This is a genomic window from Vagococcus fessus (genome assembly GCF_003987565.1).
In the GTDB taxonomy this organism is placed as follows: Bacteria; Bacillota; Bacilli; order Lactobacillales; family Vagococcaceae; genus Vagococcus_D; species Vagococcus_D fessus.
Window position 1 is genome coordinate 1 of record NZ_NGJY01000004.1, and the last position, 54,961, is coordinate 54,961.

At 33.5% G+C, this 54,961-nt stretch carries 75 protein-coding genes, 1 tRNA gene, 1 rRNA gene, 1 other RNA gene and 1 riboswitch (1 of these 79 cut by a window edge); of the genes, 68 read left to right on the forward strand and 10 right to left on the reverse strand.

All coding sequences use genetic code 11. The features are described 5' to 3' along the window. Positions 1–4 precede the first annotated feature (4 nt). The 5 genes from rrf to pcp all read left to right on the forward strand — a co-directional run bounded on the left by rrf (position 5) and on the right by pcp (position 4,072). Positions 5–120 (forward strand): 5S ribosomal RNA (gene rrf / locus CBF31_RS09090). Between the two features lie 77 nt (positions 121–197). After that, on the forward strand, positions 198–1,676 hold the full coding sequence (locus CBF31_RS09095) for a DEAD/DEAH box helicase (protein ID WP_126832279.1): 1,479 nt from the start codon (positions 198–200) through the stop codon (positions 1,674–1,676). 114 nt (positions 1,677–1,790) lie between these two features. Then, positions 1,791–2,477 (forward strand): DUF969 domain-containing protein, encoded by a 687-nt coding sequence (locus CBF31_RS09100; protein WP_126832281.1) that lies wholly within the window; start codon positions 1,791–1,793, stop codon positions 2,475–2,477. Further along, positions 2,477–3,400 (forward strand): DUF979 domain-containing protein, encoded by a 924-nt coding sequence (locus CBF31_RS09105; protein WP_126832283.1) that lies wholly within the window; start codon positions 2,477–2,479, stop codon positions 3,398–3,400. Before CBF31_RS09100 ends, CBF31_RS09105 begins: the two co-directional genes overlap by 1 nt. Positions 3,401–3,424: 24 nt before the next feature. Further along, positions 3,425–4,072, forward strand: a complete 648-nt coding sequence (gene pcp / locus CBF31_RS09110; protein ID WP_126832285.1) for a pyroglutamyl-peptidase I — start codon at positions 3,425–3,427, stop codon at positions 4,070–4,072. A 27-nt stretch (positions 4,073–4,099) separates the two neighbouring features. On the opposite strand, the gene CBF31_RS09115 is transcribed toward pcp, so the two are convergent. After that, positions 4,100–4,444: a helix-turn-helix domain-containing protein gene (locus CBF31_RS09115; protein WP_126832287.1), complete on the reverse strand. Its 345-nt coding sequence runs from the start codon at positions 4,442–4,444 to the stop codon at positions 4,100–4,102. Between the two features lie 475 nt (positions 4,445–4,919). On the opposite strand from CBF31_RS09115, the gene CBF31_RS09120 reads away from it, so the two are divergent. Further along, positions 4,920–6,257 (forward strand): M20 family metallopeptidase, encoded by a 1,338-nt coding sequence (locus CBF31_RS09120; protein ID WP_126832289.1) that lies wholly within the window; start codon positions 4,920–4,922, stop codon positions 6,255–6,257. Positions 6,258–6,294: 37 nt separating this feature from the next. Here the strand turns inward: CBF31_RS09120 and CBF31_RS09125 are convergent, their stop codons facing one another. From CBF31_RS09125 to CBF31_RS09150, 6 genes are all read right to left on the reverse strand, one after another. Continuing rightward, the gene (locus tag CBF31_RS09125; RefSeq protein WP_126832292.1) at positions 6,295–7,926 is read right to left on the reverse strand and encodes a DUF3114 domain-containing protein; all 1,632 of its coding nucleotides are present in this window, start codon (positions 7,924–7,926) and stop codon (positions 6,295–6,297) included. Between the two features lie 18 nt (positions 7,927–7,944). Further along, positions 7,945–8,172: a hypothetical protein gene (locus CBF31_RS09130; RefSeq protein WP_126832294.1), complete on the reverse strand. Its 228-nt coding sequence runs from the start codon at positions 8,170–8,172 to the stop codon at positions 7,945–7,947. A gap of 187 nt (positions 8,173–8,359) precedes the next feature. Beyond that, entirely contained in the window at positions 8,360–9,508 is a 1,149-nt protein-coding gene (locus tag CBF31_RS09135; protein ID WP_211330837.1) for a site-specific integrase, read from the reverse strand. A gap of 118 nt (positions 9,509–9,626) precedes the next feature. After that, entirely contained in the window at positions 9,627–10,235 is a 609-nt protein-coding gene (locus CBF31_RS09140; RefSeq protein ID WP_126832296.1) for a hypothetical protein, read from the reverse strand. 100 nt (positions 10,236–10,335) lie between these two features. Then, entirely contained in the window at positions 10,336–10,764 is a 429-nt protein-coding gene (locus tag CBF31_RS09145) for an ImmA/IrrE family metallo-endopeptidase (RefSeq protein ID WP_126832298.1), read from the reverse strand. Between the two features lie 10 nt (positions 10,765–10,774). Next, the gene (locus CBF31_RS09150; protein ID WP_170167924.1) at positions 10,775–11,251 is read right to left on the reverse strand and encodes a helix-turn-helix domain-containing protein; all 477 of its coding nucleotides are present in this window, start codon (positions 11,249–11,251) and stop codon (positions 10,775–10,777) included. A gap of 156 nt (positions 11,252–11,407) precedes the next feature. On the opposite strand from CBF31_RS09150, the gene CBF31_RS09155 reads away from it, so the two are divergent. The 52 genes from CBF31_RS09155 to CBF31_RS11085 all read left to right on the forward strand — a co-directional run bounded on the left by CBF31_RS09155 (position 11,408) and on the right by CBF31_RS11085 (position 42,661). After that, complete coding sequence (locus CBF31_RS09155; RefSeq protein ID WP_126832302.1) at positions 11,408–11,623, forward strand: helix-turn-helix domain-containing protein; 216 nt, start codon at positions 11,408–11,410, stop codon at positions 11,621–11,623. 30 nt (positions 11,624–11,653) lie between these two features. After that, positions 11,654–12,406, forward strand: a complete 753-nt coding sequence (locus tag CBF31_RS09160; protein ID WP_126832304.1) for a phage antirepressor KilAC domain-containing protein — start codon at positions 11,654–11,656, stop codon at positions 12,404–12,406. Between the two features lie 11 nt (positions 12,407–12,417). Then, positions 12,418–12,687 carry a helix-turn-helix domain-containing protein gene (locus tag CBF31_RS09165; RefSeq protein WP_126832307.1) on the forward strand — a complete coding sequence of 90 codons (270 nt, stop codon included), beginning with the start codon at positions 12,418–12,420 and terminating at the stop codon, positions 12,685–12,687. After that, complete coding sequence (locus CBF31_RS11040; RefSeq protein WP_170167925.1) at positions 12,684–12,827, forward strand: hypothetical protein; 144 nt, start codon at positions 12,684–12,686, stop codon at positions 12,825–12,827. The genes CBF31_RS09165 and CBF31_RS11040 overlap by 4 nt, the downstream gene beginning before the upstream one ends. Further along, positions 12,820–13,020 (forward strand): hypothetical protein, encoded by a 201-nt coding sequence (locus CBF31_RS09170; RefSeq protein WP_126832309.1) that lies wholly within the window; start codon positions 12,820–12,822, stop codon positions 13,018–13,020. The genes CBF31_RS11040 and CBF31_RS09170 overlap by 8 nt, the downstream gene beginning before the upstream one ends. Positions 13,021–13,537: 517 nt before the next feature. Further along, the gene (locus tag CBF31_RS09175; RefSeq protein ID WP_245977953.1) at positions 13,538–14,347 is read left to right on the forward strand and encodes a tyrosine-type recombinase/integrase; all 810 of its coding nucleotides are present in this window, start codon (positions 13,538–13,540) and stop codon (positions 14,345–14,347) included. Between the two features lie 14 nt (positions 14,348–14,361). After that, positions 14,362–14,973, forward strand: a complete 612-nt coding sequence (locus CBF31_RS09180) for a DUF1281 family ferredoxin-like fold protein (protein WP_126832311.1) — start codon at positions 14,362–14,364, stop codon at positions 14,971–14,973. A gap of 24 nt (positions 14,974–14,997) precedes the next feature. Next, entirely contained in the window at positions 14,998–15,297 is a 300-nt protein-coding gene (locus CBF31_RS09185) for a replicase (protein ID WP_126832313.1), read from the forward strand. 15 nt (positions 15,298–15,312) lie between these two features. Continuing rightward, positions 15,313–15,579 (forward strand): hypothetical protein, encoded by a 267-nt coding sequence (locus CBF31_RS09190; protein ID WP_126832315.1) that lies wholly within the window; start codon positions 15,313–15,315, stop codon positions 15,577–15,579. A gap of 150 nt (positions 15,580–15,729) precedes the next feature. Then, positions 15,730–15,951 carry a hypothetical protein gene (locus CBF31_RS09195; RefSeq protein WP_126832317.1) on the forward strand — a complete coding sequence of 74 codons (222 nt, stop codon included), beginning with the start codon at positions 15,730–15,732 and terminating at the stop codon, positions 15,949–15,951. After that, entirely contained in the window at positions 15,952–16,407 is a 456-nt protein-coding gene (gene ssb / locus CBF31_RS09200) for a single-stranded DNA-binding protein (protein WP_126832320.1), read from the forward strand. A gap of 11 nt (positions 16,408–16,418) precedes the next feature. Next, positions 16,419–17,279: a phage replisome organizer N-terminal domain-containing protein gene (locus tag CBF31_RS11045; RefSeq protein WP_170167926.1), complete on the forward strand. Its 861-nt coding sequence runs from the start codon at positions 16,419–16,421 to the stop codon at positions 17,277–17,279. Then, positions 17,272–17,439 (forward strand): hypothetical protein, encoded by a 168-nt coding sequence (locus CBF31_RS11050; RefSeq protein ID WP_170167927.1) that lies wholly within the window; start codon positions 17,272–17,274, stop codon positions 17,437–17,439. The genes CBF31_RS11045 and CBF31_RS11050 overlap by 8 nt, the downstream gene beginning before the upstream one ends. Positions 17,440–17,450: 11 nt before the next feature. After that, positions 17,451–17,645, forward strand: coding sequence for a hypothetical protein (locus tag CBF31_RS09210; RefSeq protein WP_126832322.1), 195 nt, complete (start codon positions 17,451–17,453; stop codon positions 17,643–17,645). A gap of 14 nt (positions 17,646–17,659) precedes the next feature. Beyond that, positions 17,660–17,830: a hypothetical protein gene (locus CBF31_RS11055; RefSeq protein WP_170167928.1), complete on the forward strand. Its 171-nt coding sequence runs from the start codon at positions 17,660–17,662 to the stop codon at positions 17,828–17,830. Between the two features lie 21 nt (positions 17,831–17,851). Continuing rightward, entirely contained in the window at positions 17,852–18,031 is a 180-nt protein-coding gene (locus CBF31_RS09215; protein WP_126832324.1) for a hypothetical protein, read from the forward strand. A gap of 44 nt (positions 18,032–18,075) precedes the next feature. Further along, positions 18,076–18,228, forward strand: a complete 153-nt coding sequence (locus CBF31_RS11060; protein WP_170167929.1) for a hypothetical protein — start codon at positions 18,076–18,078, stop codon at positions 18,226–18,228. After that, a complete protein-coding gene (locus CBF31_RS09220; RefSeq protein WP_126832326.1) occupies positions 18,221–18,415 on the forward strand; it encodes a hypothetical protein in 195 nt (64 codons plus the stop codon). The genes CBF31_RS11060 and CBF31_RS09220 overlap by 8 nt, the downstream gene beginning before the upstream one ends. After that, positions 18,415–18,660, forward strand: a complete 246-nt coding sequence (locus CBF31_RS09225; protein WP_126832328.1) for a hypothetical protein — start codon at positions 18,415–18,417, stop codon at positions 18,658–18,660. The genes CBF31_RS09220 and CBF31_RS09225 overlap by 1 nt, the downstream gene beginning before the upstream one ends. A gap of 24 nt (positions 18,661–18,684) precedes the next feature. Next, a complete protein-coding gene (locus CBF31_RS09230; RefSeq protein WP_126832330.1) occupies positions 18,685–18,969 on the forward strand; it encodes a hypothetical protein in 285 nt (94 codons plus the stop codon). Beyond that, positions 18,962–19,189, forward strand: coding sequence for a hypothetical protein (locus tag CBF31_RS09235; protein WP_126832332.1), 228 nt, complete (start codon positions 18,962–18,964; stop codon positions 19,187–19,189). The genes CBF31_RS09230 and CBF31_RS09235 overlap by 8 nt, the downstream gene beginning before the upstream one ends. After that, complete coding sequence (locus CBF31_RS09240) at positions 19,182–19,631, forward strand: hypothetical protein (RefSeq protein WP_126832334.1); 450 nt, start codon at positions 19,182–19,184, stop codon at positions 19,629–19,631. The genes CBF31_RS09235 and CBF31_RS09240 overlap by 8 nt, the downstream gene beginning before the upstream one ends. A gap of 3 nt (positions 19,632–19,634) precedes the next feature. Continuing rightward, positions 19,635–19,985: a YopX family protein gene (locus tag CBF31_RS09245; protein ID WP_126832336.1), complete on the forward strand. Its 351-nt coding sequence runs from the start codon at positions 19,635–19,637 to the stop codon at positions 19,983–19,985. A gap of 2 nt (positions 19,986–19,987) precedes the next feature. After that, positions 19,988–20,401: a hypothetical protein gene (locus CBF31_RS09250; protein ID WP_126832338.1), complete on the forward strand. Its 414-nt coding sequence runs from the start codon at positions 19,988–19,990 to the stop codon at positions 20,399–20,401. Continuing rightward, a complete protein-coding gene (locus CBF31_RS09255; protein ID WP_126832340.1) occupies positions 20,402–20,593 on the forward strand; it encodes a hypothetical protein in 192 nt (63 codons plus the stop codon). 15 nt (positions 20,594–20,608) lie between these two features. Beyond that, a complete protein-coding gene (locus CBF31_RS09260) occupies positions 20,609–21,241 on the forward strand; it encodes a dUTP diphosphatase (RefSeq protein ID WP_126832343.1) in 633 nt (210 codons plus the stop codon). Continuing rightward, entirely contained in the window at positions 21,241–21,774 is a 534-nt protein-coding gene (locus CBF31_RS09265; RefSeq protein WP_126832345.1) for a DUF3310 domain-containing protein, read from the forward strand. Before CBF31_RS09260 ends, CBF31_RS09265 begins: the two co-directional genes overlap by 1 nt. A gap of 3 nt (positions 21,775–21,777) precedes the next feature. Beyond that, entirely contained in the window at positions 21,778–22,188 is a 411-nt protein-coding gene (locus CBF31_RS09270) for a hypothetical protein (protein ID WP_170167930.1), read from the forward strand. A gap of 440 nt (positions 22,189–22,628) precedes the next feature. Further along, the gene (locus tag CBF31_RS09275) at positions 22,629–23,348 is read left to right on the forward strand and encodes a hypothetical protein (protein WP_126832350.1); all 720 of its coding nucleotides are present in this window, start codon (positions 22,629–22,631) and stop codon (positions 23,346–23,348) included. Between the two features lie 47 nt (positions 23,349–23,395). Then, positions 23,396–23,469: transfer RNA gene (locus CBF31_RS09280), tRNA-Ile, on the forward strand. A 180-nt stretch (positions 23,470–23,649) separates the two neighbouring features. Next, positions 23,650–23,808 carry a hypothetical protein gene (locus CBF31_RS11065; protein ID WP_170167931.1) on the forward strand — a complete coding sequence of 53 codons (159 nt, stop codon included), beginning with the start codon at positions 23,650–23,652 and terminating at the stop codon, positions 23,806–23,808. A 14-nt stretch (positions 23,809–23,822) separates the two neighbouring features. Beyond that, positions 23,823–24,113, forward strand: coding sequence for a hypothetical protein (locus CBF31_RS09285; RefSeq protein ID WP_126832353.1), 291 nt, complete (start codon positions 23,823–23,825; stop codon positions 24,111–24,113). Positions 24,114–24,117: 4 nt separating this feature from the next. Next, positions 24,118–24,462 carry an HNH endonuclease gene (locus tag CBF31_RS09290; RefSeq protein WP_126832355.1) on the forward strand — a complete coding sequence of 115 codons (345 nt, stop codon included), beginning with the start codon at positions 24,118–24,120 and terminating at the stop codon, positions 24,460–24,462. Positions 24,463–24,616: 154 nt separating this feature from the next. Beyond that, the gene (locus tag CBF31_RS09295; protein WP_126832357.1) at positions 24,617–25,066 is read left to right on the forward strand and encodes a phage terminase small subunit P27 family; all 450 of its coding nucleotides are present in this window, start codon (positions 24,617–24,619) and stop codon (positions 25,064–25,066) included. Continuing rightward, complete coding sequence (locus CBF31_RS09300) at positions 25,066–26,784, forward strand: terminase large subunit (protein ID WP_126832359.1); 1,719 nt, start codon at positions 25,066–25,068, stop codon at positions 26,782–26,784. Before CBF31_RS09295 ends, CBF31_RS09300 begins: the two co-directional genes overlap by 1 nt. A 9-nt stretch (positions 26,785–26,793) precedes the next feature. Next, entirely contained in the window at positions 26,794–26,946 is a 153-nt protein-coding gene (locus CBF31_RS11070) for a hypothetical protein (RefSeq protein WP_170167932.1), read from the forward strand. 15 nt (positions 26,947–26,961) lie between these two features. Then, positions 26,962–28,194, forward strand: coding sequence for a phage portal protein (locus CBF31_RS09305; RefSeq protein ID WP_126832361.1), 1,233 nt, complete (start codon positions 26,962–26,964; stop codon positions 28,192–28,194). Beyond that, positions 28,145–28,744 (forward strand): HK97 family phage prohead protease, encoded by a 600-nt coding sequence (locus CBF31_RS09310; protein WP_170167933.1) that lies wholly within the window; start codon positions 28,145–28,147, stop codon positions 28,742–28,744. Before CBF31_RS09305 ends, CBF31_RS09310 begins: the two co-directional genes overlap by 50 nt. 36 nt (positions 28,745–28,780) lie before the next feature. Further along, the gene (locus tag CBF31_RS09315; RefSeq protein WP_126832365.1) at positions 28,781–29,941 is read left to right on the forward strand and encodes a phage major capsid protein; all 1,161 of its coding nucleotides are present in this window, start codon (positions 28,781–28,783) and stop codon (positions 29,939–29,941) included. 14 nt (positions 29,942–29,955) lie between these two features. Continuing rightward, positions 29,956–30,258 (forward strand): head-tail connector protein, encoded by a 303-nt coding sequence (locus CBF31_RS09320; protein WP_126832367.1) that lies wholly within the window; start codon positions 29,956–29,958, stop codon positions 30,256–30,258. Continuing rightward, complete coding sequence (locus CBF31_RS09325) at positions 30,248–30,595, forward strand: phage head closure protein (RefSeq protein WP_126832369.1); 348 nt, start codon at positions 30,248–30,250, stop codon at positions 30,593–30,595. Before CBF31_RS09320 ends, CBF31_RS09325 begins: the two co-directional genes overlap by 11 nt. After that, positions 30,592–30,960 (forward strand): HK97-gp10 family putative phage morphogenesis protein, encoded by a 369-nt coding sequence (locus CBF31_RS09330; protein WP_126832371.1) that lies wholly within the window; start codon positions 30,592–30,594, stop codon positions 30,958–30,960. Before CBF31_RS09325 ends, CBF31_RS09330 begins: the two co-directional genes overlap by 4 nt. Beyond that, the gene (locus CBF31_RS09335; protein ID WP_126832373.1) at positions 30,957–31,367 is read left to right on the forward strand and encodes a hypothetical protein; all 411 of its coding nucleotides are present in this window, start codon (positions 30,957–30,959) and stop codon (positions 31,365–31,367) included. Before CBF31_RS09330 ends, CBF31_RS09335 begins: the two co-directional genes overlap by 4 nt. Before the next feature lie 48 nt (positions 31,368–31,415). Further along, entirely contained in the window at positions 31,416–32,003 is a 588-nt protein-coding gene (locus CBF31_RS09340; RefSeq protein ID WP_126832375.1) for a major tail protein, read from the forward strand. A 56-nt stretch (positions 32,004–32,059) separates the two neighbouring features. Continuing rightward, positions 32,060–32,449, forward strand: coding sequence for a phage tail assembly chaperone G (gene gpG, locus CBF31_RS09345; protein ID WP_126832377.1), 390 nt, complete (start codon positions 32,060–32,062; stop codon positions 32,447–32,449). A gap of 133 nt (positions 32,450–32,582) precedes the next feature. Then, on the forward strand, positions 32,583–36,548 hold the full coding sequence (locus tag CBF31_RS09355) for a phage tail tape measure protein (protein ID WP_126832381.1): 3,966 nt from the start codon (positions 32,583–32,585) through the stop codon (positions 36,546–36,548). Next, a complete protein-coding gene (locus CBF31_RS09360) occupies positions 36,545–37,264 on the forward strand; it encodes a phage tail domain-containing protein (RefSeq protein WP_126832383.1) in 720 nt (239 codons plus the stop codon). Before CBF31_RS09355 ends, CBF31_RS09360 begins: the two co-directional genes overlap by 4 nt. Continuing rightward, entirely contained in the window at positions 37,261–40,926 is a 3,666-nt protein-coding gene (locus CBF31_RS09365; RefSeq protein ID WP_126832385.1) for a phage tail spike protein, read from the forward strand. Before CBF31_RS09360 ends, CBF31_RS09365 begins: the two co-directional genes overlap by 4 nt. An 18-nt stretch (positions 40,927–40,944) precedes the next feature. Continuing rightward, on the forward strand, positions 40,945–41,091 hold the full coding sequence (locus tag CBF31_RS11080) for a hypothetical protein (protein ID WP_170167934.1): 147 nt from the start codon (positions 40,945–40,947) through the stop codon (positions 41,089–41,091). Continuing rightward, positions 41,060–41,353 (forward strand): hypothetical protein, encoded by a 294-nt coding sequence (locus CBF31_RS09370; RefSeq protein WP_126832387.1) that lies wholly within the window; start codon positions 41,060–41,062, stop codon positions 41,351–41,353. Before CBF31_RS11080 ends, CBF31_RS09370 begins: the two co-directional genes overlap by 32 nt. Positions 41,354–41,393: 40 nt before the next feature. Continuing rightward, positions 41,394–41,615: a hypothetical protein gene (locus tag CBF31_RS09375; protein ID WP_126832390.1), complete on the forward strand. Its 222-nt coding sequence runs from the start codon at positions 41,394–41,396 to the stop codon at positions 41,613–41,615. Between the two features lie 68 nt (positions 41,616–41,683). Then, entirely contained in the window at positions 41,684–42,661 is a 978-nt protein-coding gene (locus tag CBF31_RS11085) for an N-acetylmuramoyl-L-alanine amidase (protein WP_170167935.1), read from the forward strand. Positions 42,662–42,705: 44 nt separating this feature from the next. On the opposite strand, the gene CBF31_RS09385 is transcribed toward CBF31_RS11085, so the two are convergent. The 3 genes from CBF31_RS09385 to CBF31_RS09395 form a co-directional block, all read right to left on the reverse strand. Then, positions 42,706–42,951, reverse strand: a complete 246-nt coding sequence (locus CBF31_RS09385) for a hypothetical protein (protein WP_126832392.1) — start codon at positions 42,949–42,951, stop codon at positions 42,706–42,708. 190 nt (positions 42,952–43,141) lie between these two features. After that, positions 43,142–43,505: a transfer-messenger RNA gene (gene ssrA, locus CBF31_RS09390) on the reverse strand. 104 nt (positions 43,506–43,609) lie between these two features. Next, positions 43,610–44,389 (reverse strand): Cof-type HAD-IIB family hydrolase, encoded by a 780-nt coding sequence (locus tag CBF31_RS09395; protein WP_126832394.1) that lies wholly within the window; start codon positions 44,387–44,389, stop codon positions 43,610–43,612. 194 nt (positions 44,390–44,583) lie between these two features. Here CBF31_RS09395 and CBF31_RS09400 point away from each other — a divergent pair, with 194 nt between their 5' ends. From CBF31_RS09400 to CBF31_RS09445, 10 genes are all read left to right on the forward strand, one after another. Beyond that, positions 44,584–45,303 carry a response regulator transcription factor gene (locus CBF31_RS09400; protein ID WP_126832397.1) on the forward strand — a complete coding sequence of 240 codons (720 nt, stop codon included), beginning with the start codon at positions 44,584–44,586 and terminating at the stop codon, positions 45,301–45,303. After that, entirely contained in the window at positions 45,303–46,751 is a 1,449-nt protein-coding gene (locus CBF31_RS09405) for a sensor histidine kinase (RefSeq protein ID WP_126832399.1), read from the forward strand. Before CBF31_RS09400 ends, CBF31_RS09405 begins: the two co-directional genes overlap by 1 nt. 123 nt (positions 46,752–46,874) lie before the next feature. Continuing rightward, on the forward strand, positions 46,875–47,156 hold the full coding sequence (locus CBF31_RS09410) for a UPF0223 family protein (protein ID WP_126832401.1): 282 nt from the start codon (positions 46,875–46,877) through the stop codon (positions 47,154–47,156). 2 nt (positions 47,157–47,158) lie between these two features. Beyond that, positions 47,159–47,932 carry an inositol monophosphatase family protein gene (locus tag CBF31_RS09415; RefSeq protein ID WP_126832403.1) on the forward strand — a complete coding sequence of 258 codons (774 nt, stop codon included), beginning with the start codon at positions 47,159–47,161 and terminating at the stop codon, positions 47,930–47,932. Positions 47,933–48,076: 144 nt separating this feature from the next. Beyond that, positions 48,077–49,912 (forward strand): translational GTPase TypA, encoded by a 1,836-nt coding sequence (gene typA, locus CBF31_RS09420; RefSeq protein WP_126832405.1) that lies wholly within the window; start codon positions 48,077–48,079, stop codon positions 49,910–49,912. 94 nt (positions 49,913–50,006) lie between these two features. After that, positions 50,007–50,175, forward strand: a riboswitch (cobalamin riboswitch). Between the two features lie 119 nt (positions 50,176–50,294). Next, positions 50,295–51,260 (forward strand): methyltransferase domain-containing protein, encoded by a 966-nt coding sequence (locus CBF31_RS11090; protein WP_170167936.1) that lies wholly within the window; start codon positions 50,295–50,297, stop codon positions 51,258–51,260. Then, positions 51,260–52,255 carry an ABC transporter substrate-binding protein gene (locus CBF31_RS09430; protein ID WP_126832407.1) on the forward strand — a complete coding sequence of 332 codons (996 nt, stop codon included), beginning with the start codon at positions 51,260–51,262 and terminating at the stop codon, positions 52,253–52,255. The genes CBF31_RS11090 and CBF31_RS09430 overlap by 1 nt, the downstream gene beginning before the upstream one ends. Before the next feature lie 13 nt (positions 52,256–52,268). Next, positions 52,269–53,321 (forward strand): FecCD family ABC transporter permease, encoded by a 1,053-nt coding sequence (locus tag CBF31_RS09435; RefSeq protein ID WP_211330838.1) that lies wholly within the window; start codon positions 52,269–52,271, stop codon positions 53,319–53,321. 2 nt (positions 53,322–53,323) lie between these two features. Further along, positions 53,324–54,082 (forward strand): ABC transporter ATP-binding protein, encoded by a 759-nt coding sequence (locus CBF31_RS09440; protein WP_126832411.1) that lies wholly within the window; start codon positions 53,324–53,326, stop codon positions 54,080–54,082. A gap of 102 nt (positions 54,083–54,184) precedes the next feature. Further along, positions 54,185–54,961, forward strand: partial view of an N-acetylglucosamine kinase gene (locus tag CBF31_RS09445; protein ID WP_170167937.1) — the 5' portion only. The gene runs 102 nt beyond the window's last position; 777 of the gene's 879 nt are visible here — the first part of the coding sequence; the start codon lies at positions 54,185–54,187; its stop codon lies beyond the right edge, outside the window.

A 54,961-nucleotide genomic window follows, 5' to 3' on the forward strand; every position in this document is an offset into this window, starting at 1 on the left:
AAAGTGTGGTGGCGATGGCAAGAAGGATACACCTGTTCCCATGCCGAACACAGAAGTTAAGCTTCTTAGCGCCGATGGTAGTTGGGGGTTTCCCCCTGTGAGAGTAGGACGTTGCCACGCTTAGATATTACGGTAAAGACACATTTCGATGTGTCTTTTTTGTTACTATTAAAATAGAAAAGAAACAGGAGAAAATTATGAGTGAAAATGGATTTAACGAATTAAATATAAGTAGTGAATTGATAAAAGCTTTAGATTATTTAGATTATACAAAGCCAACACAAGTTCAACAAGAGGTCTTTCCTTTCTTGAAGTCAAAGAAGAATATTGTTGTAAAATCTCAAACAGGTAGTGGGAAAACAGCTTCTTTCGCTATTCCGATGTGTGAACAAGTTGAATGGGAAGAGCGTTTACCGCAAGTGTTAATCTTGACTCCTACTCGCGAATTAGCGATGCAAATACAAACGGAAGTTTTTAATATTTCTCGTTTTAAACGTTTAAAAGTGGCTGCTATTTTTGGTAGAAGTCCATTCCAAAAACAAGAGAAATTATTAAAACAACGGACCCATATTGTTGTGGCAACACCGGGGCGTTTACTTGATCACGTTAATCGTGGGACGATTGACTTAAGCAAAATTGAAACAGTCATTATTGATGAAGCGGATGAAATGTTAGCTATGGGATTCATTGAACAAGTAGATAAGGTTTTAGCTTCTGTTTCTGAAGATATTAACATCGGTTTATTTTCTGCAACAATGCCAGCTGCTATTCAAAAGCTGGCGGATAAATATTTACCAGATGCGTCATATATTGAAGTACAGAGTGAGGATAAAGTGCAAAATAGAATTGATCAATATTATTATAATGTGAATGAAGATGATAAAGTTCAACTTCTTTTAGATGTTTTAGTTGTCGATAATCCAAATACGAGTATCATTTTCTGTAACACTCGTGATGTGGTAGAAGAATTGTCAGAGGGACTAAGTGCTCTAGGTGCTAAACCGGTTATGTTACATGGTGGAATGGAGCAACGTGATAGAAGTAAAGTTATTACGGAATTTAAACAAGGGTATCATCGTTTCTTAGTTGCTACAGATGTTGCAGCGAGAGGATTAGATATTTCGGATGTGTCATTGGTTGTAAATTTTGATTTCCCAAATTCTGTTGAGACTTATACACATCGTATTGGCCGAACGGCTCGATTAGACAAAGAAGGTAAAGCGATTACCTTTGTTAATCAATATGATGGGAAGAACTTCGATGAAATTGCTGAGTTTAATGAAGGGGCATGGAGACAAATGATTGCGCCTAAGGAAAGTTTAGTAGCTGATAAAATGCCTTCATTTACTGCCAAACAAGAACGTCAGCCTAAGTTAAAAAAAGTTAAAGAACTTGTGTTTAAAGAAGAGATTACGAAGTTACATATTAATGCAGGTAAGAAGACGAAGATGCGTGCAGGTGATGTTGTCGGTGCTATTGCTAATATCGATGGCGTATCGGCAGATGATATTGGTGTTATTGATTTACTAGATGTCTCTACGTTTGTTGAAATCTTAAATGGAAAAGGTTCTCTTGTAATGAAGGCCTTAGATGAAAAAGGAATTAAAGGACGTAAACGCCGTATCTCTAAAGCAAATGAATCTGAATATGAACGTGAAATAAAAAAACATATGTAATAAAAAACTTATAACCTATAGCTAACACTTGGGTTATAAGTTTTTTTTACTTTAAATAGTGTTTAACCAGGGTATTATGTTAAAATTAAAAAATCAATAAAAAGGAGTGATAGTGTGATTAAGTTAATAGGTATTGCTATTATTTTAATAGGTTTTCTATTGAAATTTGATACAATTGCTGTCGTATTAATTGCGGGTTTATCAACAGCTTTAGTGTCAGGCATATCATTGGTAGAATTTTTGGAGTTATTGGGGAAAGCGTTTGTGGATAATCGTCTTGTCACGATGTTTTTATTAACACTCCCTATGATTGGATTATCAGAAAGATTTGGATTAAGACAGCGTGCTGTTTATTTGATCAGTAAAATTGAAGGACTGACACCAGGCAAGTTTTTAACGTTATATACATTTATTAGAGAAGTTGCCTGTGCGTTATCTATTAGAATACAAGGGCACACACAATTTATTCGCCCATTAGTCCAACCAATGGCTGAGGCTGCCGCAGAGACCAAATATGGGCCTTTAGATGACAAGGATAAAGATACAATCAAAGCGTTATCTGCTGCAACAGATAACTATGGTAATTTCTTTGCTCAAAATACATTTATAGCCTCTTCAGGAGTGTTATTAATTGTTGGGACGATGGATTCGTTGGGATATAAAATGACGGGTGTAGATATTGCGTTGAGAGCTATTCCAGTAGCCTTATTTGCTCTTATTTTTGTAGCGATAATTCATACTTTATTTGATCGTTACTTACAGAAAAAATATGGCATATTGAAAGATAGAGGTAATAAATAATGGAACAATTTGTAAAATATTTTCTAGAGTTCTTTTATGTTGTGATTGGAATGTTATTAGCCTTAACGGCTTATAAAACATTTACCTCTAAAAATCATCCTGCCAGATTTGGAACAAGTTTATTCTGGCTTGATTTAGGTATTTTATTTGCGTGTGGTAAGGTATTCCCAGATTGGTTGAATGGCTTGTTAGTTGTATTATTAGGTATTCTTACAGGGTTAAAACAAGTTAAGATTGGGGAATTAATGGCGGTAGATGAAGAAAAATCACAAGCTTCATCAGAAAAAATTGGGAGTAAAATATTTATTCCATGTATTTCATTGGCAGTTATTGCGGTTTTAATTACACAATTCACCCCACTTGGAGGACAAGTGGGAATTGGATTAGGAGCTGTAGGTTCTTTAATTATTGTTATTTTATTAACGAAAGCAGATGCTAAAACAATTGTTGGAGATAGTGATCGTATGATGCAACAAGTAGGTCCTACGGGGATATTACCTCAACTTTTAGCGGCATTGGGAATAATCTTCTCGCAAGCTGGGGTTGGTGATGTTATTGCAACAGGTATTTCTACAGTTATCCCTGAAGGAAATAAATTAGCAGGAGCGATTGCTTATGTGATGGGAATGGTTATTTTCACTATGGTTATGGGGAACGCGTTTGCCGCATTTACGGTTATCACAGCAGGTATTGGTATTCCTTTTGTTATTTTACAGGGGGGCGATCCAATCGTTGCGAGTACATTAGCTATGACAGCAGGATTTTGTGGGACCTTATTAACACCAATGGCTGCTAATTTTAATACATTACCAGTGGCGATTTTAGAAATGAAAGACAATAATGGTGTTATTAAAGTGCAAGCTCCAATGGCGATTGCTATGATGATTTTCCATATTGTTTTAATGTATTTCTGGGCATTTTAAAAAATAAGAAAAGAGGAATTAGATATGAAACTTTTAGTAACTGGCTTTGATCCATTTGGCGGAGAAAAAATTAATCCAGCATGGGAAGCAGTAAAAGAATTACCTGACACTATTTTAGATAGCGAGATTATTAAATTAGAAATTCCGACTGTCTTTAATAAATCAGCTGAGGTTGTAAAAGCAGCTATTCATAAATATCAACCGGATGTTGTCTTAAATATTGGGCAAGCAGGCGGTCGTTTCGGTATTACACCTGAACGTGTGGCAATTAATATGGATGATGCTCGTATTCCAGATAATGAGGGTAATCAACCGATTGATGAAATGATACAAGAAAATGGTGCACCAGCTTACTTTACTCAATTACCAATTAAAGCAATGGTAGAAGGCGTTAAAGCGGCAGGTTATCCTGCAAGTGTTTCTAATACAGCGGGAACTTTTGTCTGCAACCACATTATGTATCAAGTTCAATATATGATTGCAACTGAATTTCCAAATGTAAAGGGGGGCTTTATTCATGTTCCTTATATTCATGAACAAGTTGTAACGAAGTCTTCAATGCCTTCTATGAGTATTTCAGATATTTCTAAAGCACTAGAAGCTACATTAGTAAAAATTGTTGAACTAAAAGACCAAGATGATTTAAAACTTGTTGGCGGAGCAGAGCACTAAAAAAGAAGTAGACTAATTTAAATTAGTCTACTTCTTTTTTTCATCTAATTGGCTAACTTGATAACCAAAGAAATTTAAAACTTCATTAAGTAAATGTTCTTGTTCTTCTTGGGGACGTTTTTTTAGTTCGAATTCAATCTTACTCGTTAACTTAGTTGAAAGAGGGTTGATTGGTTCTTCAGGCTCATTTGAAAAGTAAGTAATAGGAACATTGAGGTAAGAGGCTACTTTTTCAACTTTATCAAAAGCAGGCGTTTGATTTTGCCACTTTCTGATTGTACCACTACCAAAGCCTAGTTCTTTTTCTAATTTTGAGATACTAAGATTAGGGTAATCTTCAATTAATAGTTTTATTTTTGAATAAATAGTCATGATGGTCATCCTTTGGTTCCCTTGTAGGAGAAAAATCCTCACTTGTATTGACAATCGGAAAAAAAGGAATTATACTCGATTTGTAAGTTGGATTTTCTTTTAAGGTTAGTTTTTTACTCGTGTCTGTCCGGACGTAGTGAGTAGGGTGTAATCTATTAGAATATTATGCTTACATAATATCATAGCGACCTGCCATTTTCAATTAGACAACTCGTGATTTTGAGCAGGTTGTTTAGGCTCTTCCCTGATTACAAGAAAGCTAATTCTCTTACAAGGACATCAAGCCAACATGTTCTTTATAGTTAGCTTTCTTTTTGTTCAATATATATGTACGAAAAATAGGGATATTGGCTTACTAATTTAATAAAATATGTTATTCTTAGTTTACTTGGTTAATAGGCGGATTTTTAGTCGTTTATTTCATACCAAATCCTAATATAATTATTATTAATTGAAATAGAAAGGTGTGTAACAAATGAAAAAATTTATTACAGAGGAACACAAAGCTGGAGCAATTAGCACATTACAACGTTTAGTAAAAGTACCGTCTTATTTACAAGATGCAGTACCGGGTGCGCCATTTGGACAAGATGTTTTAGATAGTTTAGTTGAAGGATTAAAAATCTTTGAAGAAGAAGGTTTTACAACATTTATCGATCCAGAAGGCTACTATGGTTATGCTGAATTAGGTGAAGGAGAAAAAACATTTGGTGTTTTATGTCACTTAGATGTTGTTCCTGCTGGAGATTTAACATTATGGAACACACCTGCATTTGAAGCAACAGTTGTCGACAATGCCTTAGTAGGTCGTGGCGTACAAGATGATAAAGGTCCTACAATCGCAGCTTTATATGCAATTAAAGCATTAAGAGACGCTGGTGTTGAGTTTGATAAAAAAATCCGTTTCATTTTCGGAACTGATGAAGAGAACTTATGGCGTTGTATGGCTAAATATCATGAAAAAGAACAAGGTGTTGATATGGGGATTGCACCAGATTCAGACTTCCCGGTTATTTATGCTGAAAAAGGCTTACTACAAGTTATTTTAACAGGTGCTGGCGTTAAAGGGTTTGAAATGTCAGGTGGGGCAGCATTAAACGTTGTTCCAGATACATCTATCTACCGTGGTGAAAAAATGGCTGAAGTTGCAGCTGAATTAACAAAATTAGGTTATGACTTTGAAGAAGTAGATGGCGAATTACATGTTAAAGGTAAAGCAATCCACTCTAAAGATGCTCCTGGTGGGATTAATGCTAATACTCGTTTAGCTGAAGCTATGGCAGCAGTCCATGATGAAGCTGGTGTAAACTTCTTAGGAAAAGTTGTTAAAGATGATGCTAATGGTGTAAGTGCCATTGGAGAATTCAAAGATGACGCATCTGGCGCATTAACATTTAACTGTGCAACAGTTGAAATGAATGAAAAAGAAACTAAAATCGGTATTGATATCCGTATTCCAGTTACTTTTGAAAAAGAAGAAGTTGAAGCTAAATTACAAGAAGCAGCTAAAGAAATTGGATTTGACTACCATGAGCATGATTTCTTAGCTTCATTATATGTACCAAAAGATTCAGAGTTAGTTACAACATTATTAGGTGCATATCGTGATGTTACAGGTGATATGCGTGAGCCATTAATTTCTGGTGGGGCGACATTTGCTAGAACAATGGATAACTGTGTTGCTTTTGGAGCAATGTTTGAAAATACTGTGGATACTATGCACCAAGCTAATGAAACTTGGCAATTAGATGAAATGGAAAAAACAATGGAAATTTATGCGGAAGCAATCTACCGCTTATGTGGTAAAAAATAATTAAATTAAAACTCACTATCTTAGGATAGTGAGTTTTTTATTTAGAGTATGAATCTCCAGGGTCGACTTCTTTAAAAGAATAGTCAGATGTACTAGGACTGTACCAGTTCTTTTTGCATTGAACTCGTATTTTGTGATCTAAAACTAGAGGAGGATTACTATCTAAACGAGCATGTTCAGCATCGTTTTTACGACCGTAATTTAAAGATTCACCGTCTAAAACTTGGCGTTGAAAATCCTCTGTGAATTCGTAACAATCAGGATTACTGATAACAGTATTCCCTTCTGTTTTTAACACGTTCCACTGACTTAAAAAGTGCCCTGACCGATCTAAGATAAATTCAGAATGGAAATTTGGTGTTAATCGTTTTCTATTAGCGTAATGCAAGATATAATCACGGTAAATTTGACCATCTGGAATTTTATTGTGAAAACGACCACGTTCTTTAATTAAAAGTTGTCCATTTAAGCCTTTCGGTGCTTCAGCAAAGACGTAATCAATAAGTGAAGCTTCATCAGAACTATTTGGAAAGTTTTCTTTGATATACTCTATATTTTGTTTATCAAAATACATACGCAGTTGATGGAGTTTCATTGAATCTAAGTCGCTGTCCGGATAGGCTTGCTGAACAGTTTGAGAGAGTAATTCAATAAAGTGACTGTGTGGAGCCAGGTTTGTATCGATAGTGAACGGTCCTTTAAGTTGCAACATGTCGAAGTTATCAATTTCGGCACCTAAATGTTGTAATACTAATTCTAATTTCTTGAAGGGAGTGTGGGTGCTATTTTTGAAAAGAACTAGGTAAGTAGGAGAGCCTACTTTTTTTCGGTCATTTAACAAAATATCCCATAGGTAGTTTTGCGTTGCAATCGAATTATCTGGGCAATTAGTTAATAAGTAAATTCTGAGAGCATCTAAAGCAGATTGGTCCCATCCATCTGCGTAAGCTAAAGTATTAAAAATCGTTGGTTCTAGTTGTTTAAAGACTTCTAAACTAGACGGTGTGGTAGTTAATGTTTGGACTTGTGATTTTGTAGCTTGCCAATGGTTCCAATTTCTTTTTTTCTTAGCATTTTTTAGACCAATTACCCACTCTAAGTCTAAAGTTTCGCAAGAGAAAGAGTGGCTGTCCTCGTTCCATGCCTTGTTTGACTGAATTGTTTCAACACCTTGTTCTAAGTAAGTTGTAATTGTATCAAGTTCTGAAAAAATATCTGGATGTGCGGTTAGTATCTCATTAATTTTTTTCCATCGTGGCTCTAGTCGTTTTTGACTTCTAACAGACCAGTTATAAAGAAAGTTAGAAATGATAGTTTGTTTTTTTTCGACAGTTTTATTAAGTAAACGAGATAAACGATTCAATCTTTTTCTAATTAAAAAAGCCTGGAACTTCTTGATTTTAGTTTCAGAAAAAGCTTGCGGTGTAAGTTGTTCATTCGTTTCTGATAATGTATTGTAGCAAAGAATGAAACCGTCTATTAAAGGTAAGTAAACGGTAATGAGGTAATTTTGACCGGATAGAAAGGCCTTATTTGAATGATGGGTCTGGTCTCCTATATCCGCCAGTGAGTCTCTTAATTGTTGAAGTTCGGCAACAGAACGTGAGCAGTGATCCGCAATAGACTCAAGTTCTAATGTTGTTTTAGATTTAAATAATGAGTTAAACATAATGATATCCTTTGAGTGTTATTTTGAGTGGAGCGTTTCATCTATACGTTTTAAGTCTAGTTTAAGTTGAGATTCAATCGTATTAATTAGGTCCGTATTTTGATCAAGCGTTTTTGATAAATAGAGTCTGCTTGCTAGTTTTGTTTGTTTGCGATAACGAATTTTTGGAATAGTATTATTAAAGTTGAGTTGTTCATTCAATTTAGTTAATTTATCTGAAAATTTTTTTATATCTTTTTTTTTCATAATCAATCAGTCCTTATAGTTGTGAGTTCGAATTATAAGTAAAAAATAAAACCCCTCGGTTAAACCAAGGGGTTTGTCCAGTACTTCCATATTGTTCAATATGGAGGCGGCGGGAGTTGGTTCGATGGCTTATATCGTTGATATGTCAATGTTTTAATATTTTTGACTACGGTTTTGACTACGACGTTTAAAGTTGCATATATTTTGCAAATTTATCAGCGGTTTCTTCTTTGGCATTTTCTGTAACGTGAGCATAGATATTCATAGTTGTTTTTATATCAGAATGTCCTAGTCTATCTTGGACTTCTTTAATAGTTGCTCCTGCTTCAAATAATAATGAGCAGTGAGTGTGCCTTAACCCATGCGTCGTTATTTCATTAAGATTATATTTCTGTTGGACCTGTAATATCCATTTTCTTGTTTTACCTGGTTGAAGCAACGTATTCTTATTACTGTGAAAAATAAGTTGTTCAGAATTCATACTATTATAACCTAGAATTAGCAATTCTTCACGTTGTATTTTTTTCCACTGTTTTAACACCTTAATGGTAGAGGGGTCTATTGCTATCTCTCGTATGCCGTTGATAGTTTTAGGGGTATTTATCGTAAGTTTGTTTTGTTTGTCCCTAGACATCGTTTTATTGATGGTTATGGTTCCTTTAGTCATATTTACGTCTTTCCAAGTTAGAGCAAAGGCTTCACCTTTACGCATGCCAGTATAGGCTAATAAATAGAAGAACGTATAAGCTTTCGTATTATTTTCTTTTGCAAGACAGTCCAAAAATTCTTTTAGTTCATCTTTAGTATAAAAATTAACTTCTTTTTTATCTGTTATTTTAATTTGTCTACGTGGTCTGATTATATATTTTGTTGGGTTGATTGTTATTAAACCTAGTCTGATAGCAAAATCGAATATCATTCCTGCGTAATTCATAACAGTTTTATCACGTTTAAGTTTAGCATGCCATACATTCATAACTTCCTGACATTTCATGACGTCTATTTCAGTTATAAAGGTATCTCCAAATGCTGGTAAAATATGATTTCTGAATAAACGTTCAGTCTTCACGTATGTACTTTCCTTTACTGTTTTTTCGTATTCTGGAAGCCACATATCATATAAATCTTGATAAGTTTTCTTTTCATTTTTTTGAAATCCGTTCTCTGCAATTTCAGTTTCTAATCGAGATAGCGCAATTTTTGCTTCGCGTTTTGTTTTGAAACCTCTTCGTGTAGTTCTTTTTTCTTTACCCGTCTTAGGGTCAATCCCTAGATAGGCACTAAACATATAAAATTCTAAACCATTTGCTTTTTTATATTTTTTTATATCTGCCAATTTGTAATCCTCCTATTTTTCCTGTAAAATAGGGTACAATAAAGACGCCTATTTAATAGGTTATTTTTTATGTTTAACAGCACTTTCTCTTAGTGGGGATGGGTGCTGTTATTTTTTATTAATGACTGACTTTTAAATTGAATGTAGCTATTTTATTTCCAGAGTTAGAATAATCAACTTCTATTTCGTTCACTTCACTACCTTCAGTAGGTAATTCAAAGAATATTTTTGTTTTATTAGTTCTTCCTTCAGCTGCTTTATCTTGCCCGTCTTGTAAACCTAATCTATTTAACACAGTTCCTTTTGTATCGTAAGCTTGAAAATCATGTGTGCTTGGCAAGAAACCTTCTTTAATAGCGGTATTACTATATTCTATATGTAGTGACACCATTTTATTTAAGTTAAAGTCGTTTGATCTTTGCATAAAGTCAGGGAAATCTACTGGATTTGTGCTTACTTTTGTTATTTTAAAGTTGGCCATTTCTTTTTCTTGATTACCTAGCTTAAGTATTTCGTTATTTTTTATTATTTTAGTTTCACTAGATTCTTGCTCTGGTTCATTTTGCGTAGGGCTTGTTTCTCTTTCATTTGAAAAAGAACCCGAATTTGCCAACTTTTCTTTTAATTCACTATTTTCTTTTTTTAGACTTTCTATTTCTTCGTTACTCGAAGAACAACCAACTAATAACACTGCGGATAGAAGAACTACAGGTAAAATTTTTTTCATAATAACATCCTCCAAATATGATATAATTTAATTGTTATGTCTATCATATTGGTAGGATACACCCACGAGATATCACAGTATCTTGTGGGTGTTTTTTGATTTAAACAGCTTTTTTAATTTCTGACAAACGATCATTGAATATAGATTCGACACAATCATTTAGATTGTTTGGTATTCCGAAATATTTCATAAATACTAGATAATTAACATCCTCTAAATCAATATAGTTATCTTTCATATAAACATCAATAAGCATCATAATCGCCCCGTAGTTAGCTTCATATTCCATTTTAGAACGCTGTACTGAACTTCCTGTATAAAGAGCTGAAAGTTCCTCATGTTCGCTCATAAGGTGGCACAATTCATGAGCCACTGCAAAGTTAACATCGTTTGAATTTAATAAATTTTCGTTAATAACGATTGCTTTCCAAGAAGGAACAAACATCCCGTTGCATTTTATATCACTAAAGAGCAACGTATAATCATTGCTCTCTAACATTTCAATAATACTGCTATTTAAGTTATTCATAATACAACACCTACTTGTTTTTCTTATCTAAATGAGCTTGTATAGCTTCTTCAGCTTTCTTTCTATCTTCTTCAGATACATCTTTACCATCTAACGCATATAAAACTTCGTTTGTTAAATCTACAATAGGGCGTTCAAGCTTAATAACTTTACTGTTTTGTTCTTCAAGTTGTTCTTTAGCGAAGTTGTAGACATCAAGTTTTCGTTCAGTACTTAATTCTCTCATTATATCAATAGTATTATCGAAGTATGTGCTATCTTCATCAACTAACATTTCTCCATTTTTACCACTCCAACCCATTAAATAACCAGGGGTTGTTTGGAGAATATCGGCTAAATCAACAATAACTTCTGTCGGAACTTTTCCGATATCTCCTTTTTCATATCTAAAAATAGTTGATCTAGAAACATTTAATTTTTCAGCTATTTTATCAGCACTTATATTTAATTCTTTTCTTCTATCTTTTATACGTTGTCCAATTGACATGTGAACACCTCCTAAAAATATTATAAAACACGTGTTGCAATAATGCAACAAAATAAATAGCATTAATGCTACTTTTTTATTGACTAATAAATTACAGTGTTGTATAGTTTGTTTATTAAGTCGCGTAAATGCGATTATCTAAAAGGAGGTATATCGATGGTTAACGTTCAAAAGTTAAAAGGCATAATTGTAGAAAGAGGAACTACCCAAGAATCTGTTGCTAATTCAATTGGCATTGATAGAAGTACGTTTTATAGGAAAATGAAACAAGGCGGTAATTTTACAGTTCTTGAAGCTCAAAAGTTAGCTAAAGAAATTCCGTTAACAGCAGATGAAGCAATCAATATTTTTTTTGCAGGAACAGTCGCGTAAATGCGATTAAGAAAGAGAGGGGATTTTAGTATGAAGACAACGCAAATTTTTAATTTTGAACAGAATGAAGTGAGAACAGTTTTAGTAAATGCTGAACCGCATTTTATCGGAAAAGATGTTGCAAGCATATTAGGGTATTCAAATACTGCTAAAGCGATTAGAGATCATGTAGATATTGAAGATAAAACGCAGAACGATTCGTTCACCGTTAACGGAACAAGTTTGATTCTTATCAACGAATCAGGTCTATATAGTTTGATTCTAAAATCAAAGTTACCTACCGCTAAAAAATTTAAACGTTGGGTAACAAGTGAAGTATTGCCAACTATCCGAAAACATGGAATGTACGCAACCGATGAATTGCTAGACAATCCAGATCTAATGATTGAAGCGATGAATCGTTTGAAAGAAGAACGAACACTTAGATTAGTTGCTGAACAGAGGGTTAATGAGTTACAACCTAAAGCAGATTATTATGACAACATTTTAAACAACAATAGTTTAACCACAATCAGTGTTATCGCTAAAAACTATGGCATGTCCGCTAATAAAATGAATAAGTTGCTTCACGATTTAGGTATTCAGTATAAGCAAGGTGAGACATGGCTAAATTATAGTAAATATCAAGATAAAGGCTATACGCATACTGAAATGAAATTATGGCCGGGCAGCACAGTTATGAAACCTCAAATCAAATGGACTCAAAAGGGTCATATCTTTATCTATGAACTTTTAAAAGATAATGGAATTTTGCCTTTGGTTGAATCAGAACAAGCTAGTTAAGGGGGATACAAATGGAATTATTTAGTAGCGATTTTATGGATAACTTCAAAAGTGAAATTATGAATGTTTGCGAAAAGACATTTGAAAGCATGATGAAGCAAAAAGAAACACAAAGTAGATACTTATCAAGAAAAGAAGCTTGTGAGTATGTTGGAGGTTTGAGTGTAGATACTCTAACTAGTTGGGTTAAAGATGGATTGAGAGAGATAACTGTTGGCGGAACATACAGATATGACAAGAAAGACATCGATAATTTTTTAGAAAAGAGAAAGAGCAAATGACAAGAGAAAAAATGTTAATCGAAATTGCTAACGAAACAGGGCGTGATGTAGATCATATTGTTGAAATGTATTCCCAACACGATTTAGTGAGAGTTGAAAAAATGTACAACATGATTTGTGGAGGTAAGAAAGATGTATAAGTACAGAAGATTAGCAGCACTATTAGTGGTCCTATTAATTGGTATGGCTTTATATAAGCTAAGCCCAACATTTTCAAAAGTTTTATATGGTTTCTTATCAGTATTGTGGTTAGGTGGTTGGATTGAAAATTGTTGGGAAAGGACAGAAGTTAAGGAGGCCCAAAATTGCGAAGAAGTGAGATATTACGAATAAGCAAGCAGTATGCTGATTTGATGTATGAAAAAGAAAAGTCTGCTTTGTTAGCGCAACAGTATATCAAGATACAAAAAAAGACCAACAAGGATGGCAGTCCTGGTTAGTCGGTTGATATAAATTAATTTTATTAAACGATAAATCAAAAAGGAGAATGACAATGATTTTTATTTATATTGCTAGTTTTATTCTAAACATACTTACATGCTTATCTCTTTATAAACAAACAAAATTGCGAAGAAGTGAGATATTACGAATAAGCAAGCAGTACGCTGACTTGATGTATGAAAAAGAAAAGTCTGCTTTGTTAGCGCAACAGTGTATCAAGATACAAAAAAAGACCAACAAGGATTGCAGTCCTGGTTAGTCGGTTAAATGATGAATTGATAATTGAATTATATCACAAAACTATTTAAATATAAAACACCTTGTAAACAGCGTTGTTATCGGGCTATTAAGTATTTAATTAAGTTTCGATTATGTGATGTATTCGCAACTAATAATAGGGGGCGTAAATTTGATTATTAAATTAGATGAGTACCGATTATATTGTTTGGAAAATGAACTAGCAAAGAATACTTTGAACAATTATATAAATACATTAAAACAACTTGATAAATTTTTAACACGTAATAAAGCTGAATGTATTAACAAGGAGCTGTTAATTGAATTTAAGCAGCATATCAAAACTGATGAATATGCACCTGGTAAAACATACAAGACAAGTACGTGTAATCAAAAAATTACTGCGATTAACATTTATTTGAATTGGGACGGCGAGAAAGAGTTAACTCTCAAATTGTTTAAAGAGCAAACTAAAAGTCACAGAGAGAGTATTACTAAAGAAGATTTTGAAAGATTACTTAGGCACGCAGATGAAGAAATGAAGTTATTTATTTTAACTATAGCAAATACAGGTTTAAGGATTTCAGAGGTAAAATCGTTAACTAAGCAAAATCTAAGTGAAGCGATCATAACAATTGAAAACAAGGGTAAACAGAGAATTATAGATATACCTTTGTTTTTAAAGAAAGAGCTTCGAACATACTATAAAAACTTGGATGAAGAAAAAGTTCTTTTTTATAAAACAGAACAATATTATCGAAATAAATTAAAAGAGATAGCTGGTAAAGCAAGAGTAAAAAAATCAAGAGTTTATCCTCACAGCATCCGCCACTATTTTGCTAAATCATTTATCGCTCAAGGTGGCGATTCAACTGCTCTACAACAGATGCTAGGTCATTCAGATATTAAGACCACAACAATATACACGAAGATGAGCAAAGAAGAATTAGCTAAAACATTTAGGAAGATAAAAAATAATTAAAAAGGATGATCAATATGCCTAATCACATAACTAATAAATTAACTATAAACGGAACAAAAGAACAAGTAAAAAGAGTACTCAATTATATAAAAGGTCCTGAAGATGGTCAGTATATCGATTTTAGAAAAATAGCTACTCCCCCTAATTACATTTATATGGGTTCAATTGATAACACAATAAGAAAAATTTTTAGGAAAGAAAGCTCCGAAGCGTTTCTTATGCAAACACAAGATACATGGAGTGAATGGTGTGTACGTCACTGGGGAACTAAATGGAACGCTTATAGTCTTAACGATCTAATTGAAAGAAATACGGAAAATATAATTTATTTCCAAACAGCTTGGAGCGGAGTCCCTAAAATAATCTTGTTATTAGCACAGGCATTCCCAGAAGTTAGTTTCAAATATGAATATGCTGATGAAGATTTTGGATATAACACAGGTGTTTTAGAAATAAAATCAATCACAGCACCTTTTGGTCAACATGTAGAACTATCATTTTTAGAACATAATAATTCTAAAAAGTCATTTTTGATAGCTTCCGAATTGATAGGGGCAAAACAAGGGGACTTTGAATATAAATGGGATGAAGCACAAGGAGAAATCGTGTGCATTGAACTTGAATAAAATAATTAGAAGGAGTGTTGTTTTTTGAAATTAATAATAAGAGGAAGAGCGTCAGGGAAAACAACAGAGTTGATAAAAATATCATCAGATACAGGGCGATATATATTAGCACGTTCCAATTCTCATGCAAGAAGTATTTATGAAATAGCTAAAAGAAATAATATAAATATACCGTATCCAGTAACAGCAGAAGAAGTTGTTAACCATCATTTAGATGGATCAAGTATAAAACGAGATGGATTGATAGTTGATGAAGCCCTGAGTGTGTTAGAAGGTATTTTAGGCATTCAAATTAATGCAGCAACAATATCAATAACAGATTAAAGGAGAGTGAATATCATGGCAAATAAAAAAGGTATTTTAGTTAGTTTTGTATATGGAGAAGGTTGTGATACTTGTAGGGGATATCATTTTGAAGAAAATCCTAACTCTTCGTTTGATGAATATACGATGGATATTCATAGAGTGGTTAATGATAAAAATATTAAGTTCATAAGATTTGGAAATAAACTAGTAAATACAGATAAAGTTAGTTCGATAAATATAGAACAAGTGGATTTAAATAAACTAAGAATATCTGATTTACTGAGAAATACCGATAAGTAAACAGTATTATTCAATAAAAAATAGTCAAAACTATTTTATTTAAAAAAACAGCTCTATTACTTGGTATTAAAGGAACTAAAGCTCTATATAGGTAGTTGTGATTATAAGGAGTATTAACAATAAGAATTTTATAAATAAAGGGAGTGCTGTATGACATTATTAGATGCGATAAAAAATGTTAATCCAACTAAAAATATAAAAGTTTTAGTTATGGAGAATGGAGTACTTAGTTATGCACTGGGTACTGATTTATTCGGCTTAAAAGTATATGACATTATTCAACAATATAAGTTTTATCACGATTGGATCGTGTCAAAAAACAAAGAAAATAAATACGGATTAACAATAACGATAAAACCAGGAGGAAGATAGATGATTAATAACGCAGTTCTTGTCGGAAGATTAACAAAAGACCCGGATTTAAGATATACAGCTAATGGATCTGCAGTAGCAAGTTTTACACTAGCAGTTAATAGAAATTTTACTAATCAAAGCGGGAATAGAGAAGCTGATTTTATCAACTGTGTAATTTGGAGAAAGCCTGCTGAAACATTAGCAAATTATACACGAAAAGGTTCTTTAATCGGTGTAACTGGACGCATCCAAACAAGTAGTTATGACAATCAACAAGGTCGAAAAGTCTATAGAACAGAAGTGATTTGTGAAAATTTCCAAATGTTAGAAAGTAAAAAAGACGCTATACAAAATAACCAAGGTAATCAGCAGAACTATCAACAACAGAATAATGTACCTGATTTTAGCAGAAATCCTGATCCATTAGCAGGTAGCCCAAAAATTGATATTTCTGATGATGATTTACCGTTTTAGGAGGGATTAGAATGTCTGAAGTTAAATGGATAAAAATGAGTACAGATATACCTGATAATAAAAAAATAAAGCGTATCAGACGTTTGCCTGATGGTAATAACGTAGCATTATTTTGGTTATTTCTTTTAGCTAGAGCAGGAGAAGCAAATTCTAAAGGCGGTTTATTTATATCGGATACAATCCCTTACACTGTAGAAGATTTTGCTGATGATTTTGATTTTTCTATTGAGTTTGTAAACTTCGCGCTAATAACACTTGAAAAGTATAAAATGATCGAGCGTTATGATGGTATTTTATTCATTAGGAATTGGGAAGAGTATCAACAATTAGATAAATTAGAGCAAGCGAAAGAAAAAACTAGATTGCGTGTTGCTAAGTTTAGAGAAAAGCAAAAGCAATTAGCTACTGAAAAGACAGTAAATGAAGATTGTAACGTTACATGTAACGTTACAGTAACAGGATGTAACGCGACAGAGATAGATATAGAGTTAGATAAAGATATAGATAAAGAATTAACTAATACTAATACTACTAATATAAATAATAAGCAAACGACATTCAGTAAAGTTGAGCAAGAGTTTGGCAGACCGTTATCTCCAATCGAAATGGAAACTATAAATTATTGGGAAGAGGATTACACAGAAGACATGATCGATTGTGCAATAAGAGAAGCTGTAATGAATGGTAAATATAATTTCAAATACATTGAAGCTATATTAAGAAATTGGGAGAAAAATAACCTGAAAACTAAGCAGGCCATAGAAGAAAGCGTAGCTAGTTTTAGAAGTAACAAGAAATCTAATTCTGTAGTAACAAGTAATGAGGAATTGCCAGAAGTACCAATGGTTAATTGGGTTGAAAGCAGTGAATAAAAATAAATATTTTATAGTCGAATCCGATGGCGGTATAACGTATTTTCAAAAACTAACAGATATTGCTAGATTCCTTGGAGAAAGCTTCTGTGATGTTTTTGGCGCATTAGAAACAGGAACTGTCATCGGTGAAGTGACTATAGACGAAACAATCGATTAGAGGTGGCTGATGTGGAGTATCAAGGTTTTAAACGTGGAGACTACGTAAGCGTTATGAGAGAAAGCGAAGTGCTATGTGAGGGTGAAATAGTGGCTGTATTTAAAGATGGTGTATCTATACAGTCTGATGATGGATTAAGACCTCATACATTCAGAAGTACAAGCATTAGACTTTTGTATGCAGGTAGTCAGATGGAATTATTTTAAAAAGGAGAATTACGATGATTTCAGAAAAAATAACGAAAGTAGAGCTTATCGAAAATTTAGAAGAAGTTTTAGAAGAACATGAAGAAAAAGTGAATAGTTCAGATTGTTTAGAACTTGGAGAGTTTAGAGAGTTGTACCTAGAGCTTTATAGAGATTTAAAAAGAGCATGCAAGGTATTGCGTTAAAGAAACTGGAGGGGAGTCAAATTGAGTAGTAAAGAAAAATTAGAAATGAGATTAAAACTATGCGCATTAATTGATAGTCATGAAGAAACAGCTTGCGAAATAGAGGACTGTAAAACATGTCATGAAATCAACAAGTATAGAGAGTTATTGAAAATAAAAAGATCATATAACACGTCTGATGAAAGTCATAATACAGTTTAGTTTCTGATAACGAAAAAAAGTATTTTACAAATAAAGGAAGTATTTTGAGATTTCTAAAAGTTGGAGCCGTTACCCTTAAAGAGTGTGCAGCCGTAAATAAAGATATTAAGGGTTGGATGTTCAGAGAGCTAGATGAGTGCGAACAGTTTAAGACTAAAGGTGCTGGGCTAGTTAAAACAGAGGTGTTATATGCGTAAGGTTCATAAGGTAGTCCTAGCAATCGCAATCATATGCTACTTAATAATTATATCGTGGCGAGCGTGTGAAGTGATTGATATGCAAAGGGATCAGATAAGAGAGTTAACAGTCATGAATGAGAAGTTGATGAATAGCAATGAGGTTATAGCTGGTAAGTTGAATGAGTTTATACAGGAGAGTGAATGATGAAAAAAATATTAATGTTATCAGCAATGTTAGTTCTTGTATTAACTGGTTGTAAAAAAGAAGTCGGAGCAATAGAACCAGAAATTAATTCTAATAGATTTGAAATTAAAAAAATTTTAGATACTAAAGATGGCATATATAGCACGCAGGGATATGTCTACAAAGATTTAAAAACAGATATTGAATATTTAGTTTTGAGCCAATATGGAGAAGCAATAACAGTAACTAAGTTAGATAAACAATGAGTTTATACAGGAGAGTGAATAACGATGGATATTAAAAAATTAGAAGATGCACTAGATAAAAACGGAATTAAATTACCATGTAGGATTAAATTTTATCTTAGCAGAAAAGATGGGAAGCAAAGCGTTGGTTTTGCTGAACACAAAAGAAGTAAGTGCAAAATAGAAAATGTTAAATTTAGCGATTTAAAAATTATGTTTTGGGATTGTACAGAAGGTGCTGTTCTTGATGTTGAGGATATTGAAACGTCAGAAGAATTGGCTGAAAAGTTGGATTACTTAGATGAAAAATGGAGAATAAGTAATGAATAAAGAAAAACAAGCTAAAATTAACATCGATTTAAAACGTGGTTGGTATAAAAAAGGCAATACACATAGGTTTCTATACGGTATAGATACGAATTTTTTCTATCTATATCAAACGAAAACAAAATTCGGAAGCAAAGAAGTAACAGGTGTGAACGCTATGTTTGATGAATGGTTTAAAAATGCCGAATATATCGGATTAGAATTGGAGTTAAAAAATGAATAAAGGATGCAAAGTAAGATTAAAAAGTGTCATGAAAAGTAACGCTCATTATGACTATGCTAAGTCTGTTTTAGATAATTTAGAAGAATATGAGGTTAATAGTTCATATGAAATGAAAGGCGTTAAATTTATTAGTTTAAAAGGGTTTAAAAATAAGATGTTTAATGGTGATGTGTTTAACGTTGTTCCAGTCAAAACGAATACTAAAATAGAGGACAATGTTTATAATTTACGAACGCAAGAAGATTACGATTACTTTATGAATAAAGTTAAGGATAGGTTCATAGAAGTCGAACAGACGTTAAAGGCTAATAAAAACTTATGGTTAGAGCATAAACAAAAGACTTGTATTAGGGTTAAAGATGATTTCATAGGTTATGACTGTTTTATGTATTATTTGGAAAGAGGTCATAAGATAAAAGTTTATGAGAATGGGATGTGGTAGGTAATGAGAGATATTAAGTTTAGAGCGTGGGATAAGCTAGATAAAGTAATGCTTACCTGGGAACGAATTAAAAGAGAATTTACATTTGAGTATTTTGAAGATGAAGGTTTAGAGTTTATGCAGTACACAGGACTTGAAGATGTTCACGGTGTGGAGATTTATGAAGAAGATTTATTAAATTGCTGGTATAAAGCAGGTGAAAAAATAATAGTAAAAGTTATTTATAACAAAGAATATGCTAGTTTTGAATACAAACTGATAGATTGCGATTTGATAGGTTTCAATCCTGGGAAAATTCATAAAATTGAAGTCATCGGCAACATCCACGAAAATCCAGAATTGTTGGAGGGGTAATTATGAAAAAATATAAAATGAGAATTAAAGATGATGAAGCAGAATATAATTGGTATGGTTTTGATGGAAGACATACAACTAACGTTGGGTTCATATGGTTGTGCGACAGTACAGACTACGATTATGATCACGGCCTTTCAAAAAGTTGCGCTAAGAACTTTACAATGGAAGAAATCGAAAAAATGCCATATGGATTTGTCAATCAATATGACATTATAGAAGTTAAAGAACAGCTTTACACGGTTGATTTAGGCGGTAATTCAGGTCTAGTGAAATCGATTGATGGAAGTCTTTGCTTATGTATTTCTTATAATTGTTTTGATATGAAAGATAAAGCATTAACGCAATCAGAAATAGAAAAATCGAAGCATAGCGTGTTAATGGCGATTGCTGAGAAGGTGGATGAGGGTGAGTAAATGGACTTGTTAACAAATACAATAATACCGATAATGATAGGCATTTTACCCATAAACATCTTAAATTCTGTAGGGGAATTATATTGTGAAGAACGAGATATTAAAGGATTAAAATTCTTTATGGTTCAAATTGCTTTTTTATCTATTGGCTTTTGTATAACTGTTTTATTAGCTTTTGTAATATTTTTATAAAAAAGGAGATAATCAATGAACTTCAATAAACTACAACCAATGCAAAGAGATTTAGATCAAAGGATTTTAGATAGCAAGCCAGAAATGACTAAAGAAGAACGCTTCACGAAAATGCTAGTCGCTTTATCAGTTGAATTGGCTGAGGTTGCTAATTGTGCGGAACACTTTAAGTTTTGGAAAGAGAATAAAGGTAAGGTTGATAAAAATAGGTTTAAGTTTTACGGATTAAAACGAATTAATGAAGTTAATCCAGAACCTCGTAAAATGATTGATAATAATAGTGATGTTATTACTGTAGAACAAGCCCACAAACTAACGCTAGTCGAAGAATGTGCAGACGCTTTACATTTCGTTTTAAGTTTGGCTAATCAGTTAGATATGAATGTGGAAGAATATGCTTATTCAAATAGAGATTTTGATTCATCTGAAAATTATTTTTATATGAAACTACAGTATTACATAACTGAACTATACAGTGATTTTTCTATTGTTGGAGCAACCAGCGTAAATGCAAAACATAATTTAAAGTTTATCATCACAAACTACCTCAACTACATCTACGCATTAGGTATATCACACGAAGAATTAGAACAAGCGTACTACGATAAGCATAAAGTTAATTACAAGCGACAAGAGGATGGTTATTAATGACTGACATCAACAAACCAGATTATTACGCAAGTGGTGAGATTGAAACGAAAGATTTTATACGTGATAAAGAGTTAAACTTCTTTTTAGGTAATGTTGTGAAGTATGTAGTGCGCGCAGGTAAGAAAGATAAGGATAAGCTAGTTGAGGATTTAAAGATAGCTCGTAACTATTTAGATTTTGAGATTGAGCATGTTGAGAAGCAAGAGGAGGTTAATGACATAGATAGTGATTTCAAGATTTTTAGTAGCGGTAAACAACTAGACTTGAGAACAACACTTGATAAATTAGGTTACAAAAAGATAGATGATTTAACAGAGTTTGCAAAGAATGACATCATACTGTGTAGCCCTCTATTATGTAATGATGGTGAGATAGCTAGTAATTATATGTATAGAGTTAGTTCTGTTTTTTTCGGAGGCTCTAGTGGTCTTATAGTTGATGTTTTTGATAGTGATCGCGGGCGTTATCACTTTAATTTTGAACACTTAAAAAAACAAGACTATTACATCAAGAAAAAGGAGAGTGATTAAATATTGAGAAATGAAACAATAGCATATCTAAGAGCTGACTTGTGGGATTACAATAAATTCAAAAAAGAGATATTAGCGTTTCAAGAAGCTATTTTAAATTCAGGTAGCAAAGTTGATGAAAATATTGGTGGCGGTCGCTCTAGTTTTATCAGTGACCCAACAGCAGTTGCAGCAATCAAATTAGCTAGCCCTGACGATTTAAGCGTATCGGTATTTACAGTTAACACGATTGATGATTTGTTATCGTCTTGCAGTAAAGAACACTACGATGTGATTATGTCGAAGTACATCAACGGCTATCGTGGTAAAAAGAATGCGATAGTATCAAGCGAATGTAAAATGTCAGAGTCTACAGTGAAGCGCAAGGACTTAGAGTTTTTAGAATTACTACGCATAAGATTACGCCGACGTTAATTAGACCATCAAAAACAGCCAAAAAGATTGGTCTCATTTCGGTCGATAAATCAGATAAAATGGTATTGTAAGTAATTTAGCTTACGAGGTTGATATCGAACCTGAATCCGATAAAACACCAAGTAACTATTGCGGAAACAGTGGTGAAAGGGCGACTTACCATCGTGTAAATAAATCGTGCTAGGGTAAGCTAGTATGAGTGGTTGCAGTGCGACCGACCGACCAACCAATTCAATCAGCATGACGAACGTATTAAATTAATAGTTCCGAATTGATTATTATATCGTGCTGTTTGTATTGTGAGCATAAGAAAGACTGACTTTAACTGGTTGGTCTTTTTATTTAAAAAAATAGTCAAATTAGCGAGGTTTTCCTTTCAAAAAAATAACTTGTGGTGTACTATAAACAACACTACTAAATTATACGAAAGGAAGAGTGTTATGTTTAAGAAATTTATTTTTGTAATCATGACTATCTGCATGATCACTATTTTATTAATTATATTCATATTATCAAAATTAGAAGTTACAGACGCATGTATGTACAATCAAATAATTAGTATGTTTCTTCTAAATAAGGATAATAAGTTCAGATGGGAAATTATAGGTGGGATAGGTTTTTTGGTGACCTTAATTTTTAATTTATATGAATACAAATCAAAACAATATATTGAAGTAGTAATATCAAAACAATATGATTTTTACAAAGAATATAAAGAAGATGTCCAAGATGTAAAAATAGCTATACGACGATTTAATAATAGTTTGGAAAAGTATGAGGAAAAGCTTTTTCTTTGTATAGCAGAAGAAAACCCAACTAAGATTAAAATGAGTTGTGAATATGCAGATGTCCAAAGATTGAATAGAGATCTCGTATCGTGTTTATATAAATTGCTAGATAGAAATTCTATATCAAATGAAGAAGAGGACCTAAAATTAAATATCGAATTAAAAGATTATTTAAAAAAATTGAAATCATTGGAAGATATAGTTCGTAAGTATATCCCAAGTTATCATCTAAAAGAGAGTGAATATTACGATTTAGAAAAGAGCGAATATTATAATGAATTAGAACTTGTTCGTAATTCAGAAAGAGTTTTTTACTATGAACTAAATAACAATTTAAAAGAAAAGTGGAAAGCGGTATTAAAAGTTAAATAAAAAAGATTAGCCTTAAATCGGCTGGTCTTTTTTTATGCAATAAATTAGGACCTTTAGCTCAGTTGGTCAGAGCAAACGGCTCATAACCGTTCGGTCGCAGGTTCGAGTCCTGCAAGGTCCATAGTAGATAAAGGAGAGTGAGTAAATATGTTAACAACATTATTAACAATTATAGTGTGGTTTGTGGTTATAGGTATTGGGGTATATGTTTCAGTATTACTTTTTTGGGTCATTAGAATTATCATAGCTGCCATTACATTCAGAAATAAAAAGAAAGCTCTATTAAAACGGAGAGCAGAGAATGACTAACCACCATAAGCATACTGTGTTAGAAATGACAGAAGAAGCTAGTGAGCGAGATATAGACAGTTGCAAGCTTATTTATTTAGGGCATGGCTTATGGGATGACGAGCATATACAGATTAATTATCAGAGCCAGTTGAATTTACTTAAACTTTAAAGGAGGGCTAATAAATGGAACAGCATGAGTATACCGAGCTATTAGAAACGCTCGATAAAGTAAGGCAGTCAAAAGATTTGGATGAGATACACCAAACAGTATTAAGTATTTTTTCTATTTGCGGATTAACAGTATCTGAAGTTGCGAGTCTTTTAACCTCATTAATGAGAAATGTTTTAAATCAGGAACATAATGCTAAGTATTTAAAAGATGTTAATGGTATTAACGCAGAAGATTTAACAGCGGAACAAGTTCTTGCTATACAGAATTTATTAGTGAGCTTGTCTTATAATGGCCAAGCCTAAGAAAATGTGCGGCAGAGCGGGATGCAGAATGTTTGTTGATTTCGATATCACGTATTGCGATAAACATAAAGATGATTATTCAAAGCAATATAACAAATCAAGATGGAAGAATAAGAATGATTATATGAAGTTCTATAACTCTAAGCAGTGGAAGATGTTAAGAGAAGATGTGTTGATTGAAAACTTCTATACATGTAGTCAATGCGGAAGAGAAGGGAACATTGGAGATCATATCATTCCTGTTGAAGAAGATTGGAACAAAAGATTAGATAAGAACAACATTCAAGTCATGTGTCAGTCATGCCATAACATCAAAACAAGAAATGATGAAAGAAAATACAAAAAATAATTTAAAACTGTTGATACATAAGGGATACGAGGGTGCGGTAAGTCCCCGATTAATTTATAACGGGGCTATGAATGGCTATGTGCCACAACGGTATGCTATCTTTCGTGACCAAAATTCCCTTTTCGAAACTTTTGGAAGGAGGTAAATTTAGAAAATGGCTAAAAAATTAACAGTCTTAGCAACCAATAAAAAAAATTTAACTAAAGCTGAGCGAGAAGAGCGAGAAAATGCAGAACAACGTGCTTCAGACGGTTTTAAAGAAATTCAAAAAACTGCACCAAAACACCTAAGTCCACAAGCTAAAGCAGAATACAAACGAATTGTTGAAGATGTTCAAAAGCTACCACTTAGAAATCTTGATAGAGCACTTTTAGAAAATTATTGTACCTGGTATTCAATTTACAAAGATTGTAGCTTGCAACTGCGCAAAGGATCACTTGATGAAGATGGAAATCCATTACAAGCGACAGTACTTCTTGAAAAAGCGACTAAGAATTTAAAACAGTGTGCATCTGAATTAGGATTAACAGTTGATAGTCGAATGAAGATTTATCTTCCTCCTAAGGAAGAGAAAGAGAAGAGTATATTCGAGGTGTTTGGTTAATGAGAGAAGAGTATAAAGATGATGCTTATTTATATTGTCGGATGGTTATTGACGGGAAAATAAAATCATCGGTATCTGTTTTCAAAGCGTGCCAAAGACATTTAGATGATTTAGAAAAGAATGATTTTAGATATGTTTATGATCCAGAGCAAGCAGCTAAAGTGATTAATTTCATGGAGTTATTGCCTGATGTGAAAACTGGCCAAACGTTTCCTATGGCACTATTCCAAAAATTCCAGATTTCTATGCTGTATGGTTGGCGAAGAAAAGACGATAGGTCATTGAGAAGATTTAAAAAAGCTTTTATCAGCGTTGCTAGGAAAAATGGTAAATCAATACTTATAGCAGGTATCGCTTTATATGAATTTTTATTTGGTAAGAATCCTGCGATGAGTAGACAGATATTTTGTACTGCGAACGATAAGAAACAAGCGAGTATTGTTTTTGAGATGGTCCGTAAGCAATTGGAGTATTTGAGAGGTAAGTATTCTGAGATAAACAAAGCGACAAAACGCGTTCGTGAAGAGTTAAAAAACTTAAATGATGAGTCGTACGTTAGACCTTTATCAAGAGATACGGGTTCTGTAGATGGATTTGAGCCTTATATCGCAATATTAGATGAATATGCTGCGAGCAAGACTACTGAAATGATGGAATTATTAGAATCAGGTCAAGCGCAGTTAGAAAACTGTTTAACAATCATAATTTCAACTGCTGGATTCAATTTAAATGCACCTATGCACACGATTGAATACCCATATGCTAAGCGTGTACTTAATAAAGAGGTTGAAGACGAGGAGTATTTCGCATACATTGCAGAACAAGACAGCGTTGAAGAAATAGAAGATGAAGGCAGTTGGATAAAAAGTAATCCTATTTTAGAAGTAGAAGATATGCGTGAACAGATGATGACTTATCTAAGAAAAAGAAAGTCAGAATCAATTGAAAAAGGAACTTACAACTCTATTCTAGTAAAAAACTTCAATATGTGGCGACAAGCTTCAGAAGAAAGTTATATTGCTTCAGATCATTGGCTAGCTATTAAGAATGATGAGAAAGAAGATATAACAGGTAGAAGAGCTTGGATAGGTGTCGATGTAGGTAAATCATCAGATTTATTCTCTATAACGTGGATAACGAAAGCGGAAGAACATTGGCACATCGATAGTCATTCATTTGTAGCTACAAAATATGGTTTAGAAGTTAAAGAGAAACGAGATGGTCTTGACTATCGCTATTTGGAGAGTATTGGTGAGTGTGATATTACCAATCTTGAAAGTGGAGTTATCGACTATGATTTTGTTTTTAGGTGGTTAGAAGATTTTGTTATCTCAAATAGATTAGATGTTCAATTTATTTGTTATGACCCTTATCAATTCGGACATATTTTAACAATGATTGAAAAATATCATCCAGAATGGCAGATGTTTGAAGTCCGACAAGGCACAAGAACGTTATCTATGCCTACAAAGCAATTCAGAGACGATGTTATTAATAAAACGATTAGGCATGATGGTAATAATATACTTACATCATCCGTTAATAATGCAATCACTATGGAAGATAACAACGGATTGAGAATCAACAAGGCAAAAAATAGTAATAAGATTGACCCAATTGATGCTGGTTTGAATGCGTTCAGTGTTTGTTATACAGAAGGGTTCGACGATGCGTTAATAGATGATGATTACATACTAAGTGATGACTTTGGTTTTTAGGAGGTATACATGAAATTTATAATGAGAAACATCCATACAATATTATTTTTAGTCGGTATATCTTTTATTGATATATCGGCTTTTTTATATCATGAAATATTAGGCTATTTAGTTTTAGGTATCTCTCTTGTAGTTATAAGCAAGCTGATTGATAGCGATTAGAGAGGGGGTGAAAAAATGGCATATTTTAGAGGTTTAGGAACTCCAAGTGATGAAGATATATTAATCGAATCGATTATAGGTCGTTCGATGAGTAGTAGCTATACAGGTATCAACGCCTTAAAAAATAGTGATGTGTTAGCTGGTATTTCAATAATAGCTGGAGATGTAGCTAGTTTTCCTATTGTTCAAAAGAATAAAAAAGGGACTATTGAAGATATGGGAGATTTGAGTTATATCCTCAATACAAAAGCAACAACGAATGCAGGAGCAAGATCATGGCGCTTTTCTATGGTTGTTCAAAGCATACTTAATGGTAATAGCTATTCAAGGATTTTAAAAGATTCTAGAGGTAAAGTGTGGGGATTAGAATACTTTCCACCATCAGAAGTGCTAGTAGAACAAGATACAGAAACAAAAGAACTTAGATACACATTTGCTAGTGATGGTAAAAATATCATTTGTGAGCCAGAAGAAGTTTTCCATCTTAAAATGTTTACATCAGATACCGTATTTGGCCGCTCTCCTCTATTATCTTTAAAAGAAGATATCGAGCTACAAGAATCTGGACGGAATACGTTAAGTAAGTTCTTTAAAACGGGTACATCGAGCGGGATTCTCAAAATGGCACAAGCTAAGTTGAGTCCCGAAGCTAGAAAAAAAGTAAAAAAAGAATTTGAAGAAGTTCAAAATGGCGGCGGTCATTCTGCAATTGTTTTAGATAGTACGATGGATTATAAGCAGTTAGAAATTGATACAAACATATTGCAACTTATAAACTCAAATAATTATTCTACGTCACAGATTGCTAAATGCTTGCGTATACCGGCATATAAATTAGCTGTTAATAGTCCTAATCAATCAGTAGAACAATTGAATAGAGACTATGTTAATAATGATCTAACTTATTATATGGATGCTTTTATAGAAGAAGCTAACTTGAAGCTTATGAGTGATAAAGAGAGACGTCGAAGTGTATTTGATTTTGATACATCAAGATTAACAGATGTTGACCAAGAAACAAAAATAGCTAACATTACTAAAAAAGTAAAAGACGGATTAATCACTGTCAATGAAGGCAGACAAGAATTAGGTTATGAACGTTTAGATGGAGAGATTTACGATAAGCCTGTAATTAGTTTGAATTACACTTTCCAAGACGAGTTAATCAATAAGCAAGCTTTGAAGGGAGGTGATGATAATGACAGAGATAGAAGTGAGAGCATCGACACAGAACCTTCAAGCGATTGATGATGATAAGAAAGTTATCGAGGGTTACGCTGTTGTATTTGGTAGTGAAAGTCAATTGTTATTTGAAGATGATGGTACTCCATTTGTTGAAACGATTTCAAGAAATGCTTTTGAAAATGTAGATATGACTAAAGTATTCGCTCTATACAATCATGATTACTCAAAAATTTTAGCAAGAAGTGATGCAGGAAACCTTGAGTTAAAGGTTGATGATATCGGTTTGTGGTTTAGAGCTAATTTACCAGATACAACATTAGCTAAAGATGTATATGAAGATGTGAGAGTTGGAAATGTACCAGCTTGCTCTTTTGGATTTACGGTAGCAGATGACACTTGGGGAAATTCTAATGACGGAATATTAAAAAGAACGATTAAAAAAATTGCTAGTTTAAGAGAAATCACACTGACCCCTTATCCTGCATACGAGTCAACAACAGCTGTTGCTACACGTTCGTATCAAGATTTAGAAAATAAATCAAAAAGAGAAAAAGAGTTAGCTGAATTAGAAAAAGAACTTATGAATATGAAACTAGATTCTATGAGAACATAGGGTCTTTTTTTTATGCATAAAAATAGGAGGAAAAACATGTTAAACGAAAAAATTAAAGAATTACGCTCACTTTTAAATGAGCGTGCAGAAGAAACAAACGGAATGATTGATGATGCACAAAACAAAGCTTCAGATGGTGATTTAGAAGGTGCTAAAGAAGTTAAAACTCAAATTGAAGCTAAGAAAAAAGAAATTGCGGAATTAGAAGTTAAGTTAGCTGAGTTAGAAGATTTAGCAGGTATGAAGAAAACAGAATCACGTTCTGTTGAACGCAAAGGAGATAATAGAATGAAAGAATTAGCAAACGAAGAATTAAACGTTCGTTCACATGTAAATAAATTTTTACGCAGTAAAGGCGAAAAACGGGACGGATTAAAAACTGATGGTTTAGAAGTTATTATCCCAGAGGATATCGTCTATACACCTCAAAAAGAAGTTAAAACAATGGTAGATTTATCTACATTAGTTAATAAAATGAAAGTATCAACTGGATCAGGTAAATACCCAGTATTGAAAGGTGCTACAGCTTCATTAGTATCAGTAAAAGAATTAGAAAAGAATCCAGAACTAGCTAAACCTGAATTTGAAAATGTTAACTGGTCTGTGGAAACTTATCGTGGACAAATGCCGATTTCACAAGAAGCTATTGACGATTCAGCGGTTGATTTAACTGGATTGGTAGCTACACACATCCAAGAACAAAAAATTAACACAGTGAATACAGCTATCGCTAATGAGTTAAAAACATTTGAAGCTGTTTCAGCATCAGATACAGATGCAATTAAAGGAGTTTTAAACATTAAGTTAGATCCTGGTTATTCACGTGCGATTATTGCTTCTCAATCATTCTTGCAAACTGTAGACACATTGAAAGATAAAAACGGTCAATATATTTTACAACAAGCTATTACTGATAGCTCTCAAATGCGTTTATTCGGTGTTCCGATGACTGTAATTGCTGACGAAGTTTTAGGTAAATCAGGAGATTCAGTAGCATTTATTGGTGATACTAAAAAAGCTATTTTAATGGCTGATCGTGTAGATGTTACAGCAAAATGGATTGATAACGAAATCTATGGACAGTTATTGTCAGTTGCGACTCGTTTCGATGTTAAGGCAGCAGATAAAAAAGCAGGTTTCTTTGTTACATATAAAGCTACTACAACTCCCGAACCCGAAACTAAAGATAAGAAATAAAGGAGACATGGTCTATGACTAAATCAGATTTAACTTCTATCAAGAATTATCTAAAAGTAGACCATTCTTACGATGATGATTTGATAAAAGAAATGATATTGGTAGCCGAATTAGAGATAGCAGAAGCTATTTCTAGTTCGGTAACTGTAGAAGAGTTAAAACAAGATGCTAGATTTGAATTAGCAGTAAAAAAACAAATCAAAGAACATTATGAGTTTCGTGGAGATACAGCAGATAATCAGCGCTTTCCAATTGTTAATGGAGTTCTTCCGATTATTCAACAGCTAAGGTATAGGAGTGATACGAATGAGGACTAGACACCTTAATGATCGTATGACTTTTTTTGTTCTTAAAGATATTAAGAATGATGATGGTGAACTAATAAAAAACGTTAAAACTGATTTATTTTCTTGTTGGTGCGAGGTTTCTAAAGCTACTGTTAAAGAGTTTAAGGAGCGTACTGCGTCCGTAAAAAATGGAGAACTTCAGAAAAGACGTAATGTTAAGAATTTTTTTATTAGGTATCAACAGGAACAAGAAATTGATACTCGTATGCTAGTTCAGTTTAAAGGTAAAAACTATAAAGTAATTGATATTGAACCTGATGAAATGAACTTTGATTACTGTATGGTTAAGTGTGAGGTGGTTGAGTGAGTATCGCAGGCATTGAATCTATGCTTAAAAATATTGATAAACTTCAAGGTAATGGCGATAAATATGGACGCGAGGCTGTCAGAGAAGGTGCTGAAGTATATGCTAAAGTATTATCTAAAAACACCGCTAATGACATGGGAGACTTATCTCAATCAGTAGAAACAAGTGGGATAAAAGGCGCTGGAAAAGGAAGTTTAGAAGTAGATGTCGGTTATGATTATCAAACTGGTTGGAGAGCACATTTTCCGAACGATGGGACCGTGTATCAGAAACCGCAGCACTTTAAAGAACGAAGCACAGAAGAAGCTAGAGAACCAATTCAAAAGATTTTTTTAGATAAATTGAAAGGAGTGACTGATTTATGAGTTTGATTGAAACTGATGTTTATCATATTCTGTCAGATAGTCAAGAATTGATAAATAAAATGAATGAATTTAGAGGTCACTCTTTAGATGGTGATAATGGAATATTTGTGGATGAGATAAAAGAAACATATATCAAAAAAGAGTATGCACCTTTTATTAGAATAAACCTTATTTCCGAGATTAATAATAACTATCAAGATGATTTATCGCAATCAGAGGACCAACGAGTCCAAGTTAGTTGTTGGGCTAACAATTCAAAAGAAACTGAAGAGTTAAAAAATATAATTGATAGATTACTAGAGGAGCATAATATTGAACAGTTTTATGGTTCGAGGTATAAAGACCCAGATATCAATTTAAAAATGAGTGTTAGGAAATACAGACGAATAGATTGGAAGTCACGCTAATAAGTGTGGCTTCTTTTTTATATCAAAAATTAGAAAAGAGGAATTTAAATGACAGAAAAAACAGTAAAAGTTGGGGTACGTCAACTAGAGTTTGCTCAATTAGATGAAAATGAAAAAGTACAAGGTGATATTGTTTCGTTACCAGGTTTAATTAGTGCAAAAATGAGTGTAACAGTAAATCAAGAGCAATTCTTTGCTGATGATGGTGTGTACGCAAACTTAGATAGTGGTGTAAGTGAATTAGGTTTAGAAATTAATGTGGCAGATATTAATTCTGCAATTAAAGCTCAATTATTAGGAGTAAATATCGAAGATGGTATGGAAGTATATACAGCTGATATTAATATTCCATCTGTTGCGATGACATTCCGTTCGACTACGAATGCAGGTAAAGCTGTTTGGTTTGGATTGGCTAAAGGCAAGTTCGCGTTACCGTCACATGATCTAAATACTAAGGAAGGCTCAGCATCTCCACAAACTGACACGATTTCTGGTGCATTTGAGATGCGTAATGACCGTGTGATGTATGTAATCGCACGTGAGGATTCAGAGGATTTCGATTTGGAAAAATTTAGAGCTAAAATCTACGGAACTGCAGCTAAACCAGAACCTGATCCAGAAACAAAAACTAAATAATTATTTTAAAGGCTATCTAAAAGGTAGCCTTTTTATTTTTGACAAGGAGGTTTCGTATGAAGATAAAACTTAAAATTGATGGCGAATTTAAGGAGTTCGAAAAGAAAGACTTTTGTTTGAAAGAAACTATTGTAGCAATGAAATATCTAAGAGATAACGAACAAGCTAGAGCAGACATGGTCGGTTACGGAACAGATGAACAAATTTTAAAATCTATGGAAATTGAAGCTATAGCTATGTCTGATATTTTTGACAATCAATTTACTAAAGATGAATTTATTAACGGTTTTAAAGCTGTTGATAGAGATTTAATAGAAGAAACAATTATCTTAGCTCTTGGAAATCATGAGGAAGAAGAAAAAAAGGAACAGTCAACTCTTTCGGAGAAGCCTACAAACAACTCGAAAGGCTTATTCAAGGGTTGGTTTCACAAGGGTACAAAATAAAAGAGATATACGCTTTGAAAATGAAAGATGTAGAGCTTTTGATTGATGTATCTAGTTTAGATGAAGAGGAGATACAGGAAGATACTCTTACTGATGATTTCTTAGCATTATTTTAACAGAAAGGAGGAAAAAAATGTCAGGAAAATTAGGTGATATAGCAGCTACAGTCAGTCTTGATATTGACCCATTTGTACAAAGCACACGTGTATTACAAGCTCAAACAAAAGGCATTAATAGTTCATTAAGGGCCCAAGAAATGGCAGTGAAGAATTCTGGTAAATCCATCAATGGACTGAAAGGAATATACAACACAACAGCACAAGCTATGAAAGTACAAAGTGAATTAACAGATAAGTTAAAGAATCAATACGAACGATACAAAGAGAGTATTGGCGATGTTAATAATGCATCTGAAAAAGAAATAAAAACGCTCATGAATAAAGAAAAAGCGTATTTAGATTCTGCAGGAAAGTTAGAGCAAATAACAGGAAAATACAATGCTTTAGGGAAAGAGATAGCGGTTCAAGAGTCTAAATTCACTAAAATGGGAGATAGTTTACAGAACTTAGGTGACAAGGTAACTAAAGCAGGAGATGGAATGACTTCATTCGGTAATAAAATGTCAGTGGGAGTAACCGCTCCAATCGTTGCTGGTGCAGGTATCGCTATTAAAGCAGCAAGTGATTATGAGTCAGCGTTTGCTGGAGTTAGAAAAACTGTAAATGCAAGCGATGCAGAGTTTGAAAAACTATCTACAGGCATAAGAAACATGGCTAAAGAAATGCCCGCTAGTGCTGTTGAAATTGCTAATGTAGCTGAAGCTGCTGGACAGTTGGGTGTATCAACACCTGATATCTTATCATTCTCTGAAACAATGATTAAGATGGGTGTTGCGACCAACATGAGCGCAGAAGAAAGTTCTGTAGCTATTGCAAGATTTGCAAACATTATGGATATGCCAATGGATAAAGTAGACAGGTTAGGATCATCAGTTGTTGAATTAGGGAATAATTTCGCAACTACTGAATCAGAGGTTGTTCAAATGGGGCTAAGGTTATCTGGTGTTGGTAAACAAATTGGATTATCTGAATCGGATGTAATGGGCTTAGCTGCTGCAATGTCTTCGGTAGGTATAGAAGCCGAAGCAGGAGGAACAGCGATGTCTACAGCTCTAAAGAAAATGCAAAATGCTGTAGCGGTATTTTTAACTGCTGATGAGGACCTAGAAAAAGCTAGAAAATCAATGAATGATAAAGATTTTAAAAAATTTGAAAAAGAAGTTGCATCGATGACTGATAAAACAGCTTCTTTCGCAAAAGTAGCAGGCGTTAGCTCGAAAGAGTTCGCTAATTTATTTAAAGATGACCCGTCAAAAGCCTTACAAAAGTATGTTGAAGGACTAGGTAAAGCTAGTGAAAATGGAGAAAATTTGAATAATATTTTAGATGATGTCGGAATAAAAGGGATTAGGGAATCCGATACATTCTTACGTCTTGCAGGTAATAGTAAATTGCTAGGAGAGGCATTGGATTCATCTGGTAAGGCGTGGGATGAAAATTCAGCATTAGCTAATGAAGCAGAACAACGATACGAAACACTAGAATCAAAGTTATCTATGTTAAAAAATCAATTATCAGATGTAGCAATCGAATTTGGTGGACCTCTTGTAGATGCGATGAAAGATGGCATAGAAGCAGCAGAACCGATGATTAAAGTTGGTGCAGATATTGCTAAAAGCTTCAGTAATGCAAGCCCGGAAACGCAACAAATGATAATAAAGATGGGGCTATTAGCAGGTGCAGTTGGTCCTGTAAGTAGTATATCGGGTAAATTTATTAGTATTTTAGGCGGTGGAATAGGGACTATTGGTAAGTTTTCTAAAATAATAGGAGGTATGGCTAAACCAGTAGATATAGCTGGTAAAGCTTTAGATGGAGGTTCTAGTTCATTCGGAGTTTATGCTAAAGGTGGAGAAAAAGCCACTGGTGGAATTGCTAAATTTGGAAAAGCTGTTTTAGGGATTAACCCTTGGGTAGCAGGTGCAGGCTTAGCTTTAGGAGCAGGAGTATTAGCATGGGAGCTTTGGGGCAAAGGTGCTGTAGAAAGTGCTAAACGAACTAGCAAATGGGGGACAGATGTCGGAGAAACGACTGATAAAACTTTAACTAAACTAAAAAAACTTACAGATGACGGAAAAACAGCAATTGATGATTTAGCAAATGGTGTTGATGGTTCTTCTAAAAAGATTTCAGAGTCATTTAAAAGTATGGGTGAAGAAATGGCTGAAGGTGTAGAAAAAGGGTATCAAGAAAGCTTAGATAAAATTAAAGATTTACCGGATGAAATTCAAAAAGGCTTAAAAAAAGATATCGATAATAAAAAGAAACATGATGATGAAATTATCAAATCAACGAATGAATTATCTGATAAAGTGTTAAAGATAACAGAGTCTAAGAATGCTAAGCAAGGAAAATTATCTGAAGATCAAAAAAATATTCTTTTACAATACCAAAGGGAAATGAATGAAAAAGAAGTCGAACTTATGAATGTGAGTTCGGAAGAGAAAAAGACAATTCTTGCTGCTTTAAATGGTGATATTAAAGATATGAATGAAAAGCAATTAAAAGTTGCAAGCCAAGAACTACATGATTCATTATCTCAAGAATTAACTAGCTATAAAGAGCATAACGAAAAGCTAAAAGAATTATTTGAATCAGGGAAGATAAGCGAAGAAGCGTATAAAGAACAATCTAAAGCACTTGAAGCGATGCACAAAACAGTTACCGATAATATGGTTAATAACTTGATTAGGATTAAACAAGAACAAGGCAAATCAGATGAATTTATAATTGCATCAATAGAGAGTCTAGGCATAAGTTACGAAAAAGCTAAAGAGTACGTCAAGGGCTATTCTGATACTGTAGAAAAATCATCAAGCATCGTAGCGAAGTCATCTAATGATATGGGAGAATCAGCTTTAAAAGCTACTGAATCATGGAATAATATAATTCTTGATGATAAAACTGGTGATATTAAGACCAATCTTCCAGAGTTTTTAGGAGATCTAATTAAGTCTAAAGATGGATGGGAACAGATTAAGTTTATTACAAAAAATGCAGACTTAACATCAAATGCAAAAGAAATGATATTTAACGCTATTTCAGAAAGTGGTAAATGGAATGATTTAAAACTAGACAAAAAAATCCTCAAAGCAGAAAATACTAGCTTGCTAATTGAGTTAACAGAAACAGAAGGTGCCATTGCACAGTTTAATAATATGCCAGTCGAATTAAAAAAACTTTTGATTGACGGTTCAGATAAAATGAAAATTGAGGAAATACAGGTTGCTTTAAAGCAGTACGATACGATGAATCCTAATTTAAAAAATTTATTGATAGATAATTCCGATGCTGTAAGCAAGACTGATACGGCATTAGGTAAATTAAATTTATATGATATGTCGCATCCAGAAACCAAATTATTAAACGTAGATAATTCAAATGCTGTAGATAATGTCGAGTATGCTAGAGAAAGATTAGGCATATATGATACTACTAACCCTAATCCTAAAAGGTTAGAAACAGTCGGTGATTTGACGGGAGTTTATGATGTAGAAAATGCTTTAAATAGTGTTAATGATAAGGATGTAAATATAAATGTTAAAACAAATTATTCAGCGGATTTTATAGGCCCAAGATTACCTGGTTACAAAAACGGGACTACGAATCACAGTGGAGGTCCTGCTATTTTAGGAGATGGTAAAAAAAATGAGCCTTTCCTAACGCCGACTGGTTTTATCGGGATTTCACCTAATAGAGACACACTAATTCCTAACCTACCAAAAGGGACGAGGGTGTGGCCATCTATAGAAAGATTTAAATCGGATATGCCTAAGTTTAAGCAAACGAAAGCGTTCAGTTTGATGGGGCAAAACTACTCTAATAACAAAAAAGAAACAGATGGTACAACTATTAATAATTATGATTTAAATGGATTTATGAATGGAGCTAACATCGAATTAAAAGATAAGTATGATACAGAACAAATGATGAAAGATATTGCGTGGGCGATTAAAAAGGAGAGTGCTAGATTACAATGATGTCGAGATATTTTATTTTAAACGACAAGAAATCGAGTGATTTTAATGTCGCTTTACCTAAAGAATTTAGTTTTGAAAGTTCTTCACCAACAGTTGATTTTATTAAAATACCTGGGCTTGATGGTGAATTAGCTGTTAATAATAAGTCTTTAAGTAACGTAAAAAGAAAATTAACGTGTGGCGTTATAAATCGTAATAAAGAAAGTTATCATTCTATACACGAGAAATTATCTGACTGGTTATCAATAGATGGCTGGACAGATTTTTTTTATAGTGATGATGAACTATATACCTACAAAGTGTTGATTTCCGATAGTTTTAATTTAGAGAGAATACAGAAGAATTTCTTAAAATTAGAGATAGAGTTAACATTTAAACCGGTTAAATATTTAAAAAGCGAGTTAAACCCTAAGATTATTACAAGTGGAACAATTATAAAAAATACTAAAAATTTAGATGCAAAGCCATTAATCGAAATTGAAGGTCAAGGAGATGTAACCTTAACAATAAACAATCAAAAAATAACTGTAAAATCACTTGATAAGCATATTGCTTTAGATTGTCAAAGTCAAACAGCGAGACAAGGGAGTCAAAATGTTTCTAAAAAAGTTTATGCAAATAGTTATCCAGTGTTAAAAAAAGGTGAAAATAAAATTTCATGGACGGGTAATGTAACAAAATGTACAGTAACAACGAGATTGGGGGCTAGGATTTGAGTTATCCAATACTATATGAAGCAAATGAAACTGATTTTTTTAGCATGGGATTAGGAGTATTAGCGGATGCTATTAAATGTGAAGTATTAGAAGAAAGAAATGGTCGTTTTGAATTGGAAATGACATATGCAAAAGAAGGAATATTATTCAAAGAAATCAAAAACGATAGAATAATTAAGGTAGACGTTGGGCATGAATTAAAAGCTCAACGTTTTTCTATTGAAAAAATTACTAAAAACTTTGATGGCACACTACAGATTTTCGCTGTTCACTGTAGTTATTTAAGCGAGAGATTAGGCTTGAAACCAGAAGTGATTATTAATGGTTCAGCTAATACGGCAATAAATCAATGGAATAACAACTTGATAGGACAGAGCCCATTCATTGTGGATAGCGATATACAAACTACTGGGAAAACAATTTGGAATATCAAAGAAGTTGATAACCCGAGAATAGCGCTAGGTGGTGTTAAAGGTTCTTTATTAGACGTGTATGGTGGTGAGTTTAGATTTGATAATTACCACATTTCATTGATGAAATCGAGAGGGAACAAGACAGGTTATCGCATCTCGTATGGAAGAAACTTAACTAATATTGAACAAGAAGATTATATATCAAGTACGTATACATCTGTATATCCTTTCGCTGTTCAAAGAGAGGACAAGCAAAATAATCAAGAAGAAAAGGTTATTACAACTAATGGTTATATCGTACACAGCGAGCATGTTGATAAGTATTCGCATCCACGAATTATACCTATAGACTTCACTTCTGAATTTGAAGAAGATGAAAAAATAACCTCTGACAAACTGAAAAGTTTAGCCACGAAATATATAAAAAATAATTCGATTGGTATTCCTAAAGTTAGCTTAGAAGTAGAATTTGTTGATTTAGAACAAACATTAGATCATCAAGATGAGGTATTTGATGAAAAAATAAATCTTTGTGATGAAGTGTTAATTTCATTTGAAGAAATGGGCATCGATATAACGGATAAAGTAACATCAATCATTTGGGATGTTTTATCTGATAGATACCTTAAATTGAACGTAGGCGATGCTCCAAGAACATTAGGTAGCAAATTAAAGGATCTAGACGGAAAAGTTCAGGAAGCTGAAAAGAATTCGAATAACGCTTTAACATCGGCTAATGGAAAAAATACAAATTTCTATGGTCCTGATGAACCAATAGCTAATAAAGTTGGCGATACGTGGTTTAAAGATATTGGTAATGGCGAGTATGAGATTTACCAATGGAACGGAACAATTTGGGAATTAGTTAGCTTCGATTATTCAGTAATTGAAAAAGAATTAGAGCAGCACAAAGAAGATATCAAAAATGCTTTAGATAATTCTGAACAAGCTATTAAAGAAGCAGACTTTGTTGGCGGAAAACTAGAAGATGTTGAGAATACATTAGGTGTTCAAAATTCAAAAATTGATGAAATAGATAAGCAGTCCATTAGCAACGGTAAGTGGATTGAAGAAAATGAAACATCAATCAAAGAAACAATTGCTCAGACAGATGAAAATGGTAAGAAGTTAATTCAGATTGAGAAAAATACCGAAGGGTTAAGCTCAACTGTCATAGATTTACAGAAAGACTTTGAGAATTTAGAGTTACCTGCTCGAAACTTAGTTCGTGATAGTTTAGTAGAAAAATGTAGTACAAGTTATTTATTTCAAACTTTTGAAACTGTCGAAGCATGGAGTAAAGAAGATGAATACCAATTTCTTCTTAAAGGCAATCTTCCAGATGGAAAAGAACCTCGCATTTATGGGGAAGATGTTAGTGGTATTTATTTAACAAAACTATCTAAAATATCAGACGGATTGTATGGTTTTAAAGGTAAAATTAATGATGTTAAATCACTTAAAAATATTTTGAAAGTATACTTGTACCCTGATGATAAAATAGAGTGTTGTGTTGATTGGATAGCCGTTTATAAAAATGATGATACCTTAAAATGGTATCCTGCTTTAGAAGATAATTCTAAAACACTAGCAAAACACTGGACTGCTATCGAACAGAACGCTCAAAAAATAAAAGAAACAATCGGAAAAACTGACGAACAAGGGACTAAATTAACTCAGATTGAAAAAGAAGCTGGTCGCATAAATGAGAGCTTAGTTGAGATAGAAAATCAAAAAATTGGTGGTAGAAACTATTTTATTAACTCCGAGAAATTAGATAGTGGAAATGTGATTGGCTATCAAGGTTCCGTTGTTAATGTCTATCCAAACCAAAAAGTCGATGAATGGGGGACGGATAAAGCTTTTAATATTCAGTGCTGGGACGGATCGTCTGAAATTAAAGCGATGATTCACTCGAGAAGTTCATATATGTCTGATGGTACTAGCTATTCTCCAAGTATTTTTGTTAAAAACAATGGACAAGCAAATGTAAGGATTTCTTGTAATATTGGTGCTGAATTAATAATAAAAGGGGGCGAAACTAAACGTTTAGAGTTTAATGTAAAAAATTCCACAAAAAATGGAATTATGCAGTTTTTAGTTAAACCAACAGCAACTTCAGCAAATATTACAGTTTGGCATCCTCAGTTTGAAAAGGGAGATAAACATCAAGATTGGCGACCTGCGTGGGAAGATGGAGACATCAAGATAACGAATGTTGAAAAAAATGTAAATGGTATTCAACAAACCGTACAAAATAAAGCAGATAAATCAGAAGTTACACAGTTAGCAAATCTATTCGACGTGCGTGTAACTGGTCTTGAAGATGATATTGATGAAAACTATGCAGCGCTCAATATATTAAAAGACAATATCAATTTGAAAGTTAATGCTAAAGATATTATCTCTCAAATTAATTTATCACCAGAAACAATTTTAATTCAAAGTAAAAAAATTATGCTGGATGGACAAGTTAATATTAATGACGCTTTTATCAAAAAAATAACGATAAATACTGCATATATTAACCATCTTAAAACAGTTAATTTTGATGCCGCTCAAGTTACATCGGGTTACATTAATTCGAATCGTATTCAAGCTAAGTCTATTACAACTGATAAATTAGCAGCTAATGCAATCCAAGTCGGGTTTAATGCAATCGGAAATGCTATCAAAATATCGCCTAACGAATTATCTTTCTATTCAGGTTCAACATTGGCCGGTGAAATAAACTCGAAAGGTGTATCGTTTTATTCGGGAACACGAGCGATTGGACATATAGGGGTCAATAGTAAAGCTGGTAATTCGTCAGTCAAAGGACTTGTAATGGACTTAGATTATACAGGTGATTTTGTGTCTTGGGGATTTAGCGAGAGCGCAAGCGCTTCTACCTACACAGGTATGTTAAGTCTTGATCCAAAAGGTAAGTTCACGGGTGAAAAAGGAGTTCATATCCCAGGATTATTACATTTGAATCAAATAAGACCTGCAGGGAAACCATATCAAAATTTAGAGTTTACTAGCGTGGTTATAGGTTCAACAAAATACCCAGCTTTAATGGCTGCTACCAGTAAAAACGGAATAGCTTTCGGTTCTCAATACCTATATATAATCAATAATGGAAATTCTTACAATTTTAACGATATTTCAAAACTAATAAGCAAACTAAGCGGTTTAGGTAAAGTTGCTATCCCAACTGGTTTTGATGGTCAAGGTAATGTGCAAGGTTGGTATGACATGTATTTATAATAAAAAGGAGTGTATTAAATGGAGAATAATATTACGCAAGAGGATTTATATGAATTAATTAGTTCGCAAGGTTCTGAAATACTTAACCTTAAATTGTTAGTTAATAGTCTGAATAGACAGTTAGCAGAAGCTAATGAAAGCAAAGAAAGCGAGGAATCAAAATAATATGTTAAAAATTGAAAGTAAAGACATCGTAACAAAATTTAAAGAGATTTATGTTGATGATGTATTAGTTATTGGACTATCAATAGAGGTAGATAGTTCAAGAAAAGTAACGAATGGCGTTAACAGAATTGTTTACGATGAAGATTTATATCTTGAAAATAAAGAAGATATTAGAGTTGAAATGAATAAGTTTCAATCAGAAGCATTTTTGCTAGAAGATACTAATCAATTAAATAAACAAAAAGATGAAGCTACTAAATAGTAAGCTTTTTTATTTTATAAAAATTTGAAGAGGGTGACGTATGAAGACAGAAGTGTTAGTGGCATTAATCACATTATTAGGGAGTGGAGTAGGAACGTTTGGAGGTGTGACGTATGGTTTGAAATTTTTAGGATATCGTATCGAGCAATTAGAAAAGAAAGTTGAGAAGCATAATAACGTGATTGAACGTACTTATATTTTAGAAGAAAAACAAAAAACAGCCAATCATCGAATTGATGATTTAGAAAGTAAAGTAGGTTAATTAGTAATTGAGAGTAGCCAATTTAATTTGGTTGCTCTTTTTTTATAAAAAAAGAAAAGAGGTTATTTATGAAAAATTTTAAAGTAACACGTTTAATTGTTTTAATGGCAGTTTTAATGGGTATCAGTGTCACTAGCACGGTATCAGACGCGAGTTCAGGCAATTCTGCGCATAGTTATGCAATAAGAACGTCAGAGCCATCGTATAAAATTGATACTACTTACAAATTAGGGGCATATGAAGGTTCTAGTCAAAAAGCAGTTAATAATTTCATTGTTCTCCATGAGGTTGGGGTCGATAATTCTCCAGCAATCAACAATGCTATTTTTATGAAACGAGAATGGTCCAATAATGGGGCATACACCTCATTTATTGTTGGAGATGGCGGTAAAGTTTATCAGGTAGGGGAAGATGGATATGTTCAATGGGGCGCTGGGACATATATGAATAACAACTCTCCAGTTCAAATTGAATTAGCGCGTACTAATAATAAAAAAACTTTTGAAAAAGATTATAAGGTCTATGTAACGCTTGCTCGTGACATGTCAAAAAAATATAACATTCCATTAACACTTGATAGCGCCTATCCAAATCGAGGTATTAAAACTCATTTATGGGTAACGCAAAACATTTGGGGTGACCATCAGGATCCGTATGCTTATTTAGCACGATGGGGAATTACTAAAGCTAAATTATCTAATGATATTAAAGTAGGTATTAAAACTGGAAATGAAGTTGTTCCGCCAAACAAACCTAATAAACCAGAAAAACCAAAACCACCAGTTGCAGCACCTAATGGTAAATGGATTAAAGAAAAAGGAACATTCAAACTTTCTGAAACCATTAACCTTAGAAATAAACCAGATACATCAAAAAATGTAATCATGCAGCTTGATAAAAACCAAGAAGTTAAATACGATCAATTCATTGTAGCTAATCAATTCGTATGGATTAGACAGCCTCGAGAAGATGGAACATTCGCTTATATGGCAACAGGAAACGTAGATAAAGGAGTTCGTTCAAGCTACTGGGGAACATTTAAATAAAATTAAAAGCCTATCTCATTTTGAGGTAGGCTTATTTTTTATGCTTACTTTTTAATGTAACGCTGCTTAGTTACTAAACTAGTTGTATTCATTTCATCAAAACATCTTCTGAAATAATGGGACCACTTAGTCATATTCTTCGCATTTTCTGCAGCTGCAACAGAATCGTAGATATAGACTTTTTGATATACACGATTAATGACTACATTACCTCTACGATATATTAGTTTTTCAATACTTTCCATCAGCTCGTCATACAGACGTTTTTCTAGTTGTTCTTTAGTTTCCATTGTATCACTCCTTTACAAGTAGATACGTAGGAACATTTCAATTTTATTATAATAGTAGGAAAAATATTATTTTGAATACGATATTGACTACGGTTTGTTTCTATTTCATTAGTTTTTATTCGTTAAGGCAAAATAAAAAAGCCTTATATAATAAGGCTTTTCGGTAATAATCCATTATATTCGTATCATATAATGGAGGCGGCGGGAGTCGAACCCGCGTCCAAGCATATCGCCACTTCAATATCTACGTCCATAGTTTTATGTTTGAGGTTTCGCTAAGATATCTGACACAAAACAAACATACTTCTTCGCTAGTCTGATGATCTCTTCTAACTATTGCAGACGGAAACGGTTAGCGTATCCCACTTAATTTGAGACCCTTACCCGGTACATGGGCGATACCGGAAGGATCTTCACCCGCTGTTTTTAGGCAGCTAAAGCGAAAGTGTTTTCGTTTTTAGCAGTTATATTTAACTGTTAACGTTTTAACGTAGACGTAACCTACGAAACGCAATTCAAGCGCGAACTATACCTGTCGAATCCGTAACGCCCCCTTAATAAAAAGTGGGTACGGTGTTAAAGTACAATATGTAGTATACCATAGGACTTTATAAAAAAAAAGAAACAGCTCCTAAAAAGAACAGGAGCTGTAGTGAAATTAAATTAAATTGAAATGTTTTAAGGCTTGGACAATTCCACCTTCAGTATTTTTAGCAGTGACATAAGTTGCTAATTCTTTTAATTCAGGGATCGCATTTCCCATAGCAATTTTATTGTCACAGGCTTTAAGTAAATCGATATCATTAGGACCGTCACCGAATCCGTATGTTGCAACGCCCTCAAGGCCAAGTTCTTTAACAAGAGCTTTGATACCCGTTCCTTTTGATCCACCTTTAGAAACCACATCGATCGAGTAAGGACCATTACGATAAAATGTTAGATCATCAAATTCAGCGTGATACTTCTCATCATCTGTTTGACCTAAGATAAGTAACATATTTAAATCGCGTTTTTCGTAATAAGTGGCATCAATTTCTGGCAAGTCAGAATGAATAAAAGCATATGAGTTTTTAGTATTTTCGCTATGTCCAGATACACGAATAGCATCTGGTGTATAGAAACCGATTTCTTGATTTAATTCAGCTGTTTTTTCCGCTAAACGACGGCATGTTTCTTTCGGGATAATCGTGTTAACGACTTCTTTTCCTTCGAATAAAACATATTGTCCATTCATCGTAATGAAAGAATCAATCCCAGCAGCGGCGCTAATTTCTTTAATTTCTAAATTAGTTCGACCAGTCGCAATAATGGGGATAATATTATTTTCTTTAAGTTGAGTCATAGCCTGAGCCACTTCTGGTGTTATTTTTGAATGTTTATCAAGAAGTGTGCCATCTAAATCAAAAAATGCTAAACCTTTAATAGCTGTTAGTGTCATATAAAAATCTCCTTACTAAATATAATAGATTAAGGATAACAGAAAGAAAGCGTCTTTACTATTAAAGACTATTTCGACAGTATGAAGAATATATGAATTTGTTGAAGGATATAAGAAATCATAGTTAGAAACAGTTTATAGTATCATTTTATAGTATAATTAAGAGAAGAATGTTTGGTAAAGGAGACGATAACATGAAAATTTTAATGATTGAAGATAATGAATCCGTATCAGAAATGATGCAGATGTTTTTTTTAAATGAGGAATGGGATGCAACGTTTAAAGATGATGGGAAAGAAGGTCTAGATGCGTTCTTAGAGGCCCCAGACAAATGGGACATGATTACGCTTGATTTGAATTTACCGACGATGGATGGTGTATCAGTGTGTCGTGAGATTCGTAAAGTATCAAGTACAGTCCCGATTATAATGTTGACAGCGAGAGATTCTGAAAGTGATCAAGTTATTGGATTAGAGATGGGGGCAGATGATTATGTGACTAAACCGTTTAGTCCATTAACTCTGATTGCTAGACTCAAAGCGCTGCATCGACGCGCTGAACTTAAAGAGCCAGGATCAGAAACTGAACCAACGAAACAAGCATTTGAAGTGGAAACTAAACGCTTTAAAATGAATACAAAAACAAGAGAAGTTTACCTAGATGGTGCTTTAATCACAGGACTAACACCAAAAGAATTCGATTTACTATATACCTTAGCTAATAAACCGAGACAAGTTTTCTCGCGTGAGCAACTATTAGAGATGGTTTGGGATTACCAATATTTTGGTGATGAAAGAACAGTGGACGCACATATCAAGAAATTGAGACAAAAGATTGAAAAAGTAGGGCCACAAGTGATTCAGACAGTTTGGGGTGTAGGATACAAATTTGATGATTCAGGAGTCAAAGCTTAATGAAATATCTTTTTCAACAGATGTTAGCATTTTGGGTAGTTATTTTGACAATTTTGGTTATAGTAGGTGTGTCGTTTACTCAGTTCACACGAGAAACGATGCTTAATACAACTTATGATCAGATGGAAGGCTATGCTGATGCTATTCAATACAACAGCATGAAAAAACCTGAAAACTTACTTTCTAATATTCAGTTGACTGAACGAGCTTTGAAGAATCAACAAATATTATTTATGGCCATTAATAGTGAGGAAAATATCGAATACCCATTTAGTGTACAAGGGTCTAAGCCGGCTTTCATTAGCGAAGAAAGCTGGGATGCGTTGAAAAAAGGGAGCGGCGAACCTGTAAGAGAAACGATTAAAGCGCCATTTGGTAATCAAGATGAAGAAGCGGCAGTAGTTTTAAAACCTTTATATGTAACCAATAGACAAGAAACGAAATTTTACGGGGCGATAGCAATTCTTCAACCCATAAAATATATTGAAAAAAGTATGGAAGATTTGATTGAGAATCTATTTAAAGGCTTTTTAATATCTAGTGTCATTGCGTTGATTTTTAGTTATATATTTGCGAAATTCCAAGTAAATCGGATTAATAGAATGAAAAAAGCCGCGAGACAAATTGCCGAAGGAAATTTTGATATTCATCTTGTCGCTAATGGTAAGGACGAATTAGATGAGTTAGCGGTCGATTTTAATCGAATGGCTAATGCTCTTAAGGAATCGAATGAAGAAATTGAACGCCAAGAAGACCGACGTAGGCAGTTTATGGCAGATGCAGCACATGAGATGCGGACACCTTTAACAACTATAAATGGCTTATTGGAAGGGATAGCCTATCAAGCAATTCCTAAAAATCAAGAAGAAAAATGTATTCAGTTAATGCGTAACGAAACGACAAGGTTAATTCGTTTAGTTAATGAAAATCTTGATTATGAAAAAATACGCTCCAATCAAATTAGTATGGTCATCCAAAAATTCAATGCGACGGAAGCAGTAGAACAAATCATTGAACAATTAAGCTCGAAAGCAGAAGCTTCTGGAAATGAGTTGAGAATGAATACGACTGAACCTGTTCCGGTTATGGCTGATTATGATAGATTTGTTCAAGTTTTAGTTAATATTGTGACGAATGCTATTCAATTTACACAAGATGGCTGTATAGATTTAACCCTTTCGCGTTCTGATGGTGTGACGAGTGTTGAAGTTAAAGATACAGGTATCGGGATGTCAGAGGATGAGGTTAAAAACATTTGGGAACGTTATTACAAAGTAGACCCGTCTCGTAAAAATACCAAATATGGGGAATCTGGCTTAGGATTAGCTATTGTTCACCAATTAATTAAGCTTCATAAAGGAACGATTGATGTTGAAAGTGTAAAAGGGAAAGGAACAGTGTTTACGATTCATTTTCCTGATTGTGAACCAACAGAAGTAAAAAAATAGTTCAATTAAAAAGAAGCCTTCTTATTTGTAAAAATAAGTAAGGCTTCTTTTTAGAGGGGTTAGCTCATGAACACTATTTTTGTTATACTAAGGTAAGAATAAAAAAATGAGGGTGATAATGAGATGGAAGAAAGTTATAGTTATCCACTAGATTTAGATTGGTCACAAGCGGAGATGGTTGTTGTGATGGAAATGTGGCAAGTGCTTGAAGATGTTTATGAGAAAGGCGTAGATAAAGTAACGTTTTTATCAGTTTATAAAAAATTTAAAACGGTTGTTAAAAGTATTGGTGAAGAGCGTCAGTTAGGTAAAGATTTTGAGGCAGCTTCTGGCTATTCATTATATCGTACAGTTCAGGAGGCTAAGAAAACTCCTGGAACTATTTTGAAAATGAAGGGAGCTTAATTATGCAGAGTGAGCAGTTAGTCCTGTTGATTAAAGATTGGCTAGAAGAAGTAAGTCAGTTAATAAAGACACGCTTGTCAGACCCATTAATAGTAGAAGAAAAGAGCAACCGATCTGATTTGGTTACAAATGTAGATAAGGAAGTTGAGACTTTTTTTGTTACCAAAATAAAAGAAAGTTTTCCAGAGGATAAAATACTAGGTGAAGAAGGTATTTGTGATAAAGTTGCTGATTTTTCCGGTCGAGTTTGGGTGATTGATCCTATCGACGGGACTTTGAACTTTGTTAAACAACAGGAAAATTTTTGTACTATGCTTGCGGTCTATGAGGACGGGATTGGTCAATTAGGGTTTATATATGAAATAATGACAGACGAATTATTATGGGCAGCAAAAGGTAAAGGAGCTTATTTAAATAGTAAACGTATCGAAGAGGTTAAAGATAGGACGTTGTCTGAAGGGATTGTTTCTATCAATACGCGTTTATTTTTAGAAGATACATTAGGGTTACAGAAATTTGCCTTAAACTCCTTGGCCGTTCGTATGACAGGATGTGCGGGATTGGCTTTTAAAGAAGTTGTCAAAGGAAATTTTGTGGCATATGTCAGTCGTATTCAACCTTGGGACTATGCAGCTGCTCGTGTTATTTTTGAGGAAGTTGGGTTAGAACTTATTAATTTAACCGGTAAGTCCCTAGAGCTTGATGAAAAGGTGATAGCCATGGGGGCTACACCTGCTGTCTATGCTGAGTATGTAAAACAGGACCCCGCGCAATAAAAATCGAACTTTCTGAAAAGTTTTTATTGTTTTTCATGCGGTTTTATTGTTATAATGAAAAGTCGAGTTAATTTGAAATTAAACTTATGGGGTAAAACTTATGCTCTGTAGGTACGCTTTATAAATAGTGAGGAGAATGAATAAGTGAAATTAAGAGAAGATATTCGTAACGTTGCCATTATCGCCCATGTCGATCACGGTAAAACAACAGTCGTAGATGAAATGTTAAAACAATCGCAAACATTAGATGGACATACCGCTTTAGACGAGCGCGCAATGGACTCAAATGATATTGAAAAAGAACGTGGTATTACAATTTTAGCTAAAAATACAGCTATCAAATATAATGACAAACAAATCAACATCTTAGATACACCAGGACATGCCGATTTCGGTGGAGAAGTGGAACGTATCATGAAAATGGTTGATGGTGTTATCTTAGTAGTAGATGCTTACGAAGGAACAATGCCCCAAACACGTTTCGTACTTAAAAAAGCTTTAGAGCAAAAATTAACACCAATCGTGTTAGTTAACAAAATTGATAAACCTTCAGCTCGTCCTGCAGAAGTAGTTGACGAAGTATTAGAATTACTTATCGAACTAGGAGCAGATGACGATCAATTAGACTTCCCAGTTATCTATGCATCAGCATTAAACGGAACATCAAGTTTATCAGATGATCCAGCTGACCAAGAAGAAACTATGAACCCAGTGTTCGAAACAATCTTAGACCATATTCCAGCACCAGTTGATAATAGCGATGAGCCATTACAATTCCAAGTATCATTACTTGATTACAATGACTACGTTGGACGTATTGGGATTGGCCGTGTATTCCGCGGAACAATCAAAGTAGGAGATAGCGTATCTCTTATGAAATTAGACGGAACTGCTAAAAACTTCCGTGTTACTAAAATCTTTGGTTTCTTCGGTTTAGACCGTGTTGAAATTGAAGAAGCTAAAGCAGGGGACTTAATCGCTGTTTCAGGTATGGAAGATATCTTCGTTGGGGAAACTGTTACTCCAGTTGACCATCAAGATGCTTTACCAATCCTACACATTGATGAGCCTACTTTACAAATGACATTCTTAGTAAATAATTCTCCATTTGCTGGACGCGAAGGTAAATTCGTAACGTCTCGTAAAATTGAAGAACGTTTAGTAAGTCAATTACAAACTGACGTGTCACTTAAAGTTGAAAATACTGACTCACCAGATGCATGGACTGTATCAGGTCGTGGAGAATTACATTTATCAATCTTAATCGAAAACATGCGTCGTGAAGGTTACGAATTACAAGTATCACGTCCAGAAGTTATCGTTAAAGAGTTTAATGGTGTGAAATGTGAACCATTCGAACGTGTACAAATTGATACTCCAGAAGAATATATGGGTTCAATTATCGAATCATTAAGCCAACGTAAAGGTGAAATGCAAGATATGATCCATACTGGTAACGGACAAATTCGTTTAATCTTCTTAGCTCCAGCTCGTGGTTTAATCGGATACACAACTGAGTTCATGTCAATGACTCGTGGTTATGGTATCATGCACCACACATTTGACCAATACTTACCAATGATTTCGGGCGTTATCGGTGGCCGTCGTAATGGTGCGTTAGTATCTATCGACACTGGTAAAGCAACAACATACTCAATCATGAGTATCGAAGAACGTGGTACTGTCTTTGTTGAACCAACAACTGAAGTATACGAAGGTATGGTTATTGGTGAAAACTCTCGTGAGAATGACTTAACAGTTAACATTACGAAAGCTAAACAACAAACAAACGTCCGCTCAGCAAATAAAGATCAAACTAACGTTATCAAAAAACCTAAAGAAATGTCTTTAGAAGAATCATTAGAATTCTTGAATGAAGATGAGTACTGTGAAGTAACTCCTGAAAACATTCGTTTACGTAAAAAAATCTTAAACAAAGCTGAACGTGAGAAATCTCAAAAGAAAAATAAAAAAGCGTAATTTTTAAACTCCCTAAATTTTAGGGAGTTTTTTTGTTAGCAATGTATGAAAAAAATAATTTAATTAGTGAAAAATGTTGCAATTGGAAAACGCTTTCTTTATACTGGGTATGAATAGCTGCATAAGGAAAAGGAATGGGGTGGAAATCCCCAGCAGACCCTTTCTACTGTAACATGGACGAAATCTCAAACAGTCACTTCAAGGGAAGACGAGATAGTAGGATGAAATGGAGCCAGGATACTTGTTCTTATGTGAAAAAACTGACAATTGGATTGGGAAAATTGTCTTGTGGTTCTTTTCAGTGGACAAGACTGTCGATTAATCTACAAGACATTTCTATTTAGAGATGTCTTTTTTTGTCGTATAGAAATGGAGGTGAAATATGTCTAATTATCTTTGTAAGAAGTGTGGCTATCTTTACAGTGAATTAGATGGAGATAGTAAAAATGGTGTTTCGAAAGGAACCACCCTTGAAAAATTGGAGGGTACGATGTGTAGTATGTGTTGGATGAAAAATCCCAAACGCTATAATAAGTTTGATCAACCTTATTGTGATATGGAAGCTCAGTATTATCTTTATATCTGTGGTAAGTTTAATTTCAGTTTTTATGAGAAAAAGCTTATAGAAAAATATTCAAAAGAAAGTATGATTTTAGAAGTAGGTTGTGGAACGGGGAGATGCACGCAAGAATTTATAAAAGCTGGTTACACTGTTCATGCACTAGAAGAAAGTGAGGAAATGTTAGAAGTAGTTTCTAAGCAAAAGTGGGCTAAAAATGATACTTTTCAACTGCTGCACAAAGACTATTTTAATTATGGTGATAATAATGGTTATGATTTAATTTATTTTGGAGATACTACCTTTCAAGAATTAGTACAACAAAGGTCTTTAAAGTATGTCCTGGAGAAGGCTGATAATTTCTTAAGACCAGGTGGAGAAGTTTGGTTAGAGCTAATGATTCCAAGTGAAATAAATTGGGAATTTAAAAGACGAAAGTTAATAAATCCCCAGAAAACTCTTTATTTTTTTAACAGTGGTGAAGTAAATCTTTTTAGCCAAATTATTTATTATACTTCTACTTTTGAGATCTATCTTAATGGGAAATTTCAAGAAAGTTACCGCCAAGAAAGAGAATTAGCACTTCTTTTTGCGCGTGATATTAAACATGCGTTTAAGGAAGTATTTGATGTTATTGAAGAAGTTGAACTACCTAAAATAGATGAAGTGATTATAGATGAGTATTCTGATAATCAAAAAAAAGTTTGGGTAGATGGAGGGTATCCACTGCCTAGGACTAATAAAAAACAACGCAGCTTGTTCTTGCGATTAAGAAAGAGGGAATATTAATGTTAATAAAAAAAAATATAGCTAAAGTATCTTTAATTTTAGCAACTGTAGGACTAGTTACAGGATGTGCTAATAATAAAAATGAAGTGGAGAAAAGTAAAGAAGAGCCAAAAATGGAAGCTGTAAAAATAAATAATTATAATTATTCAGGAGAAAAAATTGAGCTGGATTTTGCTAAGGTACCTGAGAGGGTAGTTACTGTATATCAAAGTCCAATAGAGATTATGTTAGCCCTAGGATTAGAAGATAAAGTAGTTGCCGCTTCACAATTAGATAGTGATGTTAAACCTGAATTTAAAGAAGCTTTTTCTAAGATTAAATATTATGATAAAGCACCTTCAAAGGAAGAAATTATGGGTTTAAAACCGGATTTAATATATAGTTGGACCTCCTATTTTGGACCCGAAACATTAGGTGATGTTCACGATTGGATACACCGAGGAACTAATACATATATGATGCAGAATAGTGGTGCGGTAAAACCTGAAACATTACAAAATGAGTATGATGATATTTTAAATATAGGAAAAATATTCAAAGTGGAAGATAAAGCTGAAGTAATTGTGAAAGAAATGAAAAATGAAATTAGAAAGGCGAAAAAAATTGTAGAGGGAAAAGAACCCATTAAGGCAATAATTGTAGAAGTTTCTAAAGAAGGAATGTACCGTGTTTATGGAAAGGATACCGTTGGTGGTGATATGGCTTCTCAGTTAGGAGCTGAGCTTGTCGGCTCTGATAAAAAAAGTATCGGCAAGGAGGACTTAATTCAATTAAATCCAGATGTTATATTTAGTGTCTACTATGGTGAACAGATAGAGCGTGAACAAGCCGTAAAATCAATTGAAGATGATAGTAGTTTAAAAACATTGAAAGCAGTAAAAGAAAATAGAGTCGTTCCAGTGGTTTTAAGTGAAGTTTATGCAACAGGAATCAGAACATTTGACGGGATACAAACAATTTCTAATGGCTTGTATCCTAATTTAAAGGAAAAATAAAGGTATCATGAGAATGAAAAAATGGAAATCTGTATTAGGGATGAGCTCAATAGTAGGAATATTACTTATTGTACTTATATTCTCGACGATTTACTCAGTAACAGTGGGGTCAGTAATGATTAAGTGGCAAGATGTTTATCAAATTATATGGCAGAAAATTTTTCCGCAATTAGCAAATTTCAAAGAGGTTGATGTTAGTTTTATTGATATCGTTTGGTTAATTCGTTTACCAAGAGTTATTTTAGCGATATTGGTAGGAGCTTCTTTAGCCCTGTCAGGGACAGTTATGCAGGCCTTGGTTAAGAACCCGTTAGCTGATCCGTATATATTAGGTATTTCATCAGGTGCGTCATTAGGTGCTACATTAGCTATTATGTTGGGTGTAGGAGCTTCATTAGGAAATAATTTTATTGGTATAGCAGCTTTCATAGGTGCGTTAATTTCTTCTTTTCTGGTTCTATTTATTGGAAATATAGGACGAAGGACTGATATTGGTCAATTATTGCTTGTGGGTGTAGCGGTGAGTTCGATTTGTTCTGCTGCTTCTAGTTTTATCGTTTTTATGTCTAAGAATAGAGAAGGGATGCAAACATTAAATTTTTGGTTAATGGGAAGTATTTCTGGTGCAAACTGGGAGTCGATAAAGGTCCTATTTCCTTTAGTACTATGCGTTAGTATTTTTTTTATAATTCAGGCTAGGATATTAAACTTGATGGTTCTGGGTGATGAGACAGCAAGTTATTTAGGACGAAATTTACAACTATATCGAGTGTTATATATTATTATCATATCATTATTAATTGGTTTTGTAGTTTTTAGTTGTGGCGTTATTGGGTTTGTGGGCCTTGTTGTACCGCACATCTCTCGTTTAATGGTTGGTGCTAATCATCGTAGAATGTTACCTATCAGTTTACTTTTAGGAGCGCTATTTTTATTATGGTCTGATGTACTGACTAGGGTTATTATACCAGGTTCAGAAATTCCAATAGGGATTATAGTGTCAAGTGTTGGAGGACCGTTCTTTTTATATCTAGTTATAAAAAATTCGATAAAAAGGAGGGAATAGTTATGGTATTTAAAGTTGATCATCTTCAACTTGAATTAAATAATAAAAGTATTTTGAATGATATTACTTTACAAATAAAAAAAAACACATTTGTTGGAATTATAGGGGCTAATGGAAGTGGAAAAAGTACGTTATTAAAATGTTTAACAAAAAATTTAATGGCTTATAGTGGTATTATACATTTTGACGGACAAAACTTGAGAGATTGGAAAAGGAGAGATCTTGCTAAAGAAACAGCGGTTGTCTCACAAGTTAATGATATGCAATTTGATTTTTCTGTACTTGAAATGGTTTTGATGGGAAGAGAACCACATAAAGAGTGGTGGCAATCAGAAACTATAGATGATCGTTCTATTGCAATCAAGGCATTAAGCAGTGTCGGATTGGATCATTTAGAAGCTAGTAAATTTTCAAGCTTATCAGGAGGAGAAAAGCAACGTGCTTTATTAGCCAGAGCCTTGGCCCAAGAAACTGATTGCTTGATATTGGATGAGCCTACAAATCATTTAGATGTATCAAACCAAATAGCTTTTATGAATTTAGTTAAAGGGTTACCGTTAACAGTTATTTCTGTGATACATGATTTGAATTTAGCGGCTAATTATTGTGATTATATCTATGGACTTAAAAATGGCAAGTTAGTAGTGGCTGGAAAAACTACGGAAGTTCTAACAAGTCATACTATTAGGCAGCTGTTTGATATAGAAACAGAGATTTATAATTTGAAGAACCAAACTCAAATAGTTTATTTATTGAAGTAAAAGGGGATGGGCGGTAGTCGACTGTATTTTAAGTATTTGCTATTTTAAGTTGATTGGTCTATACTAACTTAAAATATAACGCTTATTTTTGGAGGGATACATTTGGAATTTTTGATTGGAATAGATTGCGGGGGAACATCGACAAAAGGGACAGCTTATGATTTAGATGGGAATAAATTGATGGAAGTCCAAAGAGGACAAGGGAATGTGTTAGTGAATTTTGAAGAAGCAGTAGCGAATATTCAAAGTATTATTACAAAGTTTTTAACTGAAATTAGAGGGAAATGTCAACATATCTTATGTGGAATAGCGGGGATTGACGGAGAAGGTATGAAAGAAAAGTTAGCTGAATTATTAGTAGTAAGAGAGTCAGAATTAACTTTAATGAATGACGGACAGTTGGGGTATTTGAAACATATTGGCAAGGAAGATGGTGTTTTCTTGATAGCAGGAACAGGCTCCTTAGTTGTGATAAGATGTAATGGTGAATTTAGGCGAGTAGGTGGATGGGGCCACCTTTTAGGAGATGAAGGTGGGGGGTATTGGTTAGGTAAAAAAGTAGTAAAAAACTACTTAAATGAAGAAGATCAAGGAGTACCTAACTCACTTTTAAGTTATAAAATAAAAAAAGCACTTAAAGTAAATACGCCCAGAGAAGCCGTTCAGAAATTTATGTCCTTAACAAAAAAAGAAGTGGCCTCACTAGCTATGGTGGTATCAGAGTCAGAAAAAGAAGGAGATATGACAGCTACAAAAATATTGGAAGAAGCTGTTAACCAGTTACTTGAACAGCTTACTAATGCGTTACATTATTTTGACGACAAACAAAAAATAAATTTAGCAGTAGCAGGGAGCGTCGTTGAAAAAAATGATTATGTG

What these genes read in the sequence shown, in the direction of transcription:
- CBF31_RS09095 (WP_126832279.1), top strand. Translation starts at nt 198, where the DNA reads ATGAGTGAAAATGGATTTAACGAATTAAATATAAGTAGTGAATTGATA.
- CBF31_RS09105 (WP_126832283.1), top strand. Translation starts at nt 2,477, where the DNA reads ATGGAACAATTTGTAAAATATTTTCTAGAGTTCTTTTATGTTGTGATT.
- pcp (WP_126832285.1), top strand. Translation starts at nt 3,425, where the DNA reads ATGAAACTTTTAGTAACTGGCTTTGATCCATTTGGCGGAGAAAAAATT.
- CBF31_RS09115 (WP_126832287.1), bottom strand. Translation starts at nt 4,444, where the DNA reads ATGACTATTTATTCAAAAATAAAACTATTAATTGAAGATTACCCTAAT.
- CBF31_RS09120 (WP_126832289.1), top strand. Translation starts at nt 4,920, where the DNA reads ATGAAAAAATTTATTACAGAGGAACACAAAGCTGGAGCAATTAGCACA.
- CBF31_RS09125 (WP_126832292.1), bottom strand. Translation starts at nt 7,926, where the DNA reads ATGTTTAACTCATTATTTAAATCTAAAACAACATTAGAACTTGAGTCT.
- CBF31_RS09130 (WP_126832294.1), bottom strand. Translation starts at nt 8,172, where the DNA reads ATGAAAAAAAAAGATATAAAAAAATTTTCAGATAAATTAACTAAATTG.
- CBF31_RS09140 (WP_126832296.1), bottom strand. Translation starts at nt 10,235, where the DNA reads ATGAAAAAAATTTTACCTGTAGTTCTTCTATCCGCAGTGTTATTAGTT.
- CBF31_RS09145 (WP_126832298.1), bottom strand. Translation starts at nt 10,764, where the DNA reads ATGAATAACTTAAATAGCAGTATTATTGAAATGTTAGAGAGCAATGAT.
- CBF31_RS09150 (WP_170167924.1), bottom strand. Translation starts at nt 11,251, where the DNA reads ATGTCAATTGGACAACGTATAAAAGATAGAAGAAAAGAATTAAATATA.
- CBF31_RS09155 (WP_126832302.1), top strand. Translation starts at nt 11,408, where the DNA reads ATGGTTAACGTTCAAAAGTTAAAAGGCATAATTGTAGAAAGAGGAACT.
- CBF31_RS09160 (WP_126832304.1), top strand. Translation starts at nt 11,654, where the DNA reads ATGAAGACAACGCAAATTTTTAATTTTGAACAGAATGAAGTGAGAACA.
- CBF31_RS09165 (WP_126832307.1), top strand. Translation starts at nt 12,418, where the DNA reads ATGGAATTATTTAGTAGCGATTTTATGGATAACTTCAAAAGTGAAATT.
- CBF31_RS11040 (WP_170167925.1), top strand. Translation starts at nt 12,684, where the DNA reads ATGACAAGAGAAAAAATGTTAATCGAAATTGCTAACGAAACAGGGCGT.
- CBF31_RS09170 (WP_126832309.1), top strand. Translation starts at nt 12,820, where the DNA reads ATGTATAAGTACAGAAGATTAGCAGCACTATTAGTGGTCCTATTAATT.
- CBF31_RS09180 (WP_126832311.1), top strand. Translation starts at nt 14,362, where the DNA reads ATGCCTAATCACATAACTAATAAATTAACTATAAACGGAACAAAAGAA.
- CBF31_RS09190 (WP_126832315.1), top strand. Translation starts at nt 15,313, where the DNA reads ATGGCAAATAAAAAAGGTATTTTAGTTAGTTTTGTATATGGAGAAGGT.
- CBF31_RS09195 (WP_126832317.1), top strand. Translation starts at nt 15,730, where the DNA reads ATGACATTATTAGATGCGATAAAAAATGTTAATCCAACTAAAAATATA.
- ssb (WP_126832320.1), top strand. Translation starts at nt 15,952, where the DNA reads ATGATTAATAACGCAGTTCTTGTCGGAAGATTAACAAAAGACCCGGAT.
- CBF31_RS11045 (WP_170167926.1), top strand. Translation starts at nt 16,419, where the DNA reads ATGTCTGAAGTTAAATGGATAAAAATGAGTACAGATATACCTGATAAT.
- CBF31_RS11055 (WP_170167928.1), top strand. Translation starts at nt 17,660, where the DNA reads ATGATTTCAGAAAAAATAACGAAAGTAGAGCTTATCGAAAATTTAGAA.
- CBF31_RS09220 (WP_126832326.1), top strand. Translation starts at nt 18,221, where the DNA reads ATGCGTAAGGTTCATAAGGTAGTCCTAGCAATCGCAATCATATGCTAC.
- CBF31_RS09225 (WP_126832328.1), top strand. Translation starts at nt 18,415, where the DNA reads ATGAAAAAAATATTAATGTTATCAGCAATGTTAGTTCTTGTATTAACT.
- CBF31_RS09230 (WP_126832330.1), top strand. Translation starts at nt 18,685, where the DNA reads ATGGATATTAAAAAATTAGAAGATGCACTAGATAAAAACGGAATTAAA.
- CBF31_RS09235 (WP_126832332.1), top strand. Translation starts at nt 18,962, where the DNA reads ATGAATAAAGAAAAACAAGCTAAAATTAACATCGATTTAAAACGTGGT.
- CBF31_RS09240 (WP_126832334.1), top strand. Translation starts at nt 19,182, where the DNA reads ATGAATAAAGGATGCAAAGTAAGATTAAAAAGTGTCATGAAAAGTAAC.
- CBF31_RS09245 (WP_126832336.1), top strand. Translation starts at nt 19,635, where the DNA reads ATGAGAGATATTAAGTTTAGAGCGTGGGATAAGCTAGATAAAGTAATG.
- CBF31_RS09250 (WP_126832338.1), top strand. Translation starts at nt 19,988, where the DNA reads ATGAAAAAATATAAAATGAGAATTAAAGATGATGAAGCAGAATATAAT.
- CBF31_RS09255 (WP_126832340.1), top strand. Translation starts at nt 20,402, where the DNA reads ATGGACTTGTTAACAAATACAATAATACCGATAATGATAGGCATTTTA.
- CBF31_RS09260 (WP_126832343.1), top strand. Translation starts at nt 20,609, where the DNA reads ATGAACTTCAATAAACTACAACCAATGCAAAGAGATTTAGATCAAAGG.
- CBF31_RS09265 (WP_126832345.1), top strand. Translation starts at nt 21,241, where the DNA reads ATGACTGACATCAACAAACCAGATTATTACGCAAGTGGTGAGATTGAA.
- CBF31_RS09275 (WP_126832350.1), top strand. Translation starts at nt 22,629, where the DNA reads ATGTTTAAGAAATTTATTTTTGTAATCATGACTATCTGCATGATCACT.
- CBF31_RS11065 (WP_170167931.1), top strand. Translation starts at nt 23,650, where the DNA reads ATGACTAACCACCATAAGCATACTGTGTTAGAAATGACAGAAGAAGCT.
- CBF31_RS09285 (WP_126832353.1), top strand. Translation starts at nt 23,823, where the DNA reads ATGGAACAGCATGAGTATACCGAGCTATTAGAAACGCTCGATAAAGTA.
- CBF31_RS09290 (WP_126832355.1), top strand. Translation starts at nt 24,118, where the DNA reads ATGTGCGGCAGAGCGGGATGCAGAATGTTTGTTGATTTCGATATCACG.
- CBF31_RS09295 (WP_126832357.1), top strand. Translation starts at nt 24,617, where the DNA reads ATGGCTAAAAAATTAACAGTCTTAGCAACCAATAAAAAAAATTTAACT.
- CBF31_RS09300 (WP_126832359.1), top strand. Translation starts at nt 25,066, where the DNA reads ATGAGAGAAGAGTATAAAGATGATGCTTATTTATATTGTCGGATGGTT.
- CBF31_RS11070 (WP_170167932.1), top strand. Translation starts at nt 26,794, where the DNA reads ATGAAATTTATAATGAGAAACATCCATACAATATTATTTTTAGTCGGT.
- CBF31_RS09305 (WP_126832361.1), top strand. Translation starts at nt 26,962, where the DNA reads ATGGCATATTTTAGAGGTTTAGGAACTCCAAGTGATGAAGATATATTA.
- CBF31_RS09310 (WP_170167933.1), top strand. Translation starts at nt 28,145, where the DNA reads ATGACAGAGATAGAAGTGAGAGCATCGACACAGAACCTTCAAGCGATT.
- CBF31_RS09315 (WP_126832365.1), top strand. Translation starts at nt 28,781, where the DNA reads ATGTTAAACGAAAAAATTAAAGAATTACGCTCACTTTTAAATGAGCGT.
- CBF31_RS09320 (WP_126832367.1), top strand. Translation starts at nt 29,956, where the DNA reads ATGACTAAATCAGATTTAACTTCTATCAAGAATTATCTAAAAGTAGAC.
- CBF31_RS09325 (WP_126832369.1), top strand. Translation starts at nt 30,248, where the DNA reads ATGAGGACTAGACACCTTAATGATCGTATGACTTTTTTTGTTCTTAAA.
- CBF31_RS09335 (WP_126832373.1), top strand. Translation starts at nt 30,957, where the DNA reads ATGAGTTTGATTGAAACTGATGTTTATCATATTCTGTCAGATAGTCAA.
- CBF31_RS09340 (WP_126832375.1), top strand. Translation starts at nt 31,416, where the DNA reads ATGACAGAAAAAACAGTAAAAGTTGGGGTACGTCAACTAGAGTTTGCT.
- gpG (WP_126832377.1), top strand. Translation starts at nt 32,060, where the DNA reads ATGAAGATAAAACTTAAAATTGATGGCGAATTTAAGGAGTTCGAAAAG.
- CBF31_RS09355 (WP_126832381.1), top strand. Translation starts at nt 32,583, where the DNA reads ATGTCAGGAAAATTAGGTGATATAGCAGCTACAGTCAGTCTTGATATT.
- CBF31_RS09360 (WP_126832383.1), top strand. Translation starts at nt 36,545, where the DNA reads ATGATGTCGAGATATTTTATTTTAAACGACAAGAAATCGAGTGATTTT.
- CBF31_RS11080 (WP_170167934.1), top strand. Translation starts at nt 40,945, where the DNA reads ATGGAGAATAATATTACGCAAGAGGATTTATATGAATTAATTAGTTCG.
- CBF31_RS09370 (WP_126832387.1), top strand. Translation starts at nt 41,060, where the DNA reads ATGAAAGCAAAGAAAGCGAGGAATCAAAATAATATGTTAAAAATTGAA.
- CBF31_RS09375 (WP_126832390.1), top strand. Translation starts at nt 41,394, where the DNA reads ATGAAGACAGAAGTGTTAGTGGCATTAATCACATTATTAGGGAGTGGA.
- CBF31_RS11085 (WP_170167935.1), top strand. Translation starts at nt 41,684, where the DNA reads ATGAAAAATTTTAAAGTAACACGTTTAATTGTTTTAATGGCAGTTTTA.
- CBF31_RS09385 (WP_126832392.1), bottom strand. Translation starts at nt 42,951, where the DNA reads ATGGAAACTAAAGAACAACTAGAAAAACGTCTGTATGACGAGCTGATG.
- CBF31_RS09395 (WP_126832394.1), bottom strand. Translation starts at nt 44,389, where the DNA reads ATGACACTAACAGCTATTAAAGGTTTAGCATTTTTTGATTTAGATGGC.
- CBF31_RS09400 (WP_126832397.1), top strand. Translation starts at nt 44,584, where the DNA reads ATGAAAATTTTAATGATTGAAGATAATGAATCCGTATCAGAAATGATG.
- CBF31_RS09405 (WP_126832399.1), top strand. Translation starts at nt 45,303, where the DNA reads ATGAAATATCTTTTTCAACAGATGTTAGCATTTTGGGTAGTTATTTTG.
- CBF31_RS09410 (WP_126832401.1), top strand. Translation starts at nt 46,875, where the DNA reads ATGGAAGAAAGTTATAGTTATCCACTAGATTTAGATTGGTCACAAGCG.
- CBF31_RS09415 (WP_126832403.1), top strand. Translation starts at nt 47,159, where the DNA reads ATGCAGAGTGAGCAGTTAGTCCTGTTGATTAAAGATTGGCTAGAAGAA.
- CBF31_RS11090 (WP_170167936.1), top strand. Translation starts at nt 50,295, where the DNA reads ATGTCTAATTATCTTTGTAAGAAGTGTGGCTATCTTTACAGTGAATTA.
- CBF31_RS09430 (WP_126832407.1), top strand. Translation starts at nt 51,260, where the DNA reads ATGTTAATAAAAAAAAATATAGCTAAAGTATCTTTAATTTTAGCAACT.
- CBF31_RS09435 (WP_211330838.1), top strand. Translation starts at nt 52,269, where the DNA reads ATGAAAAAATGGAAATCTGTATTAGGGATGAGCTCAATAGTAGGAATA.
- CBF31_RS09440 (WP_126832411.1), top strand. Translation starts at nt 53,324, where the DNA reads ATGGTATTTAAAGTTGATCATCTTCAACTTGAATTAAATAATAAAAGT.